This is a genomic window from Kineococcus lubricus (assembly GCF_050871965.1).
Lineage (GTDB): Bacteria > Actinomycetota > Actinomycetes > Actinomycetales > Kineococcaceae > Kineococcus.
This window is the reverse complement of sequence record NZ_JBJLSK010000014.1, coordinates 1-57671: the sequence shown is the minus strand read 5'-3', so window position 1 is coordinate 57671 and position 57671 is coordinate 1. Positions and strand designations below refer to the sequence as shown.

The window sequence follows — 57671 nt, the reverse complement described above, 5'->3', positions numbered from 1 at the left end:
CGCCGCGGACGGGGCTCGGCCACGGCCGGCAGGGGGCCGGGACCGGCCGCGTTGGGCCGTCCGGGACCGGACCGCGCGACCGGGATGCCGGAACGTCTCCCGAACATGTACCTTTGGGGGCACGGAGAGATGACAGCTGCTCCGGGGTAGCACAGACTGCCCCGGCCGACGCGCGAGGGGGTCGACGCCATGGGGCGCGGCCGTCAGAAGGCCAAGCAGACGAAGGTCGCTCGGGAGCTGAAGTACTTCAGTCCCGACACCGACTACAACGCTCTGCAACGTGAGCTTCACGGGCCCGACCCGTACCGCCAGACGGGGCGCGACACCGCCCCCGAGGCGCCGGAGTCTGACGTGGAAGACGACGACTCGGACGACAACCCCGAGAACTGGTCGAAGTACACCGCCACGGACGACTACGACGACTGGTCGTCCAAGCGCCGGGCTTGACCGGGCGCAGGACCAGATCGCGCAGTAGCTCGCGGTAGCGCACGAGGCGTGGCGCTCCCCCGGACCTCACCAGCCCTGGTGAGAACCCCGGAGGAGCGTCACGCCTCCTGCGATCCCCTTGCCGTTGCTCGCACCGTCGGCCTCGGTCCGTTCCCGGACCTCACCGCACACCCACGCCGGGATGCCGGCGCGCTCGACCGTGTCCACGACCGCCTGCGCGCTGTCCGCCGCGACGACCGCCAGCATGCCCACGCCCAGGTTCAGGGTGCGCTCGAGGTCGTCCGCGGGCACGCCCCCCAGGTCGCGCACGAGGCGGAAGACCGCACCGGGGGTCCACGTCGAGCGGTCTACCTCGGCCGTGACGTGCTCGGGCAGGCAGCGGGCCAGGTTCGCGGCCAGACCCCCGCCGGTGACGTGGCTCATGGCGTGCACCCCGCCGGTGGCCAGCGTCGCGAGCGCGGGCTTGGCGTAGATGCGGGTCGGGACGAGCAGCTCCTCGCCGAGGGTGCGGCCGAACTCCTCGACGTGCCGGTCGTAGGCCCAGCCGGCGTCGGCGAAGACGCGCCGGACGAGGGAGTACCCGTTGGAGTGCAGCCCGGACGAGGCCATGGCGACCAGGACGTCCCCGGCCTGCACGCGGTGCTCCCCGAGCAGCTCGTCGTGCTCGACGACGCCGGTGACGGCGCCGGCGACGTCGTACTCCTCCGGGCCGAGCAGCCCGGGGTGCTCGGCGGTCTCGCCGCCGACGAGGGCGACCCCGGCCTCCTCGCAGGCGCGGGCGATGCCGGCGACGATCGCGGCCATCCGCTCGGGGACGACCTTGCCGCAGGCGATGTAGTCCGTCATGAACAGCGGCGTCGCGCCGCAGACGACGATGTCGTCGACGACCATGCCGATCAGGTCGGACCCGATCGTGTCGTGCTTGTCGACGGCCTGCGCGACCGCGACCTTCGTGCCGACGCCGTCGGTGCTGGTGGCCAGCAGCGGGCGGCGGTAGTCCTTGAGCACCGAGACGTCGTACAGGCCGGCGAACCCGCCGAACCCGCCGACGACCTCCGGGCCCTGCGTGCGGGCGACGGACGCCTTCATGAGCTCGACGGCGCGGTCCCCCGCGACGACGTCGACGCCCGCGGAGGCGTAGGTCGTTCCACTCACTGCTGTGCTCCCTGGTGGGTCTCGTGCCGGGTGACGGGGGTGATCGGGATGCGCGGCTTGTCCATCGAGTGCTCGCCGAGGCGGTCGAGGTCGTTCAGCGGCACCGGGTACTCGCCGGTGAAGCACGCCGTGCACAGCCGGTCCTTCGGCTGGTCGGTGGCGGTGATCATCCCGTCGGTCGAGATGTACCCGAGGGAGTCGGCCCCGATGCTCTGGGCGATGTCCTCGACGGACAGGCCGTTGGCGATGAGCTCGGCACGGGTGGCGAAGTCGATGCCGTAGAAGCACGGCCACTTCACCGGCGGGGAGGAGATCCGGACGTGGATCTCGGCGGCCCCGGCCTCGCGCAGCATCCGGATCAGGGCGCGCTGGGTGTTGCCGCGCACGATGGAGTCGTCGACGACGACCAGCCGCTTGCCCGCCACGACGTGCTTGAGCGGGTTGAGCTTGAGCCGGATGCCGAGCTGCCGGATCGTCTGGCTGGGCTGGATGAAGGTCCGGCCCACGTAGGAGTTCTTGACCATGCCCTGGCCGTAGGGGATGCCGGACTCCTCGGCGTAGCCGATGGCCGCGGGGGTCCCGGACTCGGGGGTGGGGATGACGAGGTCGGCCTCGACGGGGTGCTCGCGGGCCAGCACCCGGCCCATCTCGACGCGCGACTCCTGCACGACCTTGCCGTTGATCGAGGTGTCGGGCCGGGCGAGGTAGACGTACTCGAAGACGCAGCCCTTGGGCTTCGCCTCGGCGAAACGCTTGCTGCGCAAGCCGTCCGCGTCGATCGCGATGAGCTCACCGGGCTCGATCTCGCGCACGAAGCTGGCGCCGCAGATGTCCAGCGCGGGGGTCTCGGAGGCCACCACCCAGCCGCGCTCGAGGCGGCCGAGCACGAGCGGGCGGATGCCCTGCGGGTCGCGGGCGGCGTAGAGGGTGTGCTCGTCCATGAAGACGAGGGAGAACGCGCCCTGCACGTGCGGCAGGACCTCGGCGGCGGTGGCCTCGAGGGTGTGGTCGGGGTCGCCGCGGAACAGGGCCGTGAGGATCGCGGTGTCCGTGGTGTTCCCGCGGGCGATCTCGCTGGGCGAGGGGCGCCCGCGCAGCGGCAGCTGCGGCGCCTCCTCGGGGTAGCGCTCGGCGAGCATGTCGCGCAGCGCGAACTGGTTCGTCAGGTTCCCGTTGTGGGCCAGCGCGACGGTCCCGCCGGCGGTGTCGCCCAGGGTCGGCTGGGCGTTCTGCCACCCCCCGCCGCCGGTCGTGGAGTAGCGGGCGTGCCCGACCGCGATGTGCCCCTGCAGGGACTCCAGGGCGGACTCGTCGAAGACCTGGGACACCAGCCCGGTGTCCTTGAAGACGAGGATCTGCTCGCCGTTGCTGACGGCGATGCCGGCTGCCTCCTGGCCCCGGTGCTGCAGGGCGTAGAGGCCGTAGAAGGTGAGCTTGGAGACTTCCTCACCCGGCGCCCAGACCCCGAAGACGCCGCAAGCGTCCTGGGGGCCCTTCTCGCCGGGGAGCAGGTCGTGGTTCAGACGTCCGTCACCGCGGGCCACGACTCGAGTGTGTCACACCCCGCGGCGCTTCCCGCGCCGTCGGCGCGGTTCGGGGCGGGTCCCGGTGCGCCGGTCCACGAGCACCGCGACGAGCGCCCCGAGCAGGACGAGCACGAGCCCGAGGGAGCAGAACAGGTAGCCGAACAGCGCCTGCTGGGAGTACCCCGCCGAGGGCGGGGTGGTGAACGCGACGACCGCGGCGACGACGAAGGCCAGCACCAGGCCGGTGGCGGCGAAGGCGCGGAAGCGGGGGGCCCGGCGCCGGGTGACCTGCACGAACGCGGTGCCCTCGCGCTCGCCGTCGCGCTCGGCCTCGCGCTCGGCCTCGGGGGCCGCGCCCTCCTCGACGGGGGGCTGCGCCGGCGGGGGCTGGGACTGCTCGCTCACGGGAGAACGGTACGTGCTCCGGCGTCCGGCGGCGCCACCAGCGGCAGCAGCCCGCCCAGGTCGGCGCGCTGGCCGCTGGCCCGGACCCGCCCGTCCCCGCGGGCCTGCTCGAAGGTCAGCGACCCGGTGGCCAGCGCCAGCCAGGTGGGTGCGTCCATCTCCACGACGGCCGGCGGGGTGCCGCGGGTGTGCCGCGGGCCCTGGAGGACCTGCACGGCGGCGAAGGGCGGCACGCGGACCTCCACGCTGCCGCCGGGGTGGCGGGCCGCCAGCTCCTCCAGCGTGTACCGGACGGCGGTGGCGAGCACCGCGCGGGCGGGGGCGCCGCCCTCGTCGAGGGTCTGGACGGCGAGGCGGAGGGCGGTCATCCCCTCGCCCGGGTCGGTTCGGCGACGGGCGGGCACCGCCTCATGCTCGCACCCGGTGCCCGGCGTCGGCGGGCGCCGGGGCCGGCGGCGCCGCGGCGGGTCCGGGGTTCCCGCGCAGGGCCAGGGCCACGGCGGCCAGGACGAGCAGCACGGCGGCGGCCAGGACCGGCACCGAGACGTCCAGGGCGACCCCCGCCGAGGAGCTGAACCCCACCGCGAGGGCGGGCACGGCCATGCCCAGGTACCCGGCCAGGAAGACGCCCGCGGCCGCCTCGCCGCGCGCGGCGGCGGGGGCCAGCGCCGTCGCCGTCGCCAGCGACCCCTTGAGCAGGACGCCGACCCCGGCGCCGGCGAGGACCCCGCCGCCGGTGAACAGGGCGACGGCCCCGGCCAGGACGCCCGAGCCCAGGACCAGGACCCCGGCGGCGGTCAGGACGAGCCCGAGGCGCACCTGGTGGTGCGGGTGCAGCCGCACGAGCAGGACCTGGCTAAGGGCCGCGGCGGCGAACACGGAGAAGGCTGTCGCGCCGGCGGCCACGGCCCCGGGGTGACCCAGGGAGGTCAGGACCGCGGGGGCCAGCGAGCTGAACAGCCCCATGACGGCGAAGAGCCCGAAGGAGGCGAGCGCCGCGGCCAGGTAGCGGCCGCGGGCCGCGGCGGGGACCACGAGGCGCTGGACGCGGTAGGGGCGGCGCTCGGCCCGCACGGCGGCGGGGACGGTCTCGGGGACGAGGGCGACGGCGGCGGTCAGGACGGCGAGCAGGGCGAGGAAGACCAGGTGCGGGACGCGCAGCGGGTCGCCGAGGTGCCCGACGAGGAACCCGGCGACGAGGGAGCCGAGGCCGAGGCCGCCGAGGTTGGCGGCGGTCGCCACGACGGCGGCGGTGCCGGGGCGGCGGGAGGCGGTGCGCCCGTGCAGCTCGGCCAGCCAGGCCGTCGCGGTGGGGGTGACGGCCCCCACGGCCAGGCCGGTGAGCAGCCGGGCGGCGACGAGCACGACGACGTCCGGGGTGAGGGTCAGGGCCAGGGCCGCGACGGCTTCGAGGGCCAGGGCGGGGACGAGGACGCGGCGGCGGCCGAGGTGGTCGGACAGGTGCCCGACGGTGAACAGGGTGATCGCCACGCCGGCGGCGTAGACGGCGAAGGCGACGGTGACCACCACTGTGGGCAGCCCGTCGCGGAGCCGGTACAGGGCCCACAGGGGCGTGGGCACGGTGGCGAAGGCCATCGCGGTGGCGAAGGCGGTCGCGACGAGCAGGAAGCCGAGGCGGTGCCGGCGGGGCGAGGTCATGGCGGCTGCAACCGGCCGCTGTTCCCGTCCTTCCGTCCCAGCGCTGGGCGATGGGAGGATCCATCGCTGCGAGCGATGGGAGAGGGTGTGGAGCTGCGTCAGCTCGAGGTGTTCCTGGCCGTGGTGGAGACCGGCACGATCAGCGCCGCGGCCCGGAGGCTGGGGGCGGCGCAGTCGGCGGTGAGCACGGTGGTGCGCGCGCTGGAGGAGGACCTGGGCGTCGTGCTGTTCACCCGCACGTCCCGCCGGGCCGTGCCCACCGACGCCGGGCGGGCCCTGCTGCCGCGGGCGCGGCGGTTGCTGGCGGGGGTCACCGAGGCCCGCGCCGTCGTCCGCGAGGCCGGGGACGGGCCCTCCGGCCCGCTGGCCGTCGGCGTCGTGACGACGATGCAGCCGGTGGACCTGCCCCGCCTGCTGCACCGGTTCACCGCCGCGCACCCGCGGGTCTCGGTGTCGATGCGCGTCGTGGCGGACGGCTCGCGGGGGCTGCTGCGGGCGCTGGGCGAGGGCGAGCTCGACGTCGCGTTCCTGTCCTGGCCGTTCCGCCCCCCGGGGCGGGTGGAGCTGCGGCCGCTGGTGCGCACCAGCTTCCGGCTGCTGCTGCCGCGCGGTCACCCGCTGGCCTCGCCCTCCCCCGTCGACCTGGGCGACGTGGCCGGGGAGCGGTGGATCGACGGGCCGCCGGGGTTCGGCAACCGGCTGCAGGTGGACGCGCTGTTCGACCGGGCCGGGGTCCGGCGCGCGGTCGTCCTGGAGGTCCCGGACGTCTCCTCGTTCCCCGCCTACGTCGCCGCGGGGCTGGGCGTCGCGTTCGTCCCCGGCACGGTGCCGGTCCCCGCCGGGGTCCACGAGCAGCCGGTGCGGCCCGGCGGCGCCGGGGACCTGGCGTGGTCGCTGTCGCTGGCGACCGTCCGCCCGACCGCGGACCGCCCGGCCCGCAAGGCCGTCACGGCGTTCCTGGCCGCCGTCGACGACGACGTGCGCCGCGCCCGGGTCAGCACTCGGGGACGTTGACCCCCACCACGGTCAGCGCGAGGCCGCCCAGCGACGTCTCCTTGTACTCCGAGCGCATGTGCGCGCCGGTCTGCCGCATCGTGGCGATGGCGGTGTCGAGGCTGACGACGTGGCGGCCGTCGCCGCGCATCGCGGTGCGGGCGGCGTGGATGGCGGTGGTGGCGCCGACGGCGTTGCGCTCGATGCAGGGGATCTGCACGAGCCCGCCGACGGGGTCGCACGTCAGCCCGAGGTGGTGCTCGACGGCGATCTCGGCGGCGTTCTCCACCTGCTCGGGGGTCCCGCCGAGGACCTCGGTGAGCCCGGCGGCGGCCATCGCGCTCGCGGACCCGACCTCGCCCTGGCAGCCGACCTCGGCCCCGGAGATGGAACCGGTCTCCTTCAGGACGATGCCGACGCCGCCGGCGGCCAGCAGGAACCGGACGGTCCCGGCGTCGTCGGCGCCGGGCACGAAGCGGCGGTAGAAGTGCAGGACGGCCGGGACGATCCCGGCGGCCCCGTTGGTGGGGGCGGTCACGACCCGCCCGCCGGCGGCGTTCTCCTCGTTGACGGCGAGCGCGAACAGGCTCACCCAGTCCATGGCGTGCAGGACGTCGGAGCCGGAGCGGCCCTCCTCGGCGAGCAGTTGCCGGTGCAGCCCCGGCGCGCGGCGGCGGACGCCGAGCCCGCCGGGCAGCACCCCGTCGGTGACCAGGCCGTGGTCGACGCAGGCCCGCATCGCGGCGAAGACGCGCAGCAGCCCGGCGTCGACGTCGGCGGCGGGCCGGATGCTCTCCTCGTTGCGCCGCACCAGGTCCGCGACGCCCAGGCCGGTGGCGCGGCAGTGCTCCAGGAGCTCGGCGCCGGTGCGGAAACCCCACGGCAGGCCGGGGCCGGGGCCGGCGACGGGCGCGTCGGGTTCCAGCGGGTGGTCCTTCACGAACCCGCCGCCGACGGAGTAGGACGTCCGTTCGGCGACGACGGCGCCGTGGGCGTCGCGGGCGGTGAACACCATGCCGTTGGGGTGGGCCGGCAGCGAGCGGGCGACGAGCCGGACGTCGGCGTCGAGGTCGAAGCGGACGGCGCGCCGGCCCAGCAGGTGCAGTTCCCCGGTGCGGCGGATCTCGTCGAGGTGGCCCTCGACGGCGTCGGGGTCGACGTCCTCGGGGCGTTCGCCGAGCAGCCCCAGGACGACGGCGCGGTCGCTGCCGTGGCCGCGGCCGGTGGCGCCCAGGGAGCCGTGCAGGTCGACGGTGACCGAGTGCACCCGGTCGAGGTCGAGGCCCTCGGCGAACGCGAGCGCGGCCCGCATGGGGCCGACGGTGTGCGAGCTCGAGGGGCCGATGCCGATCGAGAACATGTCGAAGACGGACAGGGGCCCGGCCACGCCTCAGCGCTCCCGGCGGTAGAAGGGCAGCGGGACGACCTGCACGGGCAGCTCGGTCCCGCGGACGTCGACGCCCAGGGCGGTGCCCGGCGCGGCGTGGGCGCGGTCGACGTGGGCCAGGGCGACGGGGTGGCCCAGCGTCGGGGACAGCGCCCCGCTGGTGACCTCCCCGACGACGGCGCCGCCAGAGACGACGGCGTACCCGGCGCGGGGGGCGCGCCGGCCGGTGCCGGCGAGCCCGACGAGGACGCGCGGGGGTTCTTCGGCGGCGAGCCGGCGCAGCGCCTCCAGCCCGACGGTGCCGGGGTCCTTGTCGAGGTGGACGATCCGCCCGAGGCCGGCGGCGTAGGGGCTGACGTCGCGGCGCAGCTCGTGCCCGTACAGCGGCATCCCGGCCTCCAGGCGCAGCGTGTCGCGGCAGGCCAGCCCGGCGGGCACGCCGCCGTGCTCGCGGGTCGCGGCCAGCAGGAGGTCCCAGGCGCGCTCGGCGTCGGCGACGGGCACGAGGACCTCGAACCCGTCCTCCCCGGTGTAGCCGGTGCGGGCGAGCAGGACGTCGGCGCCGCTCAGGGTGGTGGGCGTGCAGCGGTAGTAGCCGAGCGCGCCGAGGTCGGCGGCCACCAGGGGTGCGAGGGCGGCGGCGGAGGCGGGGCCCTGGACGGCGAGCAGGGCCCAGCGGGCGGTCTCGTCGGCGACGTGCGCGTCGTGGGGGCGGGCCCGGTCGGCGAGGGCGACGACGACGGGTTCGACGTTCGCGGCGTTGGCGACGACGAGGAACTCCTGCTCGTCGAGGCGGTAGGTCACGAGGTCGTCGACGATGCCGCCGTCGGCGTCGACGACGAGGCCGTACGCGGCGCGGCCGATCGGCATCGCGGAGGGGCGGCCGACGAGGGCGGCGTCGAGGGCGGCGGCGGCGCCGGGGCCGCTGACGCGGATCTCGCCCATGTGGGAGAGGTCGAACAGGCCGGCGGTCTCGCGCACGGCGCGGTGCTCGGCGAGCTCGGAGGTGTAGCGCAGCGGCATGGACCAGCCGGCGAAGTCGGTGAAGGAGGCGCCGAGGGCCGCGTGCCGGGCGGCGAGCGGGCTGGCGGTGGGGGCGGCGGCGGCGGTGGTCAAGGGGCTCCTCTCGTCGCGGCCGCGGGTGCGGCCGGGTGGACCCCCTCTGTCGCGGGACCTGAGAGCTTCACCCGGTGCGCGGCGCCGCGCACGGGCTTTCCCCGTCGGTGAGGACCCGGAGGGGTCCTGCTTTCCAGAGCGGCCTGCCCGTGGCGGTACGTGGACCTGAGAGGTTCCGGGGTGGTTGCTCCTTCGGTGTCCACCGCGGGCGGTGGCGCTCTCCCGCCGGGGCGCAGCGGCCGTGTGTTCAGTTGTCCGTGCTTCGCCGGACAGCCTCGCACACGGCCACCGGAGCGGCTACAGCTCGCCGGTGAGGAACTGCGCGCGCCCGTGCCCGAAGGACCAGTCGGCGTCGGCGTTCTCGACGACGGAGACGACGACGTCGCTGGGGGCGATGCCGGCCTCCTTCTCGAGGTTGCGCGTCAGCAGCCGGTAGAAGTCCTCCTTCTGCTGCTGGGTGCGCTTGCGGCTGGTCATCTGCAGGACGACGACGTCCCGGGTGCGGTCGATGCCCAGGCCGGTGTCGTGGACGACCATCTCGCCCGCGGGGTGCTGGTGCACGACCTGGTAGCGGTCGCCGTCGGGGACCTCGAAGGCTTCCACGACGGCGGCGTGGGCGGCGTCGAGCAGGGTGGTGAGCTCGGCCTGGGTGCGGCCGGCGACGAGGTCGAAGCGGAGCAGGGGCACGGGAACCTCCAGGACTAGTTTGTCCTGTCATTCTGACATGTTAGTCCGCCGCCGGGAACCCCGGTCGTACCGCGCACGACCAGCCGCGGTTCGAGCACCACGTCCACCGGGCCCTCGTCGGCGCCCTCCTCGCCCCCGGCACCGTCGAGCCGGCCCACCGCCAGCCGCACCGCGCAGCGCGCCTGCTCGGCCGGGTCCTGGCTCACCGACGTCAGCCGCACGTGCCCGAGCTGGGCGAGCGGGCTGTCGTCGTACCCGGTCAGCGACACGTCGCCCGGGACGGCCACGCCCTCGCGGTTGAGCACGTCCAGGAACCCGACCGCGACCCGGTCGTTGACCGCCACCACGGCCGTCGGCGCCCACCCCTCCCGCAGGGCGCGGCGGGCCGCGGCCACCCCCGACTCCTCGTCGAACCCCGCCTCGACCGCACGGGTCCGCAGCCCCAGCGCCGCGGCGGCCGCCTCGACGCCCGCGCGGCGGTCCGCGGCGATGTCCCCGGCTCCCCCGCCGACGTGCAGCAGGTCGCGGTGGCCCAGCGCGGCGAGGTGCTCGACCACCAGCCGCATCCCCACCTCGTCCGAGGCGCGCACGACGTCGGGCCCCCGGCCCGGCGCCGCCCCGGCCCGCGCCCGGCGGCCCAGGACCACGACGGGGGCCCGGGCGTCGAGCCGGGCGAGCTCCAGGGGGCTGGACTCCGGCCCGAGCAGCAGCAGCGCCTCGCACCGGGAGTCCAGCAGCGTCTCGACGGCGACCCGCTCCCCGCGGGTGCGGCCGACCGGGGCCAGGACCACCTCGTACCCGGCTTCCTCGGCCGCCGACACCAGCTCCTCGACGAGCTCGGCGTGGTAGGCGTTGCGGACGCTCATGGCGACCCCCAGCAGTCGCGTGCGGCGCAGCGCCAGCGAGCTCGCGGCCCGGTCCGCGCGGTAGCCGAGCTCCTCGGCGGCCCGCAGCACGCGCGCCGCGGTCTGCGCGCTCGGTCCCGCCGCACCCCGCAGCGCCAGGGAGACCATCCCCTTGGAGACGCCCGCCAGCGCGGCGACGTCCTTGATCGTGGGGCGACCGACCGGACCGGGCACCGGACCTCCTGGGACAGCTTGACATCGACGGTGGTTCGAACCGATTCTACTCGTGGCTGTTCAAACCGGTTTGAAAACCGGTCCGCACCACCGTCGGTGCACCCCCCACCCAGTCCTGAGAGGCCCACGAGGATGTCTGCCACCCGCACGCGCCCCCTCGGCGTCGCCGTCATCGGCGCCGGCATGGCCGGTCGCGCCCACATCGCCGGCTACCGCACCGCCACCACCCTCACCGGCGGGGCCTACGGGGAGGGGCTGCCCCCCGTCCGCCTCGTGGCCGTCGCCGACGCGCACGCCCCCTTCGCCGAGGCCGCCGCCACCCGCTACGGCTACGAGCGCGCCGAGACGAGCTGGCAGGCCGTCGCCGAGGCCGACGACGTCGACGCCGTCAGCGTCGTCGTCGCCAACCACCTGCACCGCGAGATCGTCGAGGGGCTGCTCGCCGCCGGCAAGCACGTCCTGTGCGAGAAGCCGCTGGCCCCCTCCGTCGCCGACGCCGAGGCCATGGTCGCCGCGGCCGCCGCCCGCCCCGACCTCGTCGCCGCGGTCGGCTTCACCTTCCGCCGCTCCCCCGCGATCAACGCCCTGCGCGAGCAGGTCCGCAACGGCCACCTCGGCGAGGTCCGGCACTTCAACGGGCACTACTGGTGCGACTACGCCGCCAACCCGGGCGCGCCGATCAGCTGGCGCTACAAGGGCGGCCCCGGCTCCGGCGCGCTGGCCGACATCGGCAGCCACGTCGTCGACCTCGGCGAGTTCTTCTGCGGCCCGGTGCGGTCGGTCCGCGGCGCCGTGTTCTCCCAGGTGACCGCGCGCCGCCCCAAGCCCGTCGGCGTCGTCGTCGGGCACGCGATGTCCGAGGTCGGGACGGAGTTCGAGGACGTCGAGAACGAGGACCTCGCCACCTTCACCGCGACCTTCGCGAACGGCGCGACCGGCACGTTCTCCGTCTCGCGCATCGCCCACGGCCAGCCCAACGGCCTCGGGTTCGAGATCTTCGCCGAGAACGGCGCCGGTGCCTTCGACCTCAACCGCACCGGCGAGTTCACCATCGCCGACAGCACCGCCCCCGGGGTGGTCAACGGGTACCGCCAGGTGCTCGTGGGCCCCGCCCACCCCTACGTCGCCGGTGGCCTCCCCATGGACTTCCCCAGCGTCGGGCACAGCCAGAACGACTTCTTCACGTTCCAGTGCCGGGCGTTCCTGAACGAGATCGCCGGGGGCGCCGGAACCCCGATCGGCGACCTGCCGGTGGTGCCGCCGATGGCCCACGGCCTGCACAACCTGCGCGTGCTCGACGCGGTCACCCGCGCCGCGGCCGCCGCAGGTGAGACCATCCCCGTCGACTGACCGCACCGAACCCCCGGAGAACCCCATGAAGCTCGGCGTCTACAACGCGATCCTGCACGACCGCTCCCTGCCCGAGGCCCTGGAGGTCATCGCCGGCCTCGGCCTGACCGGCATCGAGATCAACACCGGCGGGTTCCTCCCGGCCGTGCACGTCCCCACCTTCGACGACATCCTCGTCAGCGACACCGCCCGCGACGACTTCCTCGGCGTCTTCGAGGGCACCGGCGTGTCGATCGCCGGCCTGAACTGCAACGGCAACCCGCTGCACCCCAACAAGACCATCGGCGACAAGCACGCCGAGGACGTCCGCCGCTCGGTGCGGCTGGCCCACCGGCTGGGCCAGAACCGCGTCGTGACGATGTCCGGCCTGCCGGGCGCCGACGCGTCCGCGGTCCACCCCACCTGGGTCGTCAACGCCTGGAACTCCCGCGACCTGGACATCATCGAGTACCAGTGGTCCGTCGCCGTCCCGTTCTGGAAGGAGATCGACGCCCTCGGCCGCGAGCTCGACGTGAAGGTGGCCCTCGAACTGCACCCGCAGAACGTCGCCTTCAACCCCGCGAACCTGCGCGAGCTCGTCGAGCGCACCGGCGCCACCCACGTCGGGGTGGAACTCGACGCCTCGCACCTGTTCTGGCAGCAGATGGACCCCGTCGCCGTCGTCCGCGACCTCGGCCCCCTGGTGTTCCACGCCGCCGCCAAGGACGTCCGCATCAACCCCGCCGCCGCGATCTACGGCGTGCTCGACAACCGGTTCCGCCGCCTCGACCCCTCCGAGGACCGCACCAACCTCGGCGGCGACGAGTGGGTCAACGAGTGGCCGAAGGAGTCCGCGTGGGACTTCGTCGCGCTCGGCAAGGGCCACGACACCGCGTTCTGGACCGAGTTCCTCCGCGCGCTGCACGAGGTCGACCCGGACATGATCTGCAACATCGAGCACGAGGACGTCGAGCTCGGCCGCGTCGAGGGCCTGGAGGTGGCCGCGAAGGTGCTGCGGGACGCCGCAGCCGCCGCCGGGGTCTGACCCGCCGGGCCCCGGCCGCCGGTACCGCCCGGCGGCCGGGGCCCCGTCAGGGACGGGCGTCCCACACCCGCAGCTTCGCCGGGTTCATCTGGATCCACACCTCGCGCACCCGCCCGTCCGTGACGCCGAAGTTCACCACCGCGCGCACCCGTCCCCCCTGGTCACCGGCGTCGCCGCCGACCAGGAGGAACGCCAGCCCGTCCCCGGTGACGGTGGGCTCCAGCCGCAGCGACGGGTCCTTGCAGGCGATGCCCAGGACGAACCGCGCGACGTTCGAGACGCCCAGCACCGGCCGCCGGGCCGCGCTGACCACCCCGCCGCCGTCGCTGACCAGCGTCACCGACGGGTCCAGCAACGCCGACAGCGCCGCCAGGTCGCCCGTGCCGGCCGCGTGCGCGAACGCCCGGACGACGTCGTCGTGCACGGCCCGGTCCAGCCCCACCGCCCCGCGCTCGCGGACCCGCCGCCGCGCCGAGGACGCCAGCTGCCGCACGGCGGCCGGCGTCCGGCCCACGATCGCCGCGACCTCACCGAACGGGACCGCGAAGACGTCGTGCAGCACGAACGCGACCCGCTCCGCCGGCGTCATGGCCTCCATGACCACCAGCACGGCCGTGCTGACCGACTCGGCCAGGCTGACCCGCTCGAACGGGTCGGCCGCCTCCCCCGCCGAACCGGCGAAGTGCTGCGCCGGGACGGGTTCGGGCAGCCACTGGCCCACGTAGCGCTCACGGCGGTGCCGCGCGGACCCGAGCACGTCCAGGCAGACGCGGCTCGCGACCGTCGTGAGCCAGGCCGACGGGTTCACCACCGCCGCCCGCTCCGCCTCGCCCAGCCGGTACCAGCGGAGGTACGTCTCCTGCACGGCGTCTTCGGCCTCGGCGGTCGTGCCGAGCACCCGGTACGCCAGCGCCACCAGCCGCCGCCGCTCGGCGTGGACGTCCACCGTCTCCTCGACCGCCACCGCTCACCCCTCCCCCGGACCCGCCGACCACCCGGGGGCAGGGTGCCACGGGCGGCCGTTCAGAGGTGCACGACCTCCCCGGTCCGCGCGCTGCGGGCCGCCGCCTCCAGCAGCACGAGCCCGGCGACGGAGTCGGCGGGGTCGACCGGGACGGGTGCGCCCTCGGCCACGGCCGCCGCGAACCCCGCGTAGAAGTCGCGCCAGTCCGCGCGCTCGGCCCGGACCCGCGTGCTGGCGCGCCCGCGGTGCAGCGTGGGCCACGACCCCTCGGGCAGCTCTCCCCACCCCGCGTCCGCGGGCGTGCCCCCGGCCATCAGGACGTCGGCCTGCCGGTCGTCGGCCGGGACCTCCAGGGTCGCGTCGGTGCCGAACACCCGGAACCGGGGGCCGGGGCGCCCGTGCAGGGCCAGGTCCCCCACGACCTCAGAGACGACGCCCGAGACGTGCCGCAGCTGCAGGGCGAACCGGTCCCGCTCGGAGTCGGCGTACACCGACGCGACGGGACCGGCCAGCTGCAGCACCTGGTCGACGACGTGCGCCCCCAGGTCCAGCAGGATCCCCCCGCCGGAGTCGGGGACCCCGCCGGGCGGGGCGAACTGCTCCATGCGCGACTCCACGCGCCGCACCCGCCCGAGCGCCCCGGAGTCCACGACCGCCCGGACCGTGCGGAAGTCGTTGTCGTACCGGCGGTTCTGGTAGGTGGACAGCGGGACACCGGCGGCCCGCGCGGCGTCGACGCACTCCTGCGCCGTCCCGCTGTCGAGGGCGAACGGCTTGTCGCACACGACGGGCAGCCCCAGCCGCACCGCCTCCAGGACGACGTCGGCGTGCGAGTCCGCGGTCGTGGTGACCGTCACGGCGTCGACCAGCCCGGAGGCCGCCATCGAGGCCAGGTCGTCGAAGGCCACCGCCCCCGGGTGGTCCGCGACCAGGTCGGCGCGGCGCTGCGGCGAGCGCGTGACCGCCGCGGTGAGCTCGCACCCCCGCGCGTGCGCGATGAGCGGGGCGTGGAAGTACCGCCCGCCCTTGCCGTAGCCGACCAGTCCGAACCTCACGGTCACGGGGCACCTCTCGTGTTCTGGGAACGGAGGACCCCGGTGGGCGCAGCGCCCACCGGGGTCCCGGGGATGGTTCGTCTCGTGCTGCCGGACCGACGCTCAGGTCAGCGGGTGCCGGCCTTGGCGTACTGCGACACCGCGTCGATGTTCGACGCGTCGATGAACGCCGGGCCGGTGAGGGTCGCGTTGCCACCACCGATGGTGTTGGCGTTCGTCAGGTACAGCCAGATCGAGTCGATCGCCTCGTAGCCCTGCAGGTAGGGCTGCTGGTCGACGGCCCACTCGACCTTCTTGTCGACGATCGCCTGGACGAGCTCGGCGTTGGTGTCGAACGTGGCGAGCTTGGCGGAGCTGCCGGCCTCGGTGATCGACTGCGTCGCGATCAGCGCGATCGGGGCGCCGAGGGTGATGACGTGGTCGATCGAGGAGTCCTGCTGCAGCTTCGCGGTCAGCGTCGTCTGGACGGCCGAGGAGTCGGTGCCGTTGACGTAGATGTTCTCGACCGTGCCGGCCGAGCCCAGCCCGCTGGCCACGCCCTTGCAGCGGTCCTCCAGCTGCACCTGGCCCTGCGTCTGGATGACGCAGAGGACCTTCTTGGCGCCGTCGGTGCCCAGCCGGGCCCCGGCCGCGTTGCCGGCGATGGACTCGTCCTGGCCGAAGTACCCGATGAGGCCGAGGTCCTTCCAGTCGTTGAAGCCGGCGTTGAAGCCGACGACCGGGATGCCGGCGGCCTTGGCGTTCGCCAGGGCCGGTTCGAGGGCCTGCGCGTTCGGCATCGACACGGCGATGGCGTCGACCTTGGAGTCGACCGCGTTCTGGATCAGCGTGGCCTGCTGGGCGGCGTTGTCGTTGTTCGAGTACTGGTACTCGATGCCGTCCTTCTTGGCCGCCGCGTCGGCGCCCTTGCGGATGATGTCGAAGAACGTGTCACCCGCGGAGGCGTGGGTGATCATCGCGACCTTGTACTTCGGGGTGGCGGCCGCCTGGCCGCCCGAGGCGTCGTCGCTGCTGTCGTCGGCCGCACCGCCGGAGCTGCTGCACGCCGCGAGCCCGAGCGCCGCCACCGCCAGCATCGCCGCGGTCCGGAAACCTGCACGAGTCTTCTTCATGTGTGTTCCCATCCTCATCGACAGGTGCCGTCCGCACCGTGCGGATCGGCTGTCAGTCCGGCCGGTTGGTGTTGCTCACCTGCGCCGACGGCCGGGCCGGGCGGTGCATCCGTGGGGGTGGTGCACCCGCGGTGGCCGGGACCCCGGCCACCGCGGGCAGTGCGTCGCGGGCTGCGTCAGGGACGCGGGCCCAGGTCGATCTCGACCCGCTCGCCGGTCCGCAGCGACTCCACGCCCGCCGCGCACACCGCGGCGGCCGCGTAGCCGTCCCACACGCCCGGGCCGTCGACGTTGCTGCCGTCGCGGACCGCGTCGATCCAGCGCTGGAACTCGACGTCGTAGGCGGCGCCGAAGCGCTCCTTGAAGTCCTTCGTGATGGACCCGCCCCAGCCGGCGGCGGACTGGGTCACCATGCCCTCGTGCAGGCCGATCCGGGCCTGGCCCTTCTCGGCCACCAGCTCGGTGCGGACCTCGTACCCGAACGTGGTGTTCACGAAGATCTCGACGTCCACCAGGATGCCCGACTCGGTCTCCATGATGACGAACTGCGGGTCGAGCAGGCCCTCGGGCGCGGAGGAGGTCGACCGCGGCGCGATGACGCGGATCGCGACGATCTCCTCGCCGGTCAGGTAGCGCGTGACGTCGACCTCGTGCACCACCGAGTCCAGCATGAGCTGCTCGGAGTTGAAGTTCGGCGGCGTCGTGGCGTTGCGGTGCGCGCAGTGCAGGAACAGCGGGGCGCCGTACTCACCGGACTCGATCAGGGCGCGCAGCTGCTGGTAGCCGGCGTCGAAGCGGCGCATGAAACCGACCTGGACGAGCCGGCGGCCGAGCTCGGCCTCCCGCTCGACGATCCTGCGCGAGGTCTCCGCGGACGTCGTCAGCGGCTTCTCGCACAGCACCGGCTTGCCCGCTTCGAGAGCCAGCAGGACCAGTTCCTCGTGGGTGAAGCCCGGCGTGGCGATGACCAGGGCGTCGACCTCGGGGTCGGCGATCGCGGCCTTGGGGTCGTGGATCGCGCGGACCCCGAACTCCGCGGCCACCGCGTCGGTGCGCGCCACGTCGACGTCGCTGACGGCGACGAGCTCGGCGCCGGCCGTCAGCGTCGCCAGCCGGCGAGCGTGGTCCTGCCCCATCATGCCGACACCGAGGACGGCGACCCGGACCTGGCGGTCCCGGTCGTAGCCCTGCCGGGCGGTGTCCGGGCTCGTGGTGGGGTTGCTGCTCGTGCTCATGACGGGTTCGTGCTCCAGTTCTCAGTTCGCGTCGGTCGCTGCCGTGACGGCGGACAGCTCGTGGCTCAGCGCCTCGAGCTCCGCGCCGCCGGCCATCTCGTTGGTGAGACGATCGAGGGTGATGTCAGCCCGGGACGAGTCCAAGGACACGTTCCCGCGGTTGAGGATCACGAAGTGGTTGCCCACCAGGTAGGCGTGGTGCGGGTTGTGCGTGATGAAGATGACGCCCAGCCCCGCGTCGCGGGCCTTGGCCACGTACTTCAGCACCACGCCCGACTGCTTGACCCCCAGGGCCGCCGTCGGCTCGTCGAGGATCAGCACCTTCGCGCCGAAGTAGATGGCCCGGGCGATCGCGATGCACTGCCGCTGACCACCCGACAGGGCCCCCACCGGACGGTCGAGGTCCGGCACGGAGATCCCCATCTTGGTGAGCTCCTCACCGGTGATCTGCATCATCCGCTTGACGTCCAGGTGGGCGAACGGGCCCCAGCCCTTGCGGAGCTCCTGGCCCAGGAAGAAGTTGCGCCAGATCGACATCAGCGGGACCAGCGCGAGGTCCTGGTAGACGGTGGCGATCCCGCGGTCCAGCGACTCGCGCGGGGAGGTGAACGTCACCTCCTCGCCGTTGACGACCAGGGTGCCGTCGGTGTGGGAGTGCAGGCCGGCGATGATCTTGATGAGCGTCGACTTGCCGGCGCCGTTGTCGCCGAGCACGCAGGTGATCTCACCCTGCTTCACCGACAGGGACACACCGCGCAGCGCGTGCACGTTGCCGTAGCGCTTGCCGACGTCCCGCAGGGACAGGATCTCGGTGTTCGGGGAGAGCGTGGGGGCGTTCCCGTTCGGTGTCATCGCTTGGCCGCCTGGTTCTTCACGACGAGGTTGACGATGGTCGCGATGACGAGCATCGCGCCCAGGAAGAGCCGGTTCCAGTCGGCGTTCCAGCCGGCGTACACGATGCCGTTCGTCACGACCCCGTAGATCAGCGCGCCGATCGCCGCGCCGATCGCCGACCCGTACCCGCCGGTCATCAGGCACCCGCCCACGACCGCGGCGATGATGTAGTAGAGCTCGTTGCCGACGCCGTTGCCGGACTGGGCGTTGGAGAACGCGAAGAGGTTGTGCATCCCGAGCAGCCACGCGGTGAAGCCCACCGCCATGAACAGCCCGATCTTCGTGGCCTTGACCGGGACACCGACCGCACGGGCCGCCGCCGGGTCGCCCCCGGCCGCGAAGATCCAGTTGCCGATCCTCGTCCTCAGCAGGATCCACGTCGCGACGACCACCAGCACCAGCCAGAAGATGATCGGCACCCGCAGCCCGTTGCCCACCGGCAGCGAGTAGTTGAAGAAGGCCTTCGCCGAGGCGTAGCCGTCCATGTCGCTGATGGTCGGCGAGGACACCCCGCCGGTGATCACCTTCGTGACGCCCAGGTTCAGGCCCGTCAGCATGAAGAACGACCCGAGCGTGATGATGAACGACGGCAGGCCCGTCCGCACCAGCAGCCAGCCGTTGAACAGGCCCACCGCCAGCGCCAGCACCAGCGCCGCGAGCACGCCCACCCACACGTTGAGGTGGAGCTGGTAGGCCACCATCGACGCCGTCAGCGAGGCCGTCGTCACCGCCACGCCGGCCGACAGGTCGAACTCGCCGCCGATCATCAGCAGGGCCACCGACACCGCCATGATGCCGATGGTCGACGACGAGTAGAGGACGGTGAACAGGGATGCCCCCGACCGCAGGGTCGGGGCCACCACCAGGAACAGCACCAGCAGTGCGATGGCCCCGATGAGCGAGCCGATCTCGGGGCGCGAGACCAGGCTGGCCAGCGGTGACCGGCGCTGGACGCGGTCGTCGGCCGAAGTGGCCTTCCCGCCCGCGTGCGTCGTCGGGGCCGGGGCCGGAGCCCCGCCCGCGTCCGTTCGAATCTCCATCGATCCGTCCTCCTTGAAGGTGCCGAGCCGAACCGGCGGACTAGCGGCAGGAATTGAGGTAAGCGCGCGTGCGGGTCGCGATGGGCAGCGGCTTGTCGAACGCGACCGGGTACAGGTCCTGCTCCACGATCGCGAAGATGTCGCGGCCCAGCCCTTCGAGGGCCTCGAGGATCGGCGGCATCTCGGGGATGCCGGCCGGCGGCTCGACCATCGCGCCGAGCTTGACCGCGTCGCCGAAGCCGAGGTCCTCGGCCTTCACCTTGGCGACGACCTCGGGGTTCACCTGCTTGAGGTGCACGTACGCGATGCGGTCGGGGTAGCCGTTGATGAGGGCGAGGTTGTCGCCGCCGGAGTACGAGACGTGGCCGGTGTCCAGGCACAGCTTGACCGAGTCGTCGTCGGTCAGCTCCAGGAAGCGCTCGACCTGGTCCTGGGTGTCGATGTGGGTGTCGGCGTGGGAGTGGACGGCCATCTGCAGGCCGTACCCGTTCTTGACGTCCCGACCGAGCCGGTCCATGCCCGCGGCCAGGCGCGCCCAGGACTCCTCGTCCAGCTCCCGCGGCTCGATCTGCTCACCGGTCTTGTCGCTGCGCCACTGGCCGGGGATGACGACCAGGTGCGTCCCGCCCATGGCCTGGGTCAGCTTCGCGACCTGCTCGACCTGCGCCCACGCCTCGTCGTAGTGGTCGGGGCGGTGCAGGGCGGCGAAGATGGTGCCGGCGGAGACCTTGAGCTTGCGCTTGGCGAGCTCGTCGGACAGCTCCGAGGGGTCGGTCGGCAGGTAGCCGTAGGGACCGAGCTCGATCCACTCGTACCCGGCTTCGACGACCTCGTCGAGGAAGCGGGGTGCGGGGGTCTGGAGCTCGTCGTCGGCGAACCAGACACCCCAGGAGTCGGGGGCGGTGCCGATGGTGATGGAGCGGCCCATGGGGAACTTTCCTCCACGTCGTCGTGCGTCGCAGGTTCCCCGGCGGGGAGTGCGACTGCTGAACTGTCGCGCGAACAGCCGCAGGCTGTCAAGCGATTGTCGTTACATACTCACCTCCCGGACGCATCGAGCGCCCGGGAGGTGCGGTGCGGGCGCCCGTGAACGATCACGGGCGCCGGTGCGGCGCCGGCGGCGGCGTGCCGTGACCGAACCGTTGCCGCAGAACGCGACACGACCTCCCCGGCCGGCGTGCTCCGGGGAGGTCGCGGGCGTCGCGGGTCAGATCAGCGGCCGCTGGGCGGCCTTCTTGCCCTCGTACCAGGTGCGCGCCGTGCGGGTGGACTCCAGGTGCGAGACCTCCGACACCGGGACGTCCCACCAGCCGCCGCCGTCGGGCGCCTCGGAGTACAGGTCGGTCTCGACGTACACGACGGTCGACTCCGAGGACGCCTTGGCGTCGTGCAGGGCCTCCACGAGCTCCTTGCGGTTCGTCGGGCGCAGCGTCCGGACGCCCATGCTCTCGGCGTTCGCGGCCAGGTCCACCGGCAGCTTGTCGCCGTCGAGGCGGCCCGACTCCGAGCGCCTGCGGTACTTCGTGCCGTACCGCTGCGAGCCGTGCTGCTCGGACAGGGCGCCGATCGAGGCGAAGCCGTGGTTCTGCAGCAGCACCACGATGACCTTCACGCCCTCCTGGACGGCCGTCACGAGCTCCGTGGGGGACATCAGGTACGAGCCGTCCCCGACCGTGATGAACACGTCGCGGTCCGGGGCGGCCAGGGCCACCCCGATGCCGCCGGGGATCTCGTAACCCATGCAGGAGTAGCCGTACTCCACGTGGTACTGCTTCGGGTCGCGGCTGCGCCACATGCAGTGCAGGTCCCCCGGCAGCGACCCCGCCGCGCACACCACGACGTCGCGGTCGGACACGACCTCGTCGACGGCGCCGATGACCTCGGCCTGGGCCAGCAGCCCCGTGCGCTCCCCGATGCCCGAGCCGTAGAACTCCGACACCACTGCGTCCCACTCGCGGTTCAGGCGGGCGGCCCGCTCCCGGTAGGCGTCGGGGGTGGAGAAGCCCGCCAGGGCCTGCGTCAGCATCTCCAGCGCCGTGCGGGCGTCGGCCTGCACGGGGACCCCGGCGTGCTTGACGGCGTCGATCGAGGCCACGTTGACGTTGACGAACCTCACGTCCGGGTTCTGGAACGCGGTGCGCGAACCGGTCGTGAAGTCCGAGTACCGGGTGCCGACGCCGATGACGACGTCGGCCTCGGCCGCGATCTCGTTCGCCGCCGTGGTGCCCGTGGAACCGATGGCCCCCAGCGACAGCGGGTGGTCGTAGCGGATGGCGCCCTTGCCGGCCTGGGACTGCCCGACCGGGATGCCCGTCGCCTCGACGAACGCCTTGAGCGCCTCGGTGGCCTGCGAGTACACGACGCCGCCGCCGGCCACGACGAGCGGGGCCTTCGCGGACCGGATGACCGCTGCGGCCTCCTCGATCGCGACCTGCTCGGGGACCGGGCGCGCGATGCGCCAGGTGCGCTCCTTGAACAGGTCGACGGGGAAGTCCCACGCCTCGGCCTGCAGGTCCTCGGGCAGGCAGACGGTCGCCGCACCCGTCTCGGCGGGGTCGGTCAGCACGCGCATCGCCCCCAGCAGGGCCGAGGCCAGCTGCTCCGGGCGCCACACGCGGTCGAAGAACTTCGACAGCGGGCGGAAGGCGTCGTTCACCGACACGTCGTAGCCGTAGGGCTGCTCCAGCTCCTGCAGCACCGGCGAGGCGACGCGGGTGGCGAAGACGTCGCTGGGCAGCAGCAGCACGGGGATGCGGTTGATGGTGGCCAGCGCCGCACCGGTCAGCATGTTCGACGAGCCCGGGCCGACCGAGGCGGTCACCGCGAGCGTCTGCAGGCGGTCCTGCTGACGGGCGTACCCGACGGCCGCGTGCACCATCGACTGCTCGTTGCGGCCGGTCATGTACGGGACCTTCGCCGGGGGCACCCAGCCGTCGCCCAGCGCCCCCTCCTCGGCCTCCAGCAGGGCCTGCCCGACGCCGGCCACGTTGCCGTGCCCGAAGATGCCGAACACCCCGCCGAAGAACTGCCGGCGAACGCCGTCGCGTTCGCTGAACTGCGCCTGGAGGAAACGCACGACGGCCTGCGAGACCGTCAGCCGCACCGTCTGCACGGCCGGGTTCGGGGGTACTGCGCTCATCGGTCTCTCTCAGTTCTCGGCGTGGACGTCGGTGTCGGGGGTGGAGTAGAAGGGCAGCCGCGGATCGACGGCCTGCCCCTCCCAGGTCGACCGGATCCAGCCGTGGGCCGGATCGTCGCAGATCTTCCAGGCGCGCTCGGCCTCGGGCCCGGCCATGACGTTGAGGTAGTACATGTCGTAGGCCGGGGACGCGACGGAGGGGCCGTGCCACCCGTGCGGGAGCAGCACGACGTCACCGCCGTGCACCTCCTCGAGGACCTCCAGCGGACGCTCGTCGTCGCCGTAGGCCTGCTGCAGGCCCAGGCCGCCGGGGACCGTGGGGACGCCCTCGGGAGCCAGCGCCCGGAACTCGTAGTAGTAGATCTCCTCCAGCTCGCTCTCCACGTCGCTGGACCGGTCGTGCCGGTGCGGCGGGTAGGAGGACCAGTTCCCGCCGGGGGTGATCACCTCGCAGGCGATGAGCTTGTCGGTCTCGAACACCGCCGGGGTGGCGAAGTTGTTGACCTGGCGGCTGGCCTGGCCGGCACCGCGCAGCTCGACGGGCACGCCCGAGGCCGGGCCGTAGCGGAAGGGCAGGCGGCGTGACGCCCGTGCGCCCGGGAACGAGAACACGCCGCCTGCGGCACTGTGGACCGTCAGCTCGCTGTCGCGGCCGACGTACGCGAAGTCGCTCACGCCGTCGAAGACCCCGGTGCGGCCGGTGAGCTCGATCGTCTCGCCCTCGACCGTGACGGACGCCGAGCCCGACAGCGGCAGGACGAGGAGCTCGTCCTCACCGGTGGAGAACGTGTGCGAGGCACCGGGGGCCAGCGTCAGGGTCCGCAGGCTGGAGAACCCCCAGCCCGCGGACTCCGGCGTGACGACCAGGTCGAAACCGTCCGCCGCGGCGGAACCGGCGGGGACGTACAGGTTCGGGTCGGTCACTGCGGGGCTCCTCAGCGGACGAGCGAGACGGCGGTCTTGACGGCGGACTCGACGTCACCGTCCGGCGGGTAGAGCAGCGTGCGCCCGACGGTCAGGCCCCGCACCGACGGCAGGGCGAGCGCCTTGCGCCAGGTGGCGAACGTCTCCTCCGGGGAGGTCGCGGGGTCCCCGCCGAGCAGCAGCGTCGGGAACGTCGTGGACTCCATGACGCGTTCCATGTCGTCCACCACGGGGATCTTCAGCCAGGTGTAGGCCGTGGTGCGGCCCAGCGCCTGCGCGACGTTGATCGACTTGATGACGCCCTCGGCGCTCAGGTCGTGGACGACCTTGCCGTCGCGGACCGAGGACCAGAACGGCTCGATCATGGCGACCAGCCTGCGCGCGGCGAGCTCGCTGATCGCGTCGGCCGAGGCCGTCAGCGTCGGCAGGGTGCCCTCGGAGTCCAGCGCGATGCGGGTGAGGAACTTGCCGCCGTCGAGGTTCATGTCCTCGATCGCCTGCGCGTCGTACCCGGTGAAGCGGTCGTCGAGCTCGAACGTGGCGCCCTGCAGGCCACCGCGGTTCATCGAGCCGAAGACGACCTTGCCCTCCAGCGCCCCCAGGAGCGTGAGGTCCTCGATGATGTCGGCCGAGCCGAGCAGGCCGTCGACGCCGGGCACCTTCAGCGCCACCTGGAGGCGGTCGAGCAGCTCGGTGCGGTCGGCCATCGCCATGGGGTTCGAGCCGACGCCGTTGGCCCCGCGGGCGGGGTGGTCGGCCGCGACGACCATGAGCCGGCCGTCGGCCTCCAGCAGCGGCCGGCGGCGACGGGCCCGGGACAGCTCCGCGATGCGCTCGGGGTGCCGGGCGCGGATCTCCGCGACCTCGGCGTAGTCCTTCGCGAAACCGTTCTGGTCAGGCACGGGAAGCGACCTCCTCGAGCAGGGCCTCCACCTCGGAGGTGAAGGGCATGGCGGTGGAGCACTCGCGGCGGGTGGCCACGATCGCGCCGGCGGCGTTGGCGAAGCGCAGGGTGCGCTCGAGCTCCCAGCCGGAGAGCAGCCCGTGGACCAGGGCGCCGCCGAAGCTGTCGCCGGCCCCCAGCCCGTTGATGACGGACACCGGGGTCGGGGGGACCTCGACGAACGCGGTGGTGCCGCCGGCGTCGCGCGTCGCCCCCAGGACGCCGCGGGGGCCCTGCTTGACGATGGCGATCTCGACCCCGGCGTCCAGCAGCGCCTCGGCGGCCCGGCGGGGCTCGGTCTCGCCGACGGCGACCGCGCACTCCTCCTTGTTGCCGACCGCGACCGTCACGTGCGGCAGGGCCCGGCGGACCTGCTCGGTGGCCAGCTCGGGCGAGGACCAGAACATCTCGCGGTAGTCGAGGTCGAGCACCGTGAACGGCTTGCGGGCGCGGGCCTCCCACGCGGCGAAGTGCGCCCCGCGGCTCGGCTCCTCCGACAGCCCCGTGACGGTCGCCCAGAACACGCCGGCGCCGCGGATCGCGTCGAGGTCGAGCTCCTCGGCCCGGATCTGCAGGTCGGGGGCGGTCGGCTGCCGGTAGAACAGCAGCGGGAAGTTGTCCGGCGGGTAGATCTCGCAGAACGCCAGCGGGGTGTTCAGGTCCTCCACCGCGGTCACGAACTGGTCGGACACGCCGAACTCGGCCAGGGCCTTGTGGATGAACGTGCCGAAGGCGTCGCGCCCGGTGCGGGTGATGACGGCCGACGAGCGGCCGTGCCGGGCGGCGGCGACCGCGACGTTCGTGGCGCTGCCGCCGAGGTACTTCCCGAAGGTCTCGACGTCCTCCAGGCCCACGTTGTCCTGCAACGGGTAGATGTCGACGCCGACCCTGCCCATGGTCACGACGTCCAGCGCGGCCGAGTTGCTCACGCCTTCACTCACGAGGAGTCCTCCCAGTCCGGTTGTCCTCTGCCGTCCCGGGCCGCAGCGGCGCGGTGGCACGGTCGAGGGTGCTCCGTGAGAGGTCCTTCTGTCAAGCTTTGTCCTGACAAACGAACCTCCTGACGTACGGACCTCATGACCGTTACCATGTGCGGACGGCCGTCGGCGACGTTGCGGACGCGCCCCCCAGGAACCAGGAGCAACCAGTGGTGAGCGATCTGTTCGTCGACCTCGACCGCTCGAGCCCCGTCCCGCTGTACTTCCAGGTGGCGCGGCAGATCGAGCAGGCCATCGAAGGCGGCCGACTGCCCCCCGGCTCGCGCCTGGACAACGAGATCCACCTCGCCGACCAGCTGGGCCTGTCCCGGCCCACGATGCGCCGGGCGATCCAGCAGCTCGTCGACAAGGGGCTGCTCGTGCGCAAGCGCGGGGTCGGCACCCAGGTCGTCCACGGCCAGGTCACCCGGCCGGTGGAGCTGACGAGCCTGCACGACGACCTCGTGCAGTCCGGGCAGCAGCCCTCCACGCAGGTCCTCCTGCACGAGATGAGCGGCGCCGACGACGACGTCGCCGGCAGCCTCGCCGTCAGCCCCGGCACCCCCCTGCTGCACATCCGCCGCCTGCGGATGTCCGGCGGCGAGCCGCTGGCGGTCCTGGAGAACTGGCTGCCCGCGCCCTTCACCGACCTCTCCGTCGAGGCCCTCACCGAGCGCGGCATGTACCAGCTGCTGCGCAGCCGCGGCGTCGGCATGCGCGTGGCCCGGCAGCGGATCGGCGCCCGCCGCGGCAGCAGCGAGGAGTGCTCGCTGCTCGACGAGCGCCGCGGCTCCCCGCTGCTGACCATGGAACGCACCACGCACGACGACTCCGGCCGCGTCGTGGAGTACGGCCGGCACGTCTACCGCGCCAGCCGCTACGCCTTCGAGGTCACGCTCGTCGACCGCTGAGCGGGCGACGGCGGGACGCACGCGGCCCCGGTGGCCGGGGACGAGGGTCCCCGGCCACCGGGGCCGTGCGCGCCGGGCGCGGGGTCAGAAGCGGAACTCCCCGACCAGGGTGCGCAGCCGGGCCGCCGCCTCGGACACCTCCGAGGCGGTCCGCTCGGACGTCTCCGCGGAGGTCGTCGTCCCGGCCACCGAGTCGGCGATCGCGACGATCGTCGAGGAGATCTCGTGCGAGCCCGACGACACCTCGTCGACGTTGCGGACCATCTCGGCCGTCGTGGCGGACTGCTCCTCCACCGCCGCCGCGATGGTGGCCTGCAGGCCGTCGATGCGGGCGATGACCTCGGTGATCTCACCGATCGCGGTGCCCGCCGCGGCCGTGTCGGTCTGCGTCGCCTGGACCCGGGCGACGATCGACTCGGTGGCGCGGGCGGTCTGCTGCGCCAGCTCCTTGACCTCACCGGCCACCACGGCGAACCCCTTGCCGGCGTCACCGGCGCGGGCGGCCTCGATGGTCGCGTTGAGGGCCAGCAGGTTGGTCTGCTCGGCGATGGAGGTGATGAGCTTGACGACGTCGCCGATCTCCCGGCTGGAGGTGTCGAGGCGCCCGATGGTCTCGCGGGCCGACTCCGCGGCGCTCACGGCGGAGGCGGCGACGGCGGACGCGTCGGCGGTCGAGGAGGCGATCTCGCGGATCGCGGCGGTCATCTCCTCACCGGCCGCGGCGACGGTGCTGATGTTGACGGAGATCTCGTGGCTGGCGGTCGAGACCAGGCGGCTCTGGGAGTCGGTGGCCGCGGCCTGGGACGACAGCTCGGTCGCGACGCGGGTCATGCCCTGCGCCGACCCGACGAGGGTGTCGGTGCTGGCGGTGATCTCCCGCAGGGCCCCGGCGAACTCGTCGAAGGCGCTGTTGAGGGCCTGCGCGGTGCGCCCGAGGTCGTCCTGCGACGTCACCTCGATGCGCTGGTCCAGACGCCCCTCCAAGAGGCCCTGGGCGACCACGCGGGTCCGGGCCAGCGGGCCGACGATGCTGCGGGCGATGACGACCAGGAAAGCCAGCAGGACCGCGAGGGTGGCGACCGCGACGGCCACGACGACCACGACGGAGCGCCGGAAGTCGGCGCGCCCGGCCTCGGCGGCGGCCGCGGCCGCGGCCGACTCCGCCTCCTGCATCTCGTCGAGGGCGGTGTTGATGTCGGCGAACGCGTTGAGCGCGGGCGAGGCCCGGTAGGCGTCGACCCACGCCGCGTTGTCACCCTTGATCGCCTCGGGGTCGAGGTCGTCGACGCGCGCCTGCCGGTACGTCGCGAGGTCGCTCTCGAAACCGTCCCGCAGCGCCGTGCTGCTCGCGGGGCCGCAGGCGAGGTAGTTCTCCCACGCCTGGTCCACCTCGGCGTCGTGCCCGGCGCGGTTCTGGTCCCGCACCTCGGCCGTCTTCACGTCGGCTTCCTGGGTGATGAGCATGTCCGTGTCGTCCTTGGCGGACGCGTTGAACGACGCCCGGACGCGGCCGAGCTCGACGGCGGCGCGGACGTTGTGCTCGTACATCGACTGCTGGCCCTGGGCCAGCCCGTCGGCCACGACGACGGAGGTGCCCGCCAGCACCCCGGTGGACACCAGGAGGAGCAGCCCCACGGCACCGAGCTCGCGCGAGACGCTGACGTCCTTGAGAGACCAGGTCATGGACGACACATCGGCGCCGGGCGCCCCGACTCGACCCTCCGAGGTCGAAGTCGGGCGCCCGGCGCCGGTGTCCCGTCCACGGCGTCCTGCACCGCGATCCGCGGTCAGGCGAAGTCGCGCACTTCCCTGTCGTAGATGCGCCCGGTGGTGACGGCCGCCTCGAGCTCCTCGAGGGTGCGGCCGCGGGTCTCGGGGACCTGGCTCTTGACGAAGACGAGCGCGAGCAGGTTGACCACGGCGAACCCGAAGAAGCAGCCGGTGATCCCGAGGGCGCTGACCAGGGTCGGGAAGTACAGGCCGAGGAAGGCGTTGGTCAGCCAGAGCACGAACACCGAGGCGCCCATGCCGAACGCGCGCATCTTCAGCGGGAAGATCTCGGCGAGGGTGACCCAGACCGCGACGTTCAGGAAGGTCTGCATCGAGCCCACGAAGGCGACGACGAGGAAGAGGATCACCCACGGCCGCAGCGGGTTGCCGACGGGCAGCAGGAGCGAGCCGATGCCGATGAGCAGGTGGCAGACCGTCGTCAGGGTGAAGCCGATGATGAAGGTCTTGCGGCGGCTGAAGCTGTCCATCATGCGCAGGGCGATGAAGGCGCCGATCACCGCGATGACCCCGGGGGCGATGTTCACGATGAGGGCCGTCTCGTCGTCGAAGCCGGCCTCCTTCAGGATGACCTGGCCGTAGTACATGATCGAGTTGATCCCGGTGAGCTGCTGCGCCACACCGAGGCCGATGCCGACGAGCAGGATCCGGCGCAGCCAGCGGTTCGACAGGATGCTGCGCCAGTCGAGGTTCTCCCGCTTGGACTCCTCGTAGGTGAGGTCGGCGATCTGACGGGCCTCGGCCCGCGCGCGCTCGGGCGTGCGGACCTGCTCGAGGACCGCGACGGCCTCGTCGAACTGGCCGCGGTCGATCAGCCAGCGCGGCGACTCCGGCACGCGCAGCATCCCGACGAACAGCGCGATCGCCGGCAGCGTGACGACCGCCAGCATGATGCGCCAGACGCCGCCGTACTCGCCCCAGATGTTGCCGACGATGGCGTTGACGACGAACGCGGCGAGCTGACCGACGACGATCATCATCTCGTTGCGGCCCGAGAGGGACCCGCGGATCTCGTACGGCGCCAGCTCGGCCAGGAACACCGGCACGACGGTCGAGGCCGCGCCGACGGCGAGGCCGAGCAGCACCCGGCCGACGACCATGACCTCGAAGTTCGGGGCGAACACGCACACGAGGGCGCCGACGAAGAAGAACAGCGCCATCAGCAGGATGGTCTTGCGACGCCCCCAGGCGTCGGAGAGCCGGCCGCCGGAGATGGCGCCGACGGCGGCGCCGAACAGCAGCGAGCTGGTCACGACGCCCTCGGTGAACGTCGTGAGGCCGAGCTCGACGACCATCGGTTCCAGCGCACCGTTGATGACGCTGGTGTCGTACCCGAAGAGCAGGCCGCCGAAGGTGGCGACCAGGGCGACGGTTCCGAGGCGTTTGCTGTGCGGGCCGGCCGTCAGCGGCGGCAGCGCGGTGCGCACGCCCCCACCGACGGGATCCGACTGGCCCTGGGTGGTCGACAAGAGAACTCCTTCGTCCTGCGCTGGGTCTCGCGCTCGGGTCCACCGTCCGTGTGGACCCGGCCGCGTCACCGCGGCATCGGCGGTGACGACACCCGGGGACGGTAGGTCGGAGCTGGTGAAGATGTCAAGACAAAGACACCTCAGAGAGCCCTCGATCACCTCAGCGTCCAGTGTCGGCCACGCAGCGGGACCACGCGATCCGGGCCGCCGGCCCAGCCGGCGACGCGAGAGGATCGGCCGGCCCGTCCTCCCACCGACCCCAGGAGAACCCCGTGAGCACCGCCGAGACCGACGCCGAACTGCTGGCCCGGCTGACCGCCGACGAGGAGCGCCTCGTGCTCGACCGCTTCGACGAGGACGACGCCTGGCGGCTGGGCTGCCTGCTCGTCGAGCGCGCCCGCGCCGCCGGCCTGCCCGTCGCCGTCGCGATCCGCCGCAACGGCCAGCGCCTGTTCCACGCCGCGCTGCCCGGCTCGGCGGCCGACCACGACGCCTGGGCGCAGCGCAAGATGAACGTCGTCGACCGGTTCAACCGCTCCTCGTACCTCGTCGGCACCCGGTGGCGGCTGGAGGGCGGCGACTTCGACACCCACTCCCGGCTCGACACCGCGACGTTCGCCGCGCACGGCGGAGCGTTCCCGATCCGGGTGCGCGGCGTCGGGGTGGTCGGCGCCGTGGCCGTCTCGGGACTGCCGCAGGACGACGACCACGCGCTGGTCGTGGAGGTCCTCGGGGAGTTCCTCGCCTCCGCCGGCTGAGGACGGCACCCGCGGGCGGGTTCGCCTCCCCGGGCGCACGACCCCTCCTAGGGTGGTGGCGTGGTCGACCTCCCGCACGGCGCGACGCCACCGCCCCAGGACCCGCCCCAGGACCCGGACCGGGGACCGGTGGAGGAACCCGACCGCGCCGGGCCCCTCCCCCGCCCGCTCGCCGCGGCCGCGTGGGTGCTCGCCGCCGTGGCCCTCGCGCAGCCGCTGCTGCTCGCCGTCGTCGCCGCCCGCGTCCTGACCGGCGCCGTCGACGACCCCTACCTGACCGGGTACACCGAGGACGGCACCCCGGCCCCCGCTCCCGACGTCGGCTTCTGGGACCGCTGGGCGGTGCTGACCGGGCTCGTCGACCTCGACCTGCCGGTGCTCACCGCGACCGCCGCGACCGCCGCGCTCGCCGGGCTCCACCTCACCGGCCGGGGACGCTGGCGGCTGCCGCGGCCGCTGCGCGCCGTGGCCGCCGCCGCCGGTGCGGGCTGCGCGCTCGCCGCCGCCGCGCGGGTCGCGGTCCTGGTGCTGTCGACCCGGCAGGAGGAGACCGGGTACGGGGCGGGCTGGCCCTCGCAGTTCGTGGCCTTCGCGACGCCCGTGGCGAACGCCCTCGCGTGCGCCGCGTTCGCCGTCGTCGCCGGGGTCGTGCTCCTGGGCCCGGCGGCCCCGGCCCCCGCGCGCGCCGCGGCCCCGCCGCCCGAACCGGACCCGGAGCCGGGACCCGGACCCGAACCCGAGCGCGAGGCGGAACCCCGGTCCGAACCGGAGGACCTGCCGCGCCCCACCGAGGAGGAGTACGCGTGGTACCGCCGCCCGGCGCCCTGACCGGCGGGCCGGGCGCCGACCGGTGGTCGTGGGTGTTCGGGGCGCTGGCCGCCGCCGCTGCCGCACCCGCGGCGCTGTCCGCGGCCACCGTGGTGCACGTGCTGACCGACGACGGCGTGCAGGCGTCCGTCAACGGCGGCATGTGGGCCCGGGAGTCGGGCCGCCCCTTCGCCGACCGGTGGGACGTCGTGACGACCCTGACGCAGCTCACGCCCCCCGCCGCGACGAGCGCGGTCGCCCTGCTCGCCCTGGCCGCGGTCGTGGTGTCGGGACGTCCCGGGTGGCTGGTCCGCGGGGTCGAGCGCCCCCGCCTCCTCGTGGGCGCCCTCGCCGCCGGGTGCGCCCTGTGGACGGCCCTGACCACCGCGGTCGCGGTGTGGGCCCTGGTCACCGGCCCCACCGCGCGGCAGCGGGCCGACCACGTGGGGGCGGTGCCGTCGGTGGACCCGGGCGACCGGGTCGTCGACGGCGGCCTGGCGCTGCTGGCCGTGGCGGTGGACGTCGCCGTCGTCGTCGCCCTCGTCACGACCCGCGAACGCTCACACCAGCGGGTCGGCGACGATCCGCGCGAGCGTGCGCGCGCCGAGTGAGCTCATCCGCGGGTTCGAGCGGACGTAGTACCAGACGAGGCCGACCGCCTGCACGAACGCCCACGCCTGGCCCCGCACCCAGTCCAGGTCCCCGCCGGCGCACCCGGCCCGGAACCGCTCCCGCGCCGCGCCCTCGAACAGGTGCCACCCCGCGATGAGGTCCAGGGCCGGGTCGGCCGGTCCCAGCCCGCCGACGTCGAGGACCCCGGCCAGCCGCCCGCCGGTGATGAGCACGTTCCCCGGCACGAGGTCGCCGTGCGTCACGACGTCCGCCGACACGTGCGGCAGCCTCAGGTAGCGCTCCCACAGGGCGCGCAGCGCGGGGACGTCGAGGAGTTCCCCGCTGCGCTCGAAGCACTCCCGCACCCACCCGTCGTGGCGGTGCAGGTCACCGCCGCGGCCGTCGCCGGAGAACCGGCGACCGTGCAGCGACAGGTCGCGGACCCCGCGGACGAACTCGGCGAGGTCGGCCGCGAGGTCCTGCGCGTCGGCGGTGCCGACCTCGTCGGCGGGGGTGCCGGGGATCCAGCGCACGACGCTCCAGCTGAAGGGGTACCCCGCGCCGGGGTCACCGACGGCCACGACCTCGGGGGTGGGGAACCGGGTGCGGCCGAACAGCTCCCGGGTGGCCGCCAGCTCCGCGGGCAGCTGCGCGGCCGGGCCGGGGCGCCGCGGCAGCCGGACCACGAGGTCCTCGCCGAGCCGGAACACCGCGTTCACCGTGCCGGTGCCGTGCAGGGCGGTCAGCGGCAGCCCGGCCCAGTCCGGGAACCGGGTGCGCACGAGCTCGGCGACCAGCGCCGGCGGCACCTCGACCTCGTCGTCGTGCATCACCGGGGTCACGCCGACACCGCCGCGCGGACCACGTCGGGGTCCACGACGGACCGGGCGCCGAACCCCTCGTCCGGCCCGGCCGGGCGGCGGGCCGACAGGTGGACGTCGCCGACCCCCGTGACGGCGACGAGCTCACCGATCCGCTCGGGACGGACACCGCCGCCGGCCACGACGGCGACCCGGCCGGCGGCGGCCGCGACGGTCCGGGCGATGCGGTCGGTCCCGTCGTGGGCCGAGGTCGCGCCGCCGGAGGTGAGGACGCGGTCGACCCCGGCGTCGAGGAGGTCCTGCACGCCGCGCTCGACGTCGGGGTGGACGTCGAAGGCGCGGTGCACCGTCAGGTCGGCGTCACCGGCGAGTTCGCGCAGCCGCAGCAGCGCGTCGACGTCGAGCCGGCCGTCGGGCCGCAGGGGGCCGACGACGAGCCCGGCCGCCCCCGCGTCCAGCGAAGCCCACGCGTCGCGCAGGACGACGGCGGACTCGTCGGCGTCGTGGTGGAAGTCCCCCGGGCGCGGACGCAGCAGCACGTGCACCCCGACGGGCCCGGCCGCCTCCACGGCCCGCTCGACCAGGCCGACCGACGGGGTCAGGCCGCCGACCTCCAGGGCGACGCACAGCTCCACGCGGTGCGCCCCCGCGGCCCGGGCGACGCGGACCCCGGCGACGTCGGTGACGGCGATCTCGACCTTCGGCACGGGCCCACCCTGTCGTGGATCGACCCGCCGATCCACCCCCACCCCTCCCCGCGATCAAGGACACTCGGCCGGTGATCAAGGACTGCGGGAGCTCTCCCGGTGCGGGTGTCCTTGATCGCGGAGCGGGTGTCCTTGATCGCGGAGCGGGTGTCCTTGATCGCGGAGCGGGTGTCCTCGATCGCGGAGCGGGTGTCCTCGATCGCGAGGGCGGGGTGGGGCGTGGGACGACGGAGGGCCGGCCCGCAACGCGGACCGGCCCTCCGGGGCGGGGTGCTCAGCCGAAGTGCTCCGGCAGCGTCGCGGTGTGCGTCGCGCGCAGCTCCTCGACCGGGACCTGGAAGCGGCCCTGGACGTCCAGGACGCCCGGCTCGGCGTCGGTGACGCCGATGCGCAGGTGCGCCAGGCCGCGCGCGGTGCACATGTCGGTGAACCGCACCTCCTCCTCGCGCGGCACGGACACGATCGCGCGGCCCGCGGACTCGGAGAACAGGGCGGTGAACGCGTCGATCCCGTCGCGCTCGCACAGCTCGTCCAGCCACACCCGCGCGCCCACGCCGTAGCGGAGCACCGACTCCACGAGGGCCTGCGCGAGGCCGCCGTCGGACAGGTCGTGCGCGGCGTCGACCAGGCCGTCGCGCGAGCACTGCACGAGCACGTCGGCCAGCAGCTTCTCGTGCGCGAGGTCCAGCACCGGCGGCAGCCCGCCGAGGTGGCCGTGCTCGGCCCAGGCCCACTCCGACCCGCCGAGCTCGGCGCGGGTGGTGCCCAGCAGGTAGACGTTCTGCCCGGACTCCCGCCACCCCGAGGGGGTGCGGCGGCGGACGTCGTCGAGGACGCCGAGGACCCCGATGACGGGCGTCGGCAGGATCGCCGAGTCCAGCCCCTCGTCGCCGGTCTGGTTGTACAGCGAGACGTTCCCGCCGGTCACGGGGACGCCGAGCTCCTCGCAGGCCAGGGCCAGGCCCTGCACGGCCTCGGCGAACTGCCACATGACGCCGGGGTCCTCGGGGGAGCCGAAGTTCAGGCAGTCGGTGACGGCCAGCGGCTTCGCACCCGCCGCGGCGACGTTGCGGTACGCCTCGGCCAGCGCCAACGCGGCCCCGGTGCGGGGGTCGAGCCGGGCGAACCGGCCGTTGCCGTCCAGGGACAGCGCGACGCCGAGGTGGGTCTCCTCGTCGACGCGCACGACCCCGGCGTCGTCGGGGGTGGCGAGCGCGGTGCCGCCCAGGACGTACCGGTCGTACTGGTCGGTGACCCAGGCCCGGGAGGACAGGTTCGGCGAACCGGCCATCCGCAGCAGCAGCGCCCGCAGCTCGTCGTCCGAGGCCGGGCGCGGCAGGGCGTCGGGGGTGTTCGCCTGCAGGGCGTCCTGGGAGGCGGGCCGCTCGTACGGGCGCTGGTACACCGGGCCGTCGTGGGCGACGGTGCGCGGCGGGACGTCCACGACGGTCTCGCCGTGCCACTGCACGACGAGGTGGTCGCCGTCGGTGACCTCACCGAGGACCGCGGTCTCGACGTCCCACTTCGCCGTCACGGCGAGGAAGGCGTCGATGTTGGCGGGGGTGACGATCGCCATCATGCGTTCCTGCGACTCGCTCATGAGGATCTCCTCGGGCGAGAGCGAGGGGTCGCGCAGCGGGACGCGGTCGAGGTGGATGAGCATCCCGCCGTCCCCGGCGGAGGCCAGTTCGCTGGTGGCGCAGGACAACCCGGCACCGCCGAGGTCCTGGATGCCCTCGACCAGGCCCGCGTGGAACAGCTCCAGGCAGCACTCGATGAGCACCTTCTCCTGGAACGGGTCGCCCACCTGCACCGCCGGCCGCTTCGAGGGGCCGGTCGCGTCGAACGTCTCGCTGGCCAGCACCGAGACCCCGCCGATGCCGTCGCCGCCGGTGCGGGCGCCGAACAGGACGACGAGGTTGCCCGCGCCGCGGGCGTTCGCCAGGTGCAGGTCCTCGTGCTTCATGGCGCCCACGCACAGCGCGTTGACGAGCGGGTTGCCCTGGTAGGTGGGGTCGAAGACGACCTCGCCGCCGATGTTGGGCAGCCCGATGCAGTTGCCGTACCCGCCGACGCCGGAGACGACCCCGGGGACGACGCGCGCGGTGTCGGGGTGGTCGATCGCGCCGAACCGCAGGGAGTCCATGACGGCGATCGGGCGGGCGCCCATGGCCATGATGTCGCGGATGATCCCGCCGACGCCGGTGGCCGCGCCCTGGTAGGGCTCGATGTAGCTGGGGTGGTTGTGGGACTCGACCTTGAAGGTCACCGCCCAGCCCTGGCCGATGTCGACGACGCCGGCGTTCTCCCCGATGCCGACCATGAGGTGCTCCCGCATGGCCTCGGTGACGTGGTCGCCGAAGGTCCGCAGGTGCACCTTGGAGCTCTTGTAGGAGCAGTGCTCGCTCCACATGACCGAGTACATCGCCAGCTCCGCGCCCGTGGGGCGGCGCTCGAGGATCTCGCGGATCCGCTGGTACTCGTCGGCCTTCAGACCCAGCTCGGACCACGGCTGCGGGTGGTCGGGGGTCTGCTCCGCCCGGGTGACGGTGTCGAGGGTGCTCACGAGACGGCCTCCAGCCCGGCCTTCAGCACGGACGTGAACAGGCCCAGGCCGTCCAGGCCGGGACCGAAGACCTCCTCCACGGCGTGCTCGGGGTGCGGCATGAGCCCCACCACGTTGCCGCGGTCGTTGCTGATCCCGGCGATGTCGCGCAGCGACCCGTTCGGGTTGCCGCCCAGGTAGCGGAAGACCACGCGGCCCTCCCCCTCGAGGCGGTCCAGGGTGGCCTCGTCGGCGACGAAACCGCCCTCGCCGTTCTTCAGCGGGATCGTGATCTCCTGGCCGGCGGTGAACGAGGAGGTCCAGGCGGTGCCGGTGGACTCCACCCGCAGCCGCTGGTCCGTGCACAGGAACTTCTGGTGGTCGTTGCGGACCAGGGCGCCGGGCAGCAGGTGCGACTCGCACAGCACCTGGAAGCCGTTGCAGATGCCCAGGACGGGCATCCCGCCCCCGGCGGCGCGGACGACCTCGGTCATGACCGGGGCGAACCGGGCGATGGCCCCGCAGCGCAGGTAGTCGCCGTAGGAGAAGCCGCCCGGCAGCACGACGGCGTCGACGCCGCGCAGGTCGGCGTCGGCGTGCCACAGCGCCACGGCCTCGCCGCCGGCGAGGGTCACGGCGCGGCGGGCGTCGCCGTCGTCGAGGGAACCGGGGAAGGTGACGACGCCGACCTTCACGCCTGCGCCTCGGCCGCGCTCGCCTCGCGGACGCTCACGACGTCCTCGATGACGGGGTTGGACAGCAGCTTCTCGGCGGCCTGGCGCGCCTGGTCGAGGACCTCGGGGGTGACGTCCCCCTCGACCTCGAGCTCGAAGCGCTTGCCCTGGCGGACGCTGGTGAAGAGATCGAACCCCAGGCGCGGGAGGGCGCCGACGACGGCCTTCCCCTGCGGGTCGAGGATCTCGGGTTTCGGCATGACGTCGATGACGACGCGGCCCATGCGCGGCGCTCCTTCGAGAGGGGGATCGGCGATCTCCAGGTTACCGCCGCCGGGAGGGCTCAAGGACCGCGCCGCCGGTGCCGACGTGAGGACGTGGGATCCAACCGGAGGTTCCGTCGGCCGAGCGCGTCGACCCTCGTCGACACCGCCGTGTTCGCGCTGGGTCTGGCGGTCCTGGTGGGGGCGCTGCTGGCCTGGCGCGCCGAGGGGTCCGACCCCTCCCTGCTGGTGGCCCTGGCGATCTGCCTGCCGACCGGCTGGCTGCTCACCCGCTTCCCGCTCATGGTAACCGGGATCAACACCGGCATCCTCGTGCCCTTCGCCCCGGTGCTGCTGTTCTTCCTGCTCACCTCGCACGCCGACCGGCCCGCGACGGCGCTGCTGGCCTGGTGCTGCACCGCGCTGGCCTCCTACCTCGTGGACCGCCGCTCCTGGACCAGCCGGCTGTTCAACGCGGGGTCCTCGCTGCTGTCGGCGCTGGCCGCCACCCTGGTGACCGTCGCCGTGCAGCCGGCCGCCGACCCGGTCAGCCCCCGCCAGCTGCTGGCCGCCCTGCTCGGGGCGGGCACCTACTACCTCGTCGACGCCCTGCTGTCCGCGGTCTCCATCGCCGTGGAGCACCGCCGGCCGCTGGCCGCGGAGCTGCTGCACCCGGGGACCTTCGTCGGCGGGGCCCTGTTCCTCGTCGTGGCCAGCCTCGGCTACCTCTCCGCCGCGGTGGACCTCGCCATGCCCGGCTGGGTCACGAACCTGACCCTCGTGCCCGGTGCGGCCGTCGTCGTCGCCTCCTGGGGCTGGCGCACCGCCCACCAGCGGCGCGCCCAGCAGCAGGAGCTGTTCCAGGCCTCGGTGCGGATGCACACCGTCAGCACCGACGCCGAGCTCGTGGCCGCCCTGGAGCGGCACGGCTCGGCGCTGCTGTCCGGGGGCCAGCTGCGGGTCCTGGGCCGGGTCCCCGACGACGGCGAGACCGGCCGCCCCCTGCCGCCGGGACCCGACGGCGCCCCCCGCTGGATCGTCACCCCCGCCCCCACGAACCGGGACTCGGCGGGTTTCGACACCTCCGCGGTGGAGGCGCTGGCCCTCATCGCGGCCACCGCGGTGCACCGGGTCGCGCAGGCCGAGGCCTCCGAGCGCGCGGCGCTGCTGGACCCCCTCACCGGGCTGGACAACCGGCGCGCCTTCACCCAGCAGCTCGCCGACGCGGTCGCGTCCGAGGCCGCCGTCGCGGTCCTGTTCGTCGACCTCGACGGGTTCAAGGCCGTCAACGACACCCTGGGCCACACGGCCGGTGACGAGCTGCTCGCGGAGGTCGCCCGGCGGCTGCGCGCCACCGTCGGCGCGAACGGCCGGCCCGCGCGGCTGGGCGGGGACGAGTTCGCCGTCCTGCTGCCCGACGGGCTGCCCGGGCAGGTCGAGGACACCGGCGACGCCGTGGTCGCGGCCCTGCGCCAGCCGTTCCTGCTGAGCGCCGGGCCCGCCACCATCAGCGCCAGCGTGGGCGTGGCCCCCGCCGTGCCCGGCGAGGCGGCCCAGTCGCTGCTGCACCGGGCCGACGCCGCGATGTACGCCGCCAAGCGCGCCGGCGGCTGCCGCAGCGTGCTGGCCGTCGACGAGGCCTGAGCCGGGTCACCCCAGGGCCAGGTCCAGCGCCGCCCGGCAGTGCAGCGTGGTGGTGGGGAAGACGGGGACGGGCAGGTCGCCCGCGCCGACGCTGAGCTCCAGCTCGGTGCAGCCCAGCACGATCCCCTCCGCGCCGGCGGCGAGCAGGTCCCCCGCGACCGCCAGCAGCCGCTGCCGGGACGCGGCCTCGACCCGGCCCGTGCACAGCTCCTCGAAGATGATCCGCTGGACCTCCTCGCGGCCGGCCGGGTCCGGCACCAGCGTCTCCACCCCCCGGTCGGCGAGCCGGCCCCGGTAGAACTCCCGCTCGGCGGTGTACCGCGTCGACAGCAGCCCCACGCGGGACAGCCCGGTCGCGGTGACGGCCGCGGCGGTGACGTCGGCGAGGTGCAGCACCGGCACCGCGACCGCCCCGGCGACGTCGTCGTACACCTCGTGCATGGTGTTCGAGGCGATGAGCAGCAGGTCCGCCCCCGCGGCCTCCAGCCCCCGCGCCTCCGCCGCCAGCAGGTCGCCGGCCGCCCCCCAGCGGCCGGCGACCTGCAGCGCTTCCACGTCGGCGAAGTCGACCGCCCCCACGGCCAGCCGCGCCGAGTGCAGCCCCCCCAGGCGTCCGCGGACCCCCTGGTTGAGCAGCCGCAGGTACTCCGCGGTCGACTCCCAGCTCATGCCCCCGATGACCCCGATCCTCTGCACGCCCCCAGCCTGACGACCCGCGGGCGGAAGGAGAAGAGCGATCTCGTGGCACCACCTGCAACCATGGCTTCCATGTCGACGCCGCTGGACCTCGACCCCCGCAGCCTCGTCGTGCTGCACCTGGTCGTCCGCCACGGGTCGCTGTCCGGCGCCGCCCGGGAGCTGGGGTGGACCCACCCCGCCGTGGCCCAGCACGTGCGCCGGCTGGAGCGGGCCGCCGGGTGCGCCCTCGTCGAGCGCCACGGGCGGGGCGTGCGCACCACCGCGGCCGGCGCGGTGCTCGCCGGGCACGCCGCGGGCGTCGCCGCCGCGCTGCGGGCGGCCGCGGACTGCCTGCCGGGCCTGGCCACCGACCGCCCCGCGCGCCTGCGCGTCGCCGCCTTCCCCACCGCCTGCGCCACGCTCGTCCTCGACGCCGTCCGCGACCTCGCGGCCGGTGCCCCCGACCTCGGGGTCGACGTCCTGCAGGCCGAACCGCCGGCCGCGGTCCAGGCCCTGCGCGAGGGGGCCGCCGACCTCGCCGTGGTCTTCCACGACGTCGGCGACCCCGGAGGGGTCGCCACCCCCGGCACCACCGTGCGGCCGCTGCGCCACGACCCCCTCGTGCTCGTCGCGCCCGAGGGCCACCCCCTCGCGCGGGGCCCGCGGGTCCCCCTGGCCGCGCTGGGGGGCACCGCCGTCGTCGCGGGCTGCCCGACCTGCCGGGCCCGGTGGGAACGGCACTGCGCCCGGTCCGGGGTCCGGACCCGGCTGCACCACCAGGTCACCGACGACTACGTGCTGATGCAGGCGATGGTGGCCGCCGGTCAGGGGCTGGCGGTCCTGCCGGAGCTGGCGCTGACCGCCCACCGCCGCCCCGGCCTCGTGGCCCTCCCCCTCGACCCGCCCACCGGGCGCGACCTCGCCGTCCTGGTCCGGGAGGGGACCCCGGCGACCGGGTGGGCGACGGCCTTCGCCGACCGGCTCGCCGGGTTCGCCGGGTTCGCCGGGTTCGCCGGGTGAGTCCCCCCGCTCAGATCCCCAGGCCCGCGCGGCGCTCCGGCGGCGGGCCGACGAGCACCAGGTCCAGCTCGTCCTGCAGCTTCTGCAGCACCTCCACCGGCGGCGGGCCGACCAGGTCGGTGCTCTCGCTGCTCACCGTCCCCGGTTCGGGGTAGGAGCGGTCCTCCGTGGGCGAGCCCAGGACGCCGAAGAACGGCTCGAACACGTCGGGGGTCAGGATCCCCAGCATCTCGGTGCGGTGGGCGTCGAAGGCGAACGTGTGGATCGTCCCGGCCGGGGCGTGCACGAAGTCGCCCGGCGTCAGCAGCACCTCGGTCCCGTTGACCCACAACCACACCCGCCCGGCCAGGCAGAGGAAGTTCTCGGTGTGCTCGCGGTGGAAGTGCCGCCCGAAGTACCGCCCCGGGGCGCCGACCGTGTGGATCGCGAAGTACCGGTGGTCGGTGTTCCGCCCGCGCGAGAGGTACGTGTAGAGCGCGTCGGGGGTGCGCAGCCGGTCCCCCTCCCCGGCGCGCAGGAAGTACGGCTCCACCCCGCCGGGCAGGTCGGCGTCCCAGGTCTCCAGGGCGCGCACCTCCCGCGCCGTCGGGAACGTCACCCCCAGCGGCGCCCCGGCCTCGCGCTGCTGCTCGGGCGAGGGCGAGCCGGAGGGCCGGTCGCGGTGGGTGTGCACGTCGACGCGCGTCCCGAGCTGCTCCACCAGGGCCAGCGCCCCGCCCGGCGCCGCCCACGTCAGCAGGCGGGTGCCGTGGGCCAGGAACCGCCAGCCGACGGCCGTGCCCGCCGGGACGTTGAAGGAGTCCCCCGGCACGAGCACCCGGGCCGCCGGCCCCAGCTGCACCCGCACGCTGCCCCTCACCACGACGAACGAGCGCTGCCGGTCGCGGTGCGCGTGCGGCGCGGTGACCGCCCCGCGCGGGCCGTCCACCCAGGCGGCGTCGAACAGCCCGCCGGTGTCGGCGGCGCGCGCGAACACCGTCCACAGCTGGCCGTCGAGCTCGTAGCGGTGCCCCTCGCCGTGGGCGACCACGTAGGGCACCGGCTCGCCGGGCAGCTGGTCGCGCACCGGCGCGAGGCCGTGCACGACCTCCAGGTCGAGGCGGGGACGGTCCCGGACGTCGATCTCCACGGTTCTCCTCCTCAGAGCAGGTGACGGGTGAGGAAGTCCCCCACCGCGTCGTACGAGAAGCTCCCCGGCCCGGTCCGCTCCCCGCGCCCGGGGACGAACTCGCGGCACGTGGAGACGGCGGTCCCCTCGCGTTCCAGCCGCCCGTCGTCGAAGACGCGGGGGCCGGGGACCTCGACCGCACCGGCGGGGTTGAGGAACCCGTGCCGGTAGCCGTCCAGCAGGTGCAGGGTGCTCTCCACGCCCGCGGCCACGAGGGCCTCGTGCAGCAGGACGCTCTGCCCGGGCCGCACCAGCACGTCGTCGGTCCCGTGCGCGACGTGGAACGGCGGCGCGGCGGGGCTGACGTGGGTCAGCGGGGACGCGGCGCGGGCCAGGTCGCGCCGCTGGGCGGGCGGGCCGCCCAGCAGGCGGGCCTCGGGGGCGTTCGCGCCGCTCATCGCCGGCGGTGCGGACGCGGGGGCGTCGGCGACCACGCGCTCCAGGTCGACGGGCCCGTAGCCCTCGGCGACCGCCTGGACCGCGGCGCTCGGCGCGTCGGGCCCGACGTCCTCACCGGGCAGGAAGGGCAGGTGCCCGGTGACCCCGGCGAGGGCGGCCAGGTGCCCCCCGGCCGACGAGCCCCACAACCCGACCCGGCCGTCGAGGCCGAGCCCGGCGCCGGCGCGGCGCAGGAACCGCACGGCGGCGCGCACGTCGTGCAGCTGCGCGGGGAAGAGGGCCTGACCGCTGAGCCGGTACTCGACCGTGGCCATCGCCAGACCGCGCGCGGCGAACCACCGCGTCAGGTCCGGCGCCAGGTGGCGGTCGCCGGTGAACCAGCCCCCGCCGTGCAGCCACACCACGACGGGCACGGGGCCGGTGGCGTCGGGCGGGAGGACCAGGTCCAGCACGAGGGGGCCGGTGGACCGCTCGGCGTGGACCAGCCCGGTGCGGGTGGTTCCGTTCACCCCCGCATCCTGGGCCGGGCGCAGCGCCGGGCACCAGGACGGGTTCCGCAAGCGCCGTGAGGCGCAACCTCACGATCGCGCGTCAGGTCCCGGGGACGGGGGTGGCGCCGAACTCCGCGGCGCGCTCGCGCACCACCCGGTGCGCCGCCGCCTCCAGCGCGTCGCGGGCGGGGCTGGTCACGTCGGCGCGGCGCAGCAGGCAGACCGTGACCGGCGGGACGTCGCGCACCGGGACGAAGCGCAGGTCCGGGCGGGCGTGCCCGCGCGCGACGGTGGCCCCGGCGAGGTTGACGGCCATGCCGGCCGCGCACAGCTCCAGCACCTCCTCCAGCGTCTGCACCACCGCGTCCACCCGCGGCCGGCGCCCGTCCGGGCGCGGGCTGACGAACCAGGCGTCCAGGGTGGCCTCGTCGGCGGCGACCCCCACGAACCGCTCGTCGGTGGTCTCGTCGATCCCGACGTCGGCGCGCCCGGCCAGCCGGTGCGCGGCCGGCACGACGAGCACCCGGCCCTCGCACCACAGCGGCACCGCCCGCAGGTCCACCGCCCGCGGCGCGGACGTCAGCGGCGCCAGCACGACGTCCACCCGCCCGGCGCGCAGGGCGTCGGGGCCCTCGGCGAAACCCAGGCTGCGCACCTCCCACCGCACGTCGGGCAGTTCCCCGGCCGCCGCGGACAGCACCGCGGAGGGCAGCGGCCCGCCCGCGACGACCCCGACGACCAGGCGCTCACCCGCGGTGCGGTGCCCCGCCCACGCCTCCACCTCGTCCACGGCCTCGACGGCCCGGCGCGCCGGCGGGAGCAGCCGCACCCCCGCCTCGGTCAGCTCCACGCGGCGGGAGGTGCGGCGGAACAGCTGCGTGCGCAGCTGCCGCTCCAGGACCGCGACCTGCTGGCTCAGCGAGGGCGGGGCCACGTGCAGGCGGGCCGCGGCCCGGGTGAAGTGCAGCTCCTCGGCGACGGCGAGGAAGCAGCGCAGCTGCTGGACGGTCACCTGCACGTCGTCACCGTAGCCGCGCCGCGGGACCGCTCAGCTCCCCGCGGAGATCCCCGCGTCCGCGCAGGTCCGGCTCGCGGCCCCGGCGCACAGCGCGTCGACCGTCGTGTAGCCGTCGGCCAGGACCCGGCTCTGCACCTGGGCCTTCCCGACGGCCTGCGGCTGCAGGAGGACGGTGGGGACCGACCCGGCCCCGTTGTCGGTGGTGCCGGTGGTCTGCGGGTCCTGCCCGTCCAGGACGTCGGCGACCAGGTCGGCGGTGGCGCGCGCCTGGCCGGGCAGGTCCTTGTAGACCGTCATGGTCTGCGTACCGGCGAGGATGCGCTGCAGCGCAGCGGTCTCCGCGTCCTGCCCGGTGATCGGGACCCCGGGCAGACCGGCCTCGGTGAGCGCCTGGAGCGCCCCGGCGGCCAGGCCGTCGTAGGCGGTGTAGACGCCCAGCAGGCGGCGCCCGCCCAGGTCGGCCAGCGCCGAGCGCATCTCGACGGCGGCCTGGTCGGCGCTCCACCCGGCGACGTAGCGCTCGGAGGCGACGTCGACCTTCCCGTCGAGCACGGAGTGGGCCCCGGCGGCGAACAGACCGGCGTTGTTGTCCGCGGGGTCGCCCTGGAGCATGACGATCGCCCCGCCGGCGGTGTCGCCGCCGACCGCGTCGAGGATCGCCCGTCCCCCCAGCTCCCCGACGGCCCCGCCGTCGAAGGAGACGTAGTAGTCGATCGCCGACCCCTTGATCAGCCGGTCGTAGGCGACGACGGGGACGTCGGCGGAGTTCGCGGCCGAGACGAGGTCGCCGGCCTGCGCGCCGTCGAGGGCGACCACCACCACGGCCTGCGCGCCGTCGCGGATCGCCTCCTGGCCCTGGGCGTTCTGCTCGGCCTGGTCCTCGGCGGTCCGCACGTCCACCACGCACGTGGGGCAGCGGTGGGCGAGCTCGACGGAGAAGTTCGGCACGTCGTAGGCCATGGAGCGCAGCGACGTGGACGGGACGAGGAAGGCGATCCGCGGCCCCTCGGCCGCGGCCGGGGTGGCGGTGGTGCCGCCGCCGCAGCCGGCGAGGGCGCCGGCGAGGAGGGTGGCCCCGGCGAGCAGGGTCGCCGTGCGCGCGGTGGTGCGGCTCATCGTGGTTCTCCGGCCTGTGGTGGTCAGTACGTGAAGTGCGAGACGGCGGTGCGCATGCGGGCGGCCATCTCGGCCAGCTCCCCGACGGCGCGCTCGCTGTCGGACGCCCCGGTGCCGGTGGTCTGGGCGGCGGTGGCGACCGTGTCGACGGTGGCGGCGATCCGCCCCGCCCCGCCGGCGGCGTCGGCGACGCTGCGGCCCATCTCCTGGGTCGTGGCGGCCTGCTCCTCGACGGCGGCGGCGATGGTGCCCTGGTAGTCGCTGATCTCGGCGACGACCGCGCCGATGCTGCCGATGGCCGCCACCGCCCGCTCCACGTCGCGCTGGATGGCCTCGATCCGCTGGGCGATGTCCTCGGTGGCCCGCGCGGTCTGGCCGCTGAGCTCCTTGACCTCACCGGCCACGACGGCGAAGCCCTTGCCGGCGTCGCCGGCGCGGGCGGCCTCGATGGTGGCGTTGAGGGCCAGCAGGTTGGTCTGCTCGGCGATGGAGGTGATGGTCTTGACGACGTCGCCGATCTCGGCGGAGGACCGCCCCAGCTGCGCCATGGTCTGCCCGGTCTCGGCGGCGATGCGCACGGCGTCGCCGGCGACGTCGGCGGCCCGGGAGGCGTTGGAGGAGATCTCGCGGATCGAGGACCCCATCTCCTCGGCGCCGGCCGCGGCCCCGGCGATGTGGGCGCTGACGTCGCCCGCCGAGGACGCGACCTCGGCGGCGCGCCGGGAGACGTCGTCGACGCCGCCGGCGATGAGGCGGCTGTTGGCGCGCAGCTCCTCGGCCGCCGACGCGAGCGCGACGGCCTCGCCGTGCAGGTTGGAGACGGTCTCGCGCATGCTGCCGGTCGCGGTGCCCAGGGCCTGCGCCATCCGGCCCACCTCGTCGCGCTGGGCGACGTCGGCGGTGGCGGTGAGGTCGCCGCGGGCGACGCGGTCGAGGACCTCGACGACGCGGCGCAGGGGCCGGACGACCAGGCGGGTGGTCCAGCCGGCCAGCAGCGCCGTGACCAGCAGCCCGGCGAGGGCGACGACGACCATGGTGAGCCGGGCCCGGGAGTAGCTGTCGGAGGCGGCCGCCACCGAGGCGGCGGCGTTGCGGTCGCTGGAGGCGTCCAGGGCGTCCAGGGCGCTCTGAGCGTGGTCGGCGAGGATCGCGACGTTGCCCAGGTAGAGGGTCTGGAACGTGGCGCGGTCGGCGGGGTCGCCGGACGTGGCCAGCGGCAGGAGGAAGTTGTCGCGGGTGGCGCGGTAGGAGTCCCACCAGACGGTGAACTCCTTCAGCTGGGCCCGCTGCTGCTCGGTGCGGACCGTCGCGGAGAACTGCTCCAGCAGGCCGTCGAGCTCGTCGTCGTCGGCGGCCAGGCGGGCCTGCAGGTCCGCGCGGGCGGCGTCGTCCTGGGCGAGGGCCAGGTTGGCGAGGTCGCGCTGCGCCTCGACGGCCCCGGCCCGGATGCCGGCCAGGTGACCGGCCGGCACCAGGTCCTCGGCGTAGATCGCGTGCGCGCGGCCGTTGACCGAGGAGGCGCCGGTGAGGCCGACGCCCAGGAGGGCGGCGGCCATCGCGGAGGACACCCCGACCAGGGCGGCCAGTTTCGTGGCCACCGAGCGGTCGGCGAACCGGCGGCGGCGGTGCGACGGCTCCTCCTGCGTGCGGCCCGTGGGCGCCTGCGACATCCCGGTGACTCCTGCTGCTCCCGGCGGCCGGCCGGCCGCGCAGGCTGCCCATCGGCCGGTCGCCCCCCGACCTGAGCGGGACGGGGGGCGACGCCCGGGACCTCAGACCAGCTTCATCGCCTCGACCAGGGTGGCGCGCAGGATCTGCTCCATCTCGTCGAACTCCGCCTGGCCGCAGGTCAGCGGCGGGGCGACCTGGATGACGGGCTCACCGCGGTCGTCGGGACGGCAGTACAGCCCGTTGCGGAACAGCGCACCGGGCAGGAACTGCTTGATGAGGGTCTCCCGCTCATCGAGGTCGAAGGTCTCCTTGGTGGTCTTGTCCTTCACCAGCTCGACGGCCCAGAAGTACCCGTCGCCGCGCACGTCGCCGACGATGTCGAGGTCGAGCAGCTTGCGCAGGGTGTTCCCGAGCGCCTGCTCGTTGTCGAGGACGTTCTGGTTCAGGCCCTCGCGCTCGAAGATGTCGAGGTTCGCCAGCGAGACGGCGGCCGACACCGGGTGCCCGGCGAAGGTGTAGCCGTGCGGGAAGAAGTTCTTGCCCTGCAGGAACGGCTCCATGACGCGGTCGGTCGTGATCATCGCCCCGATGGGGCCGTAGCCGGAGCTCATGCCCTTGGCGCAGGTGATGACGTCGGGCTGGTATCCGAACTTCTCCGCCGCGAACATCGTGCCGTGGCGGCCGAAACCGCAGATGACCTCGTCGGAGACCAGCAGGACGTCGTACCGGTCGCAGATCTCCCGGACCCGCTGGAAGTACCCCGGCGGCGGGGTGAGGCAGCCGCCGGAGTTCTGCACCGGTTCGAGCACGACGGCCGCGACGGTGTCGGGCCCCTCGAACAGGATGGCCTCCTCGACGCGGTCGGCGGCCCACTTCCCGAACAGGTGCGGGTCGGTCGGGGCGCCCATGCGCTCGGCGCGGTAGATGTTCGTGTTCGGCACCCGGAAACCGCCGGGGGTCAGGGGCTCGAACGCCTGCTTCATGGCCGGCAGGCCGGTGATCGCCAGGGCGCCCTGCGGGGTGCCGTGGTACGCGGTGGCCCGCGAGATCACCTTGTGCTTCATCGGCTTGCCGGTGAGCTTGAAGTACTGCTTGGCGACCTTCCACGCGCTCTCGACGGCCTCGCCGCCGCCGGTGGTGAAGAACACCCGGTTCAGGTCCCCCGGCGCGTACCCGGCGATGCGGTCGGCCAGCCGGATCGCCGGTTCGGTCGCGTACCCCCACACGGGGAAGAACGCCAGCTCGCGCGCCTGCTTCGCCATGACCTCGGCGAGCTCCTCGCGGCCGTGGCCGACCTGGACGACGAACAACCCGGACAGGCCGTCGAGGACCTTGTGGCCCCGGTCGTCCCAGACGTACGCGCCCTCGCCGCGGGTGATGACGGGCGCGGGCCGGTCCTGGTACGCGCCCATGCGGGCGAAGTGCATCCAGAGGTGGTCGCGGGCCGCGTCCGCGAGACCGGAACCCCCCGCACCCGTCACGGTCTGCTCGGTCACGGTCATGGCCGGTCCTCCTCGGGTCCTGGTCAGCGCGTCGACGGCCGACGTCGATCCCCCCAGCCTGCCGCCCGGGGCCACCCCACCGCCAGCGACGTTCCGTCGGCGGACGCGGCCGGGAGCCGACGGACCGTCGTAGCCTCGGGGCGTGCTGACGGTCGCCGACGTCCTCGCCCTGCCCGTCCTCGCGGCCGGCGCCCCGCAGGTGCGGGCCGGGGAGGACCGCCTCGGCGCGCCGGTCCGCTGGGTGCACGTCAGCGAGCAGGTCGACGTGACCGGCCTCCTGGGCGGGGGCGAGCTGCTGCTGACGACCGGCCTGGGCCTGGCCAGGGCGGAACTGGACGCCGGGACGTACGTGTCCACCCTCGTCGAGGCGGGCGCGGCGGGCCTGGTCGTGGAGCTGGGCGAGGTCCTGCCCGCGCTGCCGGCCGCGCTGCTGCGGGCGGCGCGGACGGCCCGCTTCCCGCTGGTCGAGCTGCACCGGGCGGTGCGGTTCGTGGAGGTCACCGAGCGGGTCCACACCCGCCTCCTGGACGACCAGCACGAGCGGCTGCGCTTCGCCGAGCGGGTGCACTCGACGTTCGCGGCGCTGGGGACCTCCGGGGCCTCCACCCGGGAGGTCCTGGAACGGGCCGCCGGGCTGCTGGACGCACCGGTGGTGCTGGAGGACCCCGCCCACCACGTGCTGGACCACGTGCCCGGGGCCCGCGGCACGGCGGAGGTGCTGCGGGACTGGCCGCGCCGCTCGCGCCGCGAGGGGACCGCGGGGGGCCCGGAGGGGTGGACGGCGGTCCCGGTGGGGACCTCCGGCGACCGGTGGGGCCGGCTGGTGCTGCCCGGGCGGGTCGCGGGGCAGGACGTCGCCCTGGTCCTCGAGCGCGCCGCCGAGGTCCTGACCGTCCTGCGGCTGCTGGCGGCGGGCGGCCCCGGCGAGATCAGCGTCGCCCGCGCCCACGGCGACCTCGTGAGCGACCTGCTGCGGGCCCGGACCGTCGACGAACCCGCCCTGCGGCAACGCCTGCGCGCCCTCGGGCTGCCCGCGCGCGGCGGCTTCACGGCCGGCGCGGTGCACACCCCGGGGGGCGCGGACCGGCCCGCGGTGGCCGACGCGCTGCGCGCGGCGGGGGTGGTCGGGCTGACGGGGGTGCTGGGGCCGGACGTGGTGGGCGTCCTGCTGGTGGGGGCCGGCGAGCGGTCGCTGCCGCGGCTGGCGCGGGAGCTGCCGGCGGCGGCGACGCTGGGGGTGACCGCCGCGGTGGAGCGCCTCAGCGCCACCGGGGAGGGCTTCGCCGAGGCCCGGCACGTCGCGCAGGTGGCGGCGGCCTCCCCCGGGCGCGTCCCCGGGGCGGTCCACCGCGCGGCCGACCTGGGGGTGCGGGGGCTGCTGTGGCGCCTGCGCGACGACGCCCGGCTGGCCGGGTTCGCCGAGGAGCAGCTGGCCCCGCTGCTGGCGGGCCCCGACGGGGGCCGCGCGGACCTGGAGCTGCTGGAGCACCTGGTGGCCTCCGGCGGGTCCATGACGCGGCTCGCGGCCCTCCTGCACCTGTCCCGCCCGGCGGCCTACGGCCGGGTGGAGCGGCTGGCGCGCCGGCTGGGACGGGACCTGGGCGACCCCGAGACCCGGCTGGCGCTGCACCTGGCGCTGCTGGTGCGGGAGCAGGGGCCCACCGGGAGCTGATCGCCGGCCCCGGGCCCGGGTTCGTCAGTTCAGCCCGGCCTCGGCCTCCCGCACCGCGGCGAACTCCTCCTCGGGGGCGCTCGCGACCAGGTGGTGGCGGGAGTGGAACCAGAAGTAGGCGAGGAACGCGACGAACACCGCCGCGGTGATGCCCGCCGCGAGGCGGTCCACGAAGAACGTCGCGACGACGGCCGAGGCGGACAGCACCAGGGCGATGCCGGTGGTGACGACGCCGCCGGGGGTCCGGTACGGCCGCTCGAGGTCCGGTTCCCGGCGGCGCAGCACGATGTGCGAGAGGTTCATCAGGACGTAGGACACCGTCGCGCCGAACACCGCGATGTTGATGAGCAGCCCGCCGTTCTGCGTGGTCGCCGCCAGCACGAACCCGACGGTGGCCGGGACGATCAGCGCGACGTAGGGGGTCTTGCGCCGGCCCGTCACCGACATCCAGCGCGGCAGGTACCCGGCCCGGGACAGCGCGAACAACTGCCGGGAGTAGGCGTAGACGATGGAGAAGAAGCTCGCGACCAGCCCGGCCAGGCCCACCCAGTTCACGACGGTCGCGAGCAGGTTGTCCTCGCCGTAGGCGGTGCGGACGGCCTCCGGCAGCGGGTTGCCGGAGTCCTGCATCGTCGAGGACCCCGCCCCGCCCGGGGCGAGCAGCAGCACCGCGGCGCCGAACACCAGCAGGACGAGGATCGCCGCGATGATGCCCCGCGGCATGTCCCGGCGCGGGTCGCGCGCCTCCTCCGCCGCCAGCGGGACGCCCTCCACGGCGAGGAAGAACCAGATCCCGTAGACGAAGGCCGCGAGGATCCCCGCGTAGCCGAACGGCAGGAAGGAGGAGGAACCGGCGGAGCCGTCGGGGGCGATGTCGAAGAGGTTCGACCACTGGAACTTCCCGACCATCCCCACGATCCAGGCCACCAGCGCGACCACCGCGAGGGCGGTGATGCCGAAGATCACCTTCATCGCCTCGCCCACCCCCCACAGGTGGACCCCGACGAACACGACGTAGGCGGCGAGGTAGATCGGCCAGGGGTTCGCGCCCTCCAGGAAGCCCAGCGCCTGGACGTAGCCGCCGATGAACGTGGCGATGGCGGCCGGGGCGATGGCGTACTCGATGAGGATGGCGACGCCGGTGGCGTAACCGCCCAGCGGGCCGAGGGCGCGGCGGGCGAACCCGTACCCGGCCCCGGCCACCGGCAGGGCCGAGGACAGTTCGGCCAGCCCGAACACCATGCACGTGTACATGAGCCCCATCAGCGCGAAGGCGATGAGCAGACCACCCCAGCCGCCCTCGGCGAGGCCGATGTTCCAGCCGGAGAAGTCCCCGGAGATGACGTAGGCCACCCCGAGGCCGGCCAGCAGCACCCAGCCGGCGGCACCGCGCTTCAACTGCCGCTGCTGCAGGTACTCGACGGAGACGTCGTCGTAGTCGACGCGGGACGACGAGGGGTTGCGCTGCACGCTCATGCGGACCTCCGAGGCCAGGTGGTGCCCGAGGTGGAACCGTTGGATCGCCGCTGATCCCTTTCCCGGTGGACTTCCGGTGGACGTCGAGCATGCCCGTGCCCCGCGACGGCGTCAACGGGCCTTGACAGCCGTCGGCGGGGAGGACTTCGATGGTGGGCAATGGTCCAGCGGCGGACCATTCCGGCCGGTTCGGCACCGCTGAGCACGAGGAGACCCCGTGAGGCGCACCAGCACCGGAACCAGCAGCGGGAGGACCGCCGGCGCGCCCCTGCCGCTGGAGGAACTGCGCCGCGACATCGCCTCCGGCGCGGTCGACACCGTCCTCGTCGCCATGACCGACATGCAGGGCCGGCTGCAGGGCAAGCGCGTCACCGGGCGGTTCTTCCTCGACGAGGTCCTGGAGCACGGGACGGAGGGGTGCAACTACCTGCTCGGCGTCGACGTCGAGATGAACACCGTCGACGGCTACGAGATCACCTCCTGGTCCCGGGGTTACGGCGACCTCCTGCTGCGGCCCGACCTCACGACGCTGCGCCGGATCCCCTGGCACCCCGCCACCGCGATGGTGCTGTGCGACGTGCTGCAGCTGGACTCCGAACCGGTGCGCCCCTCCCCCCGGCAGGTCCTGCGCGCCCAGCTGGACCGACTGGAGCAGCACGGCCTGCGGGCCCTGGTCGCGACCGAGCTGGAGTTCAACCTGCTGCGCGTCACCTACGAGGAGGCGCAGGCGAACGGGTACCGCGACCTGCGGCCCGCGAGCACCTACAACATCGACTACTCCCTCCTGGGCACCGGCCGCGTCGAGCCGGTGCTGCGCCGGATCCGCAACGAGATGGACGGCGCGGGCCTGTACACCGAGTCCGCCAAGGGCGAGTGCAACCTCGGCCAGCAGGAGATCGGATTCCGCTACGCCGACGCCCTGACCACCTGCGACCAGCACTCCGTCTTCAAGCTGGGCGCCAAGGAGATCGCCGCGCAGGAGGGCATGTCGGCCACCTTCATGGCCAAGCTCGACGAGAAGGAGGGCAACTCCTGCCACGTCCACCTCAGCCTCACCGACCTCGACGGGTCCCCGGTGTTCGCCGAGGCCGGCGGTGACGGTTCGGCGATGGCCCCCGTGATGCGCTCCTTCCTCGCCGGGCAGCTCGCGGCGCTGCGCGAGCTGACGCTGCTGCTGGCGCCGAACGTCAACAGCTACAAGCGCTTCGCCGACGGGTCGTTCGCCCCCACCGCCGTGGCGTGGGGGTACGACAACCGCACCTGCGCGCTGCGGGTGGTGGGTCACGGGCCCTCCCTGCGCATGGAGAACCGCGTCCCGGGCGGGGACGCGAACCCGTACCTGGCCGTCTCGGCGCTCCTGGCGGCCGGGCTGCACGGCATCGAGGAGGGGCTGGAGCTGGAGGAGGCGACCACGGGGAACGCCTACACCGGCGGCGCCCCCCGGGTGCCGGTCACCCTGCTGGAGGCGGTGCAGCTGTTCGCCGGTTCCGCGCTGGCCCGGCGCGCCTTCGGCGACGACGTCGTCGACCACTACGCGCGGGCCGCGCACGTGGAGCTGGAGGCGTTCCAGCGCGCCGTCACCGACTGGGAGCGCGCCCGTGGTTTCGAACGCCTCTGAGGGGCACCGGCCCCTCATCGGCCTGACGACCTACCTCGAACCCAGCCGGCACGGGATCTGGGACGTCGTGTCCGCGCTGCTGCCGGCCGTGTACGTCGACGGCGTGCGCGCCGCGGGCGGGCGGCCGGTGCTGCTGCCGCCCTGGGAACCGGGGGGCGCCGGCTGGTCCGACGCCGAGCTCGCCGACCTCGACGGCCTCGTCCTCACCGGCGGCGGCGACGTCGACCCCGCGCGGTACGGGCAGGAGCCGCTGGCCACCACCGGCGCCCCGCACCCGGCCCGCGACGACCACGAGATCTCGCTGGTCCGCTCCGCGTTGCGCCGGGGCCTGCCGGTGCTGGGCATCTGCCGCGGGGCGCAGGTCCTCAACGTCGCCCTCGGCGGCACCCTGCACCAGCACCTGCCCGACGTCCTGACGGGGCGCCCGCACCAGGCCGGGCCCGCCGAGTTCGCCACGACGCGGGTGCGGACCGAACCCGGTTCACGGGTCCGGGACCTGCTCGGGGAGGGAGTCACCGTGCACTGCTACCACCACCAGGCCGTGGACCGGCTCGCCGGCGGGCTGCGCGTCGCGGCGCGCGCCGAGGACGGCACCGTGGAGGCGGTCGAGGGCGCCGACCCCGGGCGGGGTTTCCTGCTGGGGGTGCAGTGGCACCCCGAGGAGGACGCGAGCGACCGGCGGCTGTTCGCGGCGCTGGTCGCCGCCGCCCGCGACGCCTCGGCGGTGCCCCGGTGAGCGCGCCGGCCGGGGACCCGCGCGAGGGCGGCACCCACGACGTCGTCGACCCCGCCCGCGGGGAGGCGTTCACCACCGTGTCGATGACCGGCACCGCCGGCACCGACGCCGCCGTCGCGCGCGCCGCCGCGGCCTTCCCCGCCTGGCGCGACGTCGCCCCCGCCGACCGCGCGCGGCTGCTGCGCCGCTTCGCCGCGGCGGTCGACGCCGACCTGGACCACCTCGCGGACCTGGAGGTGCGCGAGGCCGGTCACCCCGTCGGGAACGCCCGCTGGGAGGCGGGCAACCTGCGCGACGTGCTGGAGTACTCCGCCGCCGCCGTGGAACGCCACCTCGGCGACCAGATCCCGGTGGCCGGTGGCCTCGACGTCACCTTCCACGAACCCCTCGGCGTGGTCGGGGTCATCACGCCGTGGAACTTCCCGATGCCCATCGCGGGCTGGAGCGTCGGCCCGGCCCTGGCCGCGGGGAACACCGTCGTCCTCAAACCCGCCGAGCTGACGCCGCTGACGTCGATCCGGCTCGCGGAGCTCGCGCGCGAGGCGGGCCTGCCCGAGGGGGTCCTGCAGGTGCTGCCCGGGCGCGGCGACGTGGTCGGGCAGCGGATCGTGGAGCACCCCGCGGTGCGCAAGCTGGTCTTCACCGGCTCCACCGCCGTCGGGCGGCGCGTCATGGCCGGCGCCGCCCAGCACGTCAAGCGCGTCACCCTCGAACTCGGGGGCAAGAGCGCGAACGTCGTCTTCGCCGACTCCGACCTCGAGCGCGCCGCGGCGACCGCCCCCGACGGCGTGTTCGACAACGCGGGGCAGGACTGCTGCGCCCGGTCGCGGATCCTGGTGCAGCGCAGCGTCCACGACCGGTTCCTCGAACTGCTCGAACCGGCCGTGCAGGCGGTCCGGGTGGCCGACCCGCGCTCCCCCGGCGCGCAGATGGGACCGCTGGTCTCCGCCGCCCAGCGCGACCGGGTGGCGGGGTTCCTCACCCCCGACGCCCTCGGCGGCAGCGCCCGGGTCGCGTTCACCGGCACCGCCCCGGACGGCCCCGGTTTCTGGTTCCGGCCCACCGTGGTGCTCGCCCCCGACCCCGGCGTGCGGGTGGCCACCGAGGAGGTGTTCGGCCCCGTGGTCACCGTGACGCCCTTCGAGGACGAGGCCGACGCGATCCGGATCGCCAACGACTCCCGCTACGGGCTCTCGGGGTCGATCTGGACGCGCGACCTCGCCCGGGCGCTGCGGGTCTCGCGCGCCGTGGAGGCGGGGAACCTCTCGGTGAACTCGCACTCCTCCGTGCGGTACTCCACGCCCTTCGGCGGGGTGAAGGAGTCCGGCCTGGGCCGGGAACTGGGGCCGCACGCCCTCGACGCCTTCACCGACGTCAAGAACGTCTTCATCTCCACCACCTGAACCACCGCACCACCGACGAACCCCGGGAGAGGCAGCACCGTGACGAGCACCAGCACGCAGGAGACCCCCACGTCGCGCCGGCTGCCCGGGCGGGTCGCCGTCGTCACCGGCGGCGGCAGCGGCATCGGCCTGGCCACCGTGCGCCGCCTCGCCTCCGAGGGGGCGCACGTCGTCGTCGCCGACGTCGACGCGGACGCCGGGCAGGCGGCGGCGCAGGGGGTCGGCGGCCTCTTCGTCGCCGCCGACGTCACCGACGCCGTGCAGGTCGAGGAGCTGTTCGCCACCGCGCACCGCACCTACGGCGCCGTCGACGTCGCCTTCAACAACGCCGGGATCTCCCCGCCGGACGACGACTCCATCCTCACCACCGGCCTGGAGGCGTGGCAGCGGGTGCAGGAGGTGAACCTGACGTCGGTGTACCTGTGCTGCAAGGCGGCGCTGCCGTACATGCGCGCCCAGGGCCGCGGTTCCATCGTGAACACCGCCTCGTTCGTGGCGGTCATGGGCTCGGCCACCTCGCAGATCTCCTACACCGCCTCCAAGGGCGGGGTGCTGGCGCTGAGCCGGGAGCTGGGCGTGCAGTTCGCGCGCGACGGCGTCCGCGTCAACGCGCTGTGCCCGGGGCCGGTGAACACGCCGCTGCTGCGGGAGCTGTTCGCCGCCGACCCCGAGCGCGCCGCGCGCCGGCTGGTCCACGTGCCGGTGGGGCGCTTCGCCGAACCCGAGGAGCTGGCCGCGGCCGTGGCGTTCCTCGCCAGCGACGACTCCTCGTTCGTCACCGCCTCCACGTTCCTCGTCGACGGCGGGATCTCCAGCGCCTACGTGACGCCGCTGTGAGCGCGGCGCCCCCGTGACGGCCGCGCCGGAGGGACCGCGGGCGGTCCCGGTGGTGCTGCGCCCGCTGCGCACCGGCAACGCCTTCGAGGAGACCGTGGAGCGGCTGCTGCAGACCGTCCGGCTCGGCCTGGTCCCGCCGGGGCAGCGGCTGCCCGCCGAGCGCGACCTCGCCCTGCAGCTGGGGGTCTCCCGCACGACGCTGCGGGAGGCCCTCGCGGCCCTGCACGCGGCGGGCTGGGTGGAGGTCCGCCGCGGCCGCAGCGGCGGCACGTTCGTGCGCGGCCCCTCCCCGGTCCCCGGCCCGGGACCGGCGCCCTCCCCCGCCGAGGTCGAGGACGTCCTGGCCCTGCGCCGGGTGGTGGAGGTCGGGGCCGTCGAGGTCGCCGCCGGGCGCGAGCTGAGCGCCGCCCGGCGGCGCGACCTCGGCACCCACCTGCGGGCCGTCGTCGCCGCGCCGGCGCAGGAGCACCGCCGCTGCGACTCCCGCCTGCACCTGGCACTGGCCGAGGCCAGCGGCTCGCCGTCGCTGGTGGCGGTGGTCGCCGACGCCCGGACCCGCCTCAACGACCTGCTCGACCGCATCCCGCTGCTGGCGGCGAACCTGCAGCACTCCAACGCCCAGCACCGGCGCATCGTGGCCGCCGTGCTGGCCGGCGACCCCGACCGGGCGCGCGCGGAGATGCTGCGGCACGTGGAGGGCAGCGCCGCCCTGCTGCGCGGTTTCCTCAGCTGAACCGCGGTCTCCTCCGACCCGTCCCGGCGTCGTCGACCCGCGCGGGCGTCGCGGCGGTGGGTTCCCCCGGGGAGGCGGTGCCGGGACCGGCCCGCGATCGTGGCCCCCGGAAGGGGGACAGGACCGCGGCGCCCCGCGACCGGGGCCGGGCGGAGCACGGTCGCCCGTCCGAACTCCTCCCCGGGACACCCCGGATCTCATCCTCAGGAACGACTCCCGACCGTTCGTCGTGTCGCTACTGTCGCAGCCAGTAAACAGAGGAGAGAACCATGCCCGGAACCCGTCGCGCCCTGTTCACCCTGCCCCTGGCGGCAGCCTGCCTGCTGACCGCCTGTTCGGCGTCCTCGGCCGGTGACGAAGCCGAGGAACGGAAGCCACCCCTGGCGACGTACTTCGAGTCCTTCTACGGCACCGAGGGCAGCGAGGCCGAGCAGCAGGCGAAGTACGACGAGCAGAACAAGCGCACGGAGGAGCTCGTCGCCCGGTGCATGAGCGAGCAGGGTTTCGAGTACACCCCCAACACCGCCAACTCCGCGGTCTCGTTCAGCAGCGGTGAGGAGTGGGACCCCGACTCCCGCGAGTGGGTGTCGCAGTACGGCTACGGGATGGTGAAGTCCCCCGGGTCGGAGAACGCCGAGGAGGCTCCTCCCGAGGAGTACGTCGACCCCAACGCCGACCTCATCGCCAGCCTCAGCGAGTCCGAGCAGGTGGCCTACCAGGAGGCCCTGTCCGGCCCCGCCCCCTCCGAGGAGGACATGGCGGCCATGGAGGACGGCTCCTACGAGTGGGACTGGACCAAGAACGGCTGCTACGGGCAGGCTCAGCACGAGGTCGCCGGCGACGACCCGACGCAGTCCGACGAGTTCAAGGGGTTGATGGAGGAGATCAACACCTTCTACGAGGGGCAGTCGTCGTGGCCGGCGGTCGCCGAGGCGGACGCGGCGTGGTCGAGCTGCATGTCCGAGGCCGGGCACGGCGGGTTCGCCACCCAGAGCGACGCGCAGAACTCCCTCAACGAGAAGCTGAACAAGGTCTACGAGTCGACCGGTCCCGAGGGCGAGGTCGACCAGGCCGCCCTCGACGCCCTCGGGGAGGAGGAGGTCGAAGTGGCCCTGGCCGACCTCGACTGCCGCGAGGAGACCGACTACCGCACCAAGGTCACCGACGCCGCCTTCGAGCAGGAGCAGCGGTTCGTCGACGACCACAAGACCGAGCTCGACGCCATGAAGGCCGCCGCGGAACAGGGGAACTGACCTCGTGGCACCGCAGCAGGAGCAGGAGCAGACCGCCCCCGGGGAGGAGATCCTCCCCGCTCCCCTCACCGAGGAGGACCCGCCGGCGCGCCGCGGCGCCGCGCGCCGCGCGGCCCGCCCGAACCGGTGGGCCGCGGTGCTGCGACGCAACCGCGTCCTGCTCGTCGTCGCCGCCGCAGCCGTCGTGAGCCTGGTCGCGGGGTTGCTGCTGGGCCGCTTCGCCCTCGGCGCGACGGCGGAGGACACCGTCCCCGAGCCCGGTCTGGTCACCGCGCCCGTGGAGCTCGAGGAGCTGAGCAACGACGTCACCATCCGCGGCGAGGTCGCGTACTCCGACTCGGTGGAGGTCCGCATCGACGCCTCCGCGTTCTCAGGGCCGGCGGTGGTGACCGGGCGGGTGCCCGCCGTGGGCGACCCCCTCGGCGGGCTCGCGATCGCCCTCGAGGTCGCCGGGCGGCCCGTCATCGTCCTGCCCGGCGCGCTGCCCGCCTACCGGACCCTGCAGGTCGGGGTGTCCGGCCCGGACGTGGTGCAGTTCAAGCAGGCCCTGCGCGCCGTCGGCCTCGACGGCGGCGACCCCGGGAACGACGTGTTCGACGCGCGGGCCGCCGCCGCCGTCACCGCCCTCTACGACGAGGCCGGGTACCCGGCCCCGGGGGGGGGGGGGGGGGGGGGGGGGGGGGGGGGGGGGGGGGGGGGGGGGGGGGGGGGGGGGGGGGGGGGGGGGGGGGGGGGGGGGGGGGGGGGGGGGGGGGGGGGGGGGGGGGGGG

Annotated in this window: 52 protein-coding genes, 1 pseudogene and 2 riboswitches; of the genes and pseudogenes, 18 read left to right on the top strand and 35 right to left on the bottom strand. The window is 74.5% G+C overall.

The features are described 5' to 3' along the window. Positions 1–189 precede the first annotated feature (189 nt). Positions 190–447, top strand: a complete 258-nt coding sequence (locus ACRYRX_RS12255; protein ID WP_432512214.1) for a DUF3073 domain-containing protein — start codon at positions 190–192, stop codon at positions 445–447. Positions 448–513: 66 nt separating this feature from the next. On the opposite strand, the gene purM is transcribed toward ACRYRX_RS12255, so the two are convergent. From purM to ACRYRX_RS12230, 5 genes are read right to left on the bottom strand one after another with little or no spacing between them, the layout of a single operon-like run. After that, the gene (gene purM, locus ACRYRX_RS12250; protein ID WP_432512213.1) at positions 514–1602 is read right to left on the bottom strand and encodes a phosphoribosylformylglycinamidine cyclo-ligase; all 1089 of its coding nucleotides are present in this window, start codon (positions 1600–1602) and stop codon (positions 514–516) included. Beyond that, positions 1599–3146 carry an amidophosphoribosyltransferase gene (purF, locus tag ACRYRX_RS12245; protein ID WP_432512212.1) on the bottom strand — a complete coding sequence of 516 codons (1548 nt, stop codon included), beginning with the start codon at positions 3144–3146 and terminating at the stop codon, positions 1599–1601. The genes purM and purF overlap by 4 nt, the downstream gene beginning before the upstream one ends. 12 nt (positions 3147–3158) lie before the next feature. After that, on the bottom strand, positions 3159–3533 hold the full coding sequence (locus tag ACRYRX_RS12240; protein WP_432512211.1) for a hypothetical protein: 375 nt from the start codon (positions 3531–3533) through the stop codon (positions 3159–3161). Then, positions 3530–3901, bottom strand: coding sequence for a sterol carrier family protein (locus tag ACRYRX_RS12235; RefSeq protein ID WP_432512210.1), 372 nt, complete (start codon positions 3899–3901; stop codon positions 3530–3532). Before ACRYRX_RS12235 ends, ACRYRX_RS12240 begins: the two co-directional genes overlap by 4 nt. A 40-nt stretch (positions 3902–3941) precedes the next feature. Continuing rightward, on the bottom strand, positions 3942–5192 hold the full coding sequence (locus ACRYRX_RS12230; RefSeq protein ID WP_432512209.1) for an MFS transporter: 1251 nt from the start codon (positions 5190–5192) through the stop codon (positions 3942–3944). A gap of 87 nt (positions 5193–5279) precedes the next feature. On the opposite strand from ACRYRX_RS12230, the gene ACRYRX_RS12225 reads away from it, so the two are divergent. Further along, positions 5280–6206, top strand: a complete 927-nt coding sequence (locus tag ACRYRX_RS12225) for a LysR family transcriptional regulator (RefSeq protein WP_432512208.1) — start codon at positions 5280–5282, stop codon at positions 6204–6206. Here ACRYRX_RS12225 and ACRYRX_RS12220 read toward each other — a convergent pair. The 4 genes from ACRYRX_RS12220 to ACRYRX_RS12205 form a co-directional block, all read right to left on the bottom strand. Next, on the bottom strand, positions 6187–7545 hold the full coding sequence (locus tag ACRYRX_RS12220; RefSeq protein WP_432512309.1) for an L-serine ammonia-lyase: 1359 nt from the start codon (positions 7543–7545) through the stop codon (positions 6187–6189). The two genes, ACRYRX_RS12225 and ACRYRX_RS12220, sit on opposite strands and share 20 nt — an antisense overlap. A 30-nt stretch (positions 7546–7575) precedes the next feature. Further along, complete coding sequence (gene gcvT / locus ACRYRX_RS12215) at positions 7576–8688, bottom strand: glycine cleavage system aminomethyltransferase GcvT (protein ID WP_432512207.1); 1113 nt, start codon at positions 8686–8688, stop codon at positions 7576–7578. Positions 8689–8727: 39 nt separating this feature from the next. After that, positions 8728–8830: riboswitch (glycine riboswitch) on the bottom strand. A gap of 1 nt (position 8831) precedes the next feature. Beyond that, positions 8832–8923, bottom strand: a riboswitch (glycine riboswitch). A 62-nt stretch (positions 8924–8985) separates the two neighbouring features. Continuing rightward, on the bottom strand, positions 8986–9375 hold the full coding sequence (locus ACRYRX_RS12210) for a tautomerase family protein (protein WP_432512206.1): 390 nt from the start codon (positions 9373–9375) through the stop codon (positions 8986–8988). Between the two features lie 14 nt (positions 9376–9389). Then, complete coding sequence (locus ACRYRX_RS12205; RefSeq protein ID WP_432512205.1) at positions 9390–10454, bottom strand: LacI family DNA-binding transcriptional regulator; 1065 nt, start codon at positions 10452–10454, stop codon at positions 9390–9392. A 132-nt stretch (positions 10455–10586) separates the two neighbouring features. On the opposite strand from ACRYRX_RS12205, the gene ACRYRX_RS12200 reads away from it, so the two are divergent. Both ACRYRX_RS12200 and ACRYRX_RS12195 read left to right on the top strand, forming a co-directional pair. Further along, the gene (locus ACRYRX_RS12200; RefSeq protein ID WP_432512204.1) at positions 10587–11804 is read left to right on the top strand and encodes a Gfo/Idh/MocA family protein; all 1218 of its coding nucleotides are present in this window, start codon (positions 10587–10589) and stop codon (positions 11802–11804) included. 25 nt (positions 11805–11829) lie between these two features. Next, the gene (locus ACRYRX_RS12195) at positions 11830–12828 is read left to right on the top strand and encodes a sugar phosphate isomerase/epimerase family protein (RefSeq protein ID WP_432512203.1); all 999 of its coding nucleotides are present in this window, start codon (positions 11830–11832) and stop codon (positions 12826–12828) included. 46 nt (positions 12829–12874) lie between these two features. Here ACRYRX_RS12195 and sigJ read toward each other — a convergent pair whose 3' ends face one another. From sigJ to iolC, 11 genes are all read right to left on the bottom strand, one after another. Then, positions 12875–13792, bottom strand: a complete 918-nt coding sequence (gene sigJ, locus ACRYRX_RS12190; protein WP_432512202.1) for an RNA polymerase sigma factor SigJ — start codon at positions 13790–13792, stop codon at positions 12875–12877. A 59-nt stretch (positions 13793–13851) separates the two neighbouring features. Next, positions 13852–14847, bottom strand: a complete 996-nt coding sequence (locus ACRYRX_RS12185; protein WP_432512201.1) for a Gfo/Idh/MocA family protein — start codon at positions 14845–14847, stop codon at positions 13852–13854. Positions 14848–14954: 107 nt separating this feature from the next. Continuing rightward, positions 14955–15959, bottom strand: coding sequence for a substrate-binding domain-containing protein (locus ACRYRX_RS12180; protein ID WP_432512200.1), 1005 nt, complete (start codon positions 15957–15959; stop codon positions 14955–14957). 176 nt (positions 15960–16135) lie between these two features. After that, positions 16136–17194 carry a Gfo/Idh/MocA family protein gene (locus ACRYRX_RS12175; protein ID WP_432512199.1) on the bottom strand — a complete coding sequence of 353 codons (1059 nt, stop codon included), beginning with the start codon at positions 17192–17194 and terminating at the stop codon, positions 16136–16138. 21 nt (positions 17195–17215) lie between these two features. Then, the gene (locus ACRYRX_RS12170) at positions 17216–18046 is read right to left on the bottom strand and encodes an ATP-binding cassette domain-containing protein (protein WP_432512198.1); all 831 of its coding nucleotides are present in this window, start codon (positions 18044–18046) and stop codon (positions 17216–17218) included. Further along, positions 18043–19128 (bottom strand): ABC transporter permease, encoded by a 1086-nt coding sequence (locus ACRYRX_RS12165; RefSeq protein ID WP_432512197.1) that lies wholly within the window; start codon positions 19126–19128, stop codon positions 18043–18045. The genes ACRYRX_RS12170 and ACRYRX_RS12165 overlap by 4 nt, the downstream gene beginning before the upstream one ends. 40 nt (positions 19129–19168) lie before the next feature. Continuing rightward, positions 19169–20056 carry a TIM barrel protein gene (locus tag ACRYRX_RS12160; RefSeq protein WP_432512196.1) on the bottom strand — a complete coding sequence of 296 codons (888 nt, stop codon included), beginning with the start codon at positions 20054–20056 and terminating at the stop codon, positions 19169–19171. 279 nt (positions 20057–20335) lie between these two features. Then, a complete protein-coding gene (gene iolD / locus ACRYRX_RS12155; RefSeq protein ID WP_432512195.1) occupies positions 20336–22267 on the bottom strand; it encodes a 3D-(3,5/4)-trihydroxycyclohexane-1,2-dione acylhydrolase (decyclizing) in 1932 nt (643 codons plus the stop codon). Between the two features lie 9 nt (positions 22268–22276). Continuing rightward, entirely contained in the window at positions 22277–23191 is a 915-nt protein-coding gene (gene iolB, locus ACRYRX_RS12150; RefSeq protein WP_432512194.1) for a 5-deoxy-glucuronate isomerase, read from the bottom strand. Positions 23192–23202: 11 nt separating this feature from the next. Then, positions 23203–24093, bottom strand: coding sequence for a Cgl0159 family (beta/alpha)8-fold protein (locus ACRYRX_RS12145; protein WP_432512193.1), 891 nt, complete (start codon positions 24091–24093; stop codon positions 23203–23205). After that, positions 24086–25030, bottom strand: coding sequence for a 5-dehydro-2-deoxygluconokinase (gene iolC, locus ACRYRX_RS12140; protein ID WP_432512307.1), 945 nt, complete (start codon positions 25028–25030; stop codon positions 24086–24088). Before iolC ends, ACRYRX_RS12145 begins: the two co-directional genes overlap by 8 nt. Positions 25031–25284: 254 nt before the next feature. Here iolC and ACRYRX_RS12135 point away from each other — a divergent pair, with 254 nt between their 5' ends. Beyond that, the gene (locus ACRYRX_RS12135; RefSeq protein ID WP_432512192.1) at positions 25285–26022 is read left to right on the top strand and encodes a GntR family transcriptional regulator; all 738 of its coding nucleotides are present in this window, start codon (positions 25285–25287) and stop codon (positions 26020–26022) included. Positions 26023–26106: 84 nt separating this feature from the next. Here ACRYRX_RS12135 and ACRYRX_RS12130 read toward each other — a convergent pair whose 3' ends face one another. Together ACRYRX_RS12130 and ACRYRX_RS12125 are read right to left on the bottom strand one after the other, a co-directional pair. Further along, complete coding sequence (locus ACRYRX_RS12130; RefSeq protein WP_432512191.1) at positions 26107–27705, bottom strand: methyl-accepting chemotaxis protein; 1599 nt, start codon at positions 27703–27705, stop codon at positions 26107–26109. A 104-nt stretch (positions 27706–27809) separates the two neighbouring features. Then, positions 27810–29279 carry a sugar porter family MFS transporter gene (locus tag ACRYRX_RS12125; RefSeq protein ID WP_432512190.1) on the bottom strand — a complete coding sequence of 490 codons (1470 nt, stop codon included), beginning with the start codon at positions 29277–29279 and terminating at the stop codon, positions 27810–27812. Positions 29280–29551: 272 nt separating this feature from the next. Here ACRYRX_RS12125 and ACRYRX_RS12120 point away from each other — a divergent pair, with 272 nt between their 5' ends. From ACRYRX_RS12120 to ACRYRX_RS12110, 3 genes are read left to right on the top strand one after another with little or no spacing between them, the layout of a single operon-like run. Continuing rightward, on the top strand, positions 29552–30037 hold the full coding sequence (locus tag ACRYRX_RS12120) for a heme-degrading domain-containing protein (RefSeq protein ID WP_432512189.1): 486 nt from the start codon (positions 29552–29554) through the stop codon (positions 30035–30037). 60 nt (positions 30038–30097) lie between these two features. Beyond that, positions 30098–30865, top strand: a complete 768-nt coding sequence (locus ACRYRX_RS12115; protein WP_432512188.1) for a hypothetical protein — start codon at positions 30098–30100, stop codon at positions 30863–30865. Continuing rightward, positions 30841–31455: a hypothetical protein gene (locus ACRYRX_RS12110; protein WP_432512187.1), complete on the top strand. Its 615-nt coding sequence runs from the start codon at positions 30841–30843 to the stop codon at positions 31453–31455. Before ACRYRX_RS12115 ends, ACRYRX_RS12110 begins: the two co-directional genes overlap by 25 nt. Here the strand turns inward: ACRYRX_RS12110 and ACRYRX_RS12105 are convergent. The 5 genes from ACRYRX_RS12105 to purS all read right to left on the bottom strand — a co-directional run bounded on the left by ACRYRX_RS12105 (position 31405) and on the right by purS (position 36487). Then, complete coding sequence (locus tag ACRYRX_RS12105; RefSeq protein ID WP_432512186.1) at positions 31405–32298, bottom strand: aminoglycoside phosphotransferase family protein; 894 nt, start codon at positions 32296–32298, stop codon at positions 31405–31407. The genes ACRYRX_RS12110 and ACRYRX_RS12105 overlap by 51 nt on opposite strands. Beyond that, complete coding sequence (locus ACRYRX_RS12100) at positions 32295–32984, bottom strand: copper homeostasis protein CutC (RefSeq protein WP_432512185.1); 690 nt, start codon at positions 32982–32984, stop codon at positions 32295–32297. The genes ACRYRX_RS12105 and ACRYRX_RS12100 overlap by 4 nt, the downstream gene beginning before the upstream one ends. 274 nt (positions 32985–33258) lie before the next feature. Then, on the bottom strand, positions 33259–35550 hold the full coding sequence (gene purL, locus ACRYRX_RS12095; protein WP_432512184.1) for a phosphoribosylformylglycinamidine synthase subunit PurL: 2292 nt from the start codon (positions 35548–35550) through the stop codon (positions 33259–33261). Beyond that, positions 35547–36224, bottom strand: a complete 678-nt coding sequence (purQ, locus tag ACRYRX_RS12090; RefSeq protein WP_432512183.1) for a phosphoribosylformylglycinamidine synthase subunit PurQ — start codon at positions 36222–36224, stop codon at positions 35547–35549. The genes purL and purQ overlap by 4 nt, the downstream gene beginning before the upstream one ends. Beyond that, on the bottom strand, positions 36221–36487 hold the full coding sequence (purS, locus tag ACRYRX_RS12085) for a phosphoribosylformylglycinamidine synthase subunit PurS (protein ID WP_432512182.1): 267 nt from the start codon (positions 36485–36487) through the stop codon (positions 36221–36223). The genes purQ and purS overlap by 4 nt, the downstream gene beginning before the upstream one ends. A 150-nt stretch (positions 36488–36637) precedes the next feature. Here purS and ACRYRX_RS12080 point away from each other — a divergent pair, with 150 nt between their 5' ends. Next, the gene (locus ACRYRX_RS12080) at positions 36638–38110 is read left to right on the top strand and encodes a diguanylate cyclase domain-containing protein (RefSeq protein ID WP_432512181.1); all 1473 of its coding nucleotides are present in this window, start codon (positions 36638–36640) and stop codon (positions 38108–38110) included. A gap of 6 nt (positions 38111–38116) precedes the next feature. Here the strand turns inward: ACRYRX_RS12080 and ACRYRX_RS12075 are convergent, their stop codons facing one another. After that, the gene (locus tag ACRYRX_RS12075) at positions 38117–38806 is read right to left on the bottom strand and encodes an aspartate/glutamate racemase family protein (protein WP_432512180.1); all 690 of its coding nucleotides are present in this window, start codon (positions 38804–38806) and stop codon (positions 38117–38119) included. Between the two features lie 72 nt (positions 38807–38878). On the opposite strand from ACRYRX_RS12075, the gene ACRYRX_RS12070 reads away from it, so the two are divergent. After that, positions 38879–39808 (top strand): LysR family transcriptional regulator, encoded by a 930-nt coding sequence (locus ACRYRX_RS12070; protein ID WP_432512179.1) that lies wholly within the window; start codon positions 38879–38881, stop codon positions 39806–39808. A gap of 10 nt (positions 39809–39818) precedes the next feature. Here ACRYRX_RS12070 and ACRYRX_RS12065 read toward each other — a convergent pair whose 3' ends face one another. From ACRYRX_RS12065 to ACRYRX_RS12040, 6 genes are all read right to left on the bottom strand, one after another. Further along, positions 39819–40937, bottom strand: coding sequence for a quercetin 2,3-dioxygenase (locus tag ACRYRX_RS12065; RefSeq protein WP_432512178.1), 1119 nt, complete (start codon positions 40935–40937; stop codon positions 39819–39821). A gap of 11 nt (positions 40938–40948) precedes the next feature. After that, on the bottom strand, positions 40949–41884 hold the full coding sequence (locus tag ACRYRX_RS12060; protein WP_432512177.1) for an alpha/beta hydrolase fold domain-containing protein: 936 nt from the start codon (positions 41882–41884) through the stop codon (positions 40949–40951). An 82-nt stretch (positions 41885–41966) separates the two neighbouring features. Further along, positions 41967–42884, bottom strand: a complete 918-nt coding sequence (locus ACRYRX_RS12055; protein ID WP_432512176.1) for a LysR family transcriptional regulator — start codon at positions 42882–42884, stop codon at positions 41967–41969. A gap of 30 nt (positions 42885–42914) precedes the next feature. Next, the gene (locus ACRYRX_RS12050; RefSeq protein ID WP_432512175.1) at positions 42915–44000 is read right to left on the bottom strand and encodes a sugar ABC transporter substrate-binding protein; all 1086 of its coding nucleotides are present in this window, start codon (positions 43998–44000) and stop codon (positions 42915–42917) included. A gap of 23 nt (positions 44001–44023) precedes the next feature. Further along, positions 44024–45670, bottom strand: a complete 1647-nt coding sequence (locus ACRYRX_RS12045) for a methyl-accepting chemotaxis protein (protein ID WP_432512174.1) — start codon at positions 45668–45670, stop codon at positions 44024–44026. Positions 45671–45772: 102 nt separating this feature from the next. Then, positions 45773–47173 carry an aspartate aminotransferase family protein gene (locus ACRYRX_RS12040; protein WP_432512173.1) on the bottom strand — a complete coding sequence of 467 codons (1401 nt, stop codon included), beginning with the start codon at positions 47171–47173 and terminating at the stop codon, positions 45773–45775. 142 nt (positions 47174–47315) lie between these two features. On the opposite strand from ACRYRX_RS12040, the gene ACRYRX_RS12035 reads away from it, so the two are divergent. Then, positions 47316–48845 (top strand): helix-turn-helix domain-containing protein, encoded by a 1530-nt coding sequence (locus ACRYRX_RS12035; protein WP_432512172.1) that lies wholly within the window; start codon positions 47316–47318, stop codon positions 48843–48845. A gap of 24 nt (positions 48846–48869) precedes the next feature. Here the strand turns inward: ACRYRX_RS12035 and eat are convergent, their stop codons facing one another. After that, positions 48870–50321 carry an ethanolamine permease gene (gene eat, locus ACRYRX_RS12030; RefSeq protein ID WP_432512171.1) on the bottom strand — a complete coding sequence of 484 codons (1452 nt, stop codon included), beginning with the start codon at positions 50319–50321 and terminating at the stop codon, positions 48870–48872. A gap of 217 nt (positions 50322–50538) precedes the next feature. On the opposite strand from eat, the gene ACRYRX_RS12025 reads away from it, so the two are divergent. The 7 genes and pseudogenes from ACRYRX_RS12025 to ACRYRX_RS11995 all read left to right on the top strand — a co-directional run. Next, positions 50539–51939, top strand: a complete 1401-nt coding sequence (locus ACRYRX_RS12025; protein ID WP_432512170.1) for a glutamine synthetase family protein — start codon at positions 50539–50541, stop codon at positions 51937–51939. Further along, positions 51920–52675: a gamma-glutamyl-gamma-aminobutyrate hydrolase family protein gene (locus ACRYRX_RS12020; protein ID WP_432512169.1), complete on the top strand. Its 756-nt coding sequence runs from the start codon at positions 51920–51922 to the stop codon at positions 52673–52675. Before ACRYRX_RS12025 ends, ACRYRX_RS12020 begins: the two co-directional genes overlap by 20 nt. Next, on the top strand, positions 52672–54078 hold the full coding sequence (locus ACRYRX_RS12015; RefSeq protein WP_432512168.1) for an aldehyde dehydrogenase family protein: 1407 nt from the start codon (positions 52672–52674) through the stop codon (positions 54076–54078). The genes ACRYRX_RS12020 and ACRYRX_RS12015 overlap by 4 nt, the downstream gene beginning before the upstream one ends. A gap of 39 nt (positions 54079–54117) precedes the next feature. Then, entirely contained in the window at positions 54118–54915 is a 798-nt protein-coding gene (locus ACRYRX_RS12010; protein WP_432512167.1) for a 3-oxoacyl-ACP reductase, read from the top strand. A gap of 13 nt (positions 54916–54928) precedes the next feature. Beyond that, positions 54929–55648 (top strand): FadR/GntR family transcriptional regulator, encoded by a 720-nt coding sequence (locus ACRYRX_RS12005; RefSeq protein ID WP_432512166.1) that lies wholly within the window; start codon positions 54929–54931, stop codon positions 55646–55648. Positions 55649–55917: 269 nt separating this feature from the next. Continuing rightward, the gene (locus tag ACRYRX_RS12000; RefSeq protein ID WP_432512165.1) at positions 55918–56901 is read left to right on the top strand and encodes a hypothetical protein; all 984 of its coding nucleotides are present in this window, start codon (positions 55918–55920) and stop codon (positions 56899–56901) included. Positions 56902–56905: 4 nt separating this feature from the next. Beyond that, a pseudogene (locus tag ACRYRX_RS11995) lies at positions 56906–57671 on the top strand (hypothetical protein); the annotation flags it as partial.

Bases quoted from the DNA above. Each gene is read 5' to 3' on its own strand.
- ACRYRX_RS12195 (WP_432512203.1), top strand. From the start codon at position 11,830: ATGAAGCTCGGCGTCTACAACGCGATCCTGCACGACCGCTCCCTGCCC.
- ACRYRX_RS12255 (WP_432512214.1), top strand. From the start codon at position 190: ATGGGGCGCGGCCGTCAGAAGGCCAAGCAGACGAAGGTCGCTCGGGAG.
- iolD (WP_432512195.1), bottom strand. From the start codon at position 22,267: ATGAGCGCAGTACCCCCGAACCCGGCCGTGCAGACGGTGCGGCTGACG.
- ACRYRX_RS12175 (WP_432512199.1), bottom strand. From the start codon at position 17,194: ATGAGCACGAGCAGCAACCCCACCACGAGCCCGGACACCGCCCGGCAG.
- ACRYRX_RS12165 (WP_432512197.1), bottom strand. From the start codon at position 19,128: ATGGAGATTCGAACGGACGCGGGCGGGGCTCCGGCCCCGGCCCCGACG.
- ACRYRX_RS12220 (WP_432512309.1), bottom strand. From the start codon at position 7,545: ATGTTCTCGATCGGCATCGGCCCCTCGAGCTCGCACACCGTCGGCCCC.
- ACRYRX_RS12045 (WP_432512174.1), bottom strand. From the start codon at position 45,670: ATGTCGCAGGCGCCCACGGGCCGCACGCAGGAGGAGCCGTCGCACCGC.
- ACRYRX_RS12180 (WP_432512200.1), bottom strand. From the start codon at position 15,959: ATGAAGAAGACTCGTGCAGGTTTCCGGACCGCGGCGATGCTGGCGGTG.
- ACRYRX_RS12000 (WP_432512165.1), top strand. From the start codon at position 55,918: ATGCCCGGAACCCGTCGCGCCCTGTTCACCCTGCCCCTGGCGGCAGCC.
- purS (WP_432512182.1), bottom strand. From the start codon at position 36,487: ATGGGCCGCGTCGTCATCGACGTCATGCCGAAACCCGAGATCCTCGAC.
- iolC (WP_432512307.1), bottom strand. From the start codon at position 25,030: ATGGGCAGGGTCGGCGTCGACATCTACCCGTTGCAGGACAACGTGGGC.
- ACRYRX_RS12130 (WP_432512191.1), bottom strand. From the start codon at position 27,705: ATGACCTGGTCTCTCAAGGACGTCAGCGTCTCGCGCGAGCTCGGTGCC.
- ACRYRX_RS12230 (WP_432512209.1), bottom strand. From the start codon at position 5,192: ATGACCTCGCCCCGCCGGCACCGCCTCGGCTTCCTGCTCGTCGCGACC.
- ACRYRX_RS12200 (WP_432512204.1), top strand. From the start codon at position 10,587: ATGTCTGCCACCCGCACGCGCCCCCTCGGCGTCGCCGTCATCGGCGCC.
- ACRYRX_RS12160 (WP_432512196.1), bottom strand. From the start codon at position 20,056: ATGGGCCGCTCCATCACCATCGGCACCGCCCCCGACTCCTGGGGTGTC.
- ACRYRX_RS12170 (WP_432512198.1), bottom strand. From the start codon at position 18,046: ATGACACCGAACGGGAACGCCCCCACGCTCTCCCCGAACACCGAGATC.
- ACRYRX_RS12070 (WP_432512179.1), top strand. From the start codon at position 38,879: ATGTCGACGCCGCTGGACCTCGACCCCCGCAGCCTCGTCGTGCTGCAC.
- eat (WP_432512171.1), bottom strand. From the start codon at position 50,321: ATGAGCGTGCAGCGCAACCCCTCGTCGTCCCGCGTCGACTACGACGAC.
- ACRYRX_RS12050 (WP_432512175.1), bottom strand. From the start codon at position 44,000: ATGAGCCGCACCACCGCGCGCACGGCGACCCTGCTCGCCGGGGCCACC.
- ACRYRX_RS12040 (WP_432512173.1), bottom strand. From the start codon at position 47,173: ATGACCGTGACCGAGCAGACCGTGACGGGTGCGGGGGGTTCCGGTCTC.
- ACRYRX_RS12235 (WP_432512210.1), bottom strand. From the start codon at position 3,901: ATGACCGCCCTCCGCCTCGCCGTCCAGACCCTCGACGAGGGCGGCGCC.